Annotated in this window: 53 protein-coding genes, 4 tRNA genes and 1 pseudogene (1 of these 58 running past the window's edge); 28 read left to right on the top strand and 30 right to left on the bottom strand. The window is 68.6% G+C overall.

The window, feature by feature from the left end:
• Positions 1–96 precede the first annotated feature (96 nt).
• The 3 genes from ACFO8M_RS23215 to ACFO8M_RS23205 all read left to right on the top strand — a co-directional run bounded on the left by ACFO8M_RS23215 (position 97) and on the right by ACFO8M_RS23205 (position 3,939).
• Positions 97–1,725: a helix-turn-helix domain-containing protein gene (locus tag ACFO8M_RS23215; RefSeq protein WP_387980007.1), complete on the top strand. Its 1,629-nt coding sequence runs from the start codon at positions 97–99 to the stop codon at positions 1,723–1,725.
• Between the two features lie 55 nt (positions 1,726–1,780).
• Positions 1,781–2,587, top strand: a complete 807-nt coding sequence (locus tag ACFO8M_RS23210; RefSeq protein WP_387980005.1) for a metallophosphoesterase family protein — start codon at positions 1,781–1,783, stop codon at positions 2,585–2,587.
• Between the two features lie 92 nt (positions 2,588–2,679).
• Positions 2,680–3,939, top strand: coding sequence for a right-handed parallel beta-helix repeat-containing protein (locus ACFO8M_RS23205; protein ID WP_387980004.1), 1,260 nt, complete (start codon positions 2,680–2,682; stop codon positions 3,937–3,939).
• A 46-nt stretch (positions 3,940–3,985) separates the two neighbouring features.
• On the opposite strand, the gene ACFO8M_RS23200 is transcribed toward ACFO8M_RS23205, so the two are convergent.
• On the bottom strand, positions 3,986–5,239 hold the full coding sequence (locus tag ACFO8M_RS23200; protein WP_387980003.1) for an epoxide hydrolase family protein: 1,254 nt from the start codon (positions 5,237–5,239) through the stop codon (positions 3,986–3,988).
• A 62-nt stretch (positions 5,240–5,301) separates the two neighbouring features.
• On the opposite strand from ACFO8M_RS23200, the gene ACFO8M_RS23195 reads away from it, so the two are divergent.
• From ACFO8M_RS23195 to ACFO8M_RS23180, 4 genes are all read left to right on the top strand, one after another.
• Positions 5,302–6,261 (top strand): helix-turn-helix transcriptional regulator, encoded by a 960-nt coding sequence (locus tag ACFO8M_RS23195; RefSeq protein WP_387980002.1) that lies wholly within the window; start codon positions 5,302–5,304, stop codon positions 6,259–6,261.
• A 44-nt stretch (positions 6,262–6,305) separates the two neighbouring features.
• Complete coding sequence (locus ACFO8M_RS23190) at positions 6,306–7,145, top strand: alpha/beta hydrolase (protein ID WP_387980001.1); 840 nt, start codon at positions 6,306–6,308, stop codon at positions 7,143–7,145.
• Positions 7,146–7,328: 183 nt separating this feature from the next.
• A complete protein-coding gene (locus ACFO8M_RS23185) occupies positions 7,329–7,961 on the top strand; it encodes a hypothetical protein (protein WP_387980000.1) in 633 nt (210 codons plus the stop codon).
• 343 nt (positions 7,962–8,304) lie between these two features.
• Positions 8,305–9,015 (top strand): hypothetical protein, encoded by a 711-nt coding sequence (locus tag ACFO8M_RS23180; RefSeq protein WP_387979999.1) that lies wholly within the window; start codon positions 8,305–8,307, stop codon positions 9,013–9,015.
• Positions 9,016–9,081: 66 nt separating this feature from the next.
• Here the strand turns inward: ACFO8M_RS23180 and ACFO8M_RS23175 are convergent, their stop codons facing one another.
• Positions 9,082–9,801, bottom strand: coding sequence for an SDR family oxidoreductase (locus ACFO8M_RS23175; RefSeq protein ID WP_387979998.1), 720 nt, complete (start codon positions 9,799–9,801; stop codon positions 9,082–9,084).
• A gap of 116 nt (positions 9,802–9,917) precedes the next feature.
• Between ACFO8M_RS23175 and ACFO8M_RS23170 the strand changes: the two genes are divergently transcribed.
• Positions 9,918–10,262: a MerR family transcriptional regulator gene (locus ACFO8M_RS23170; RefSeq protein ID WP_387979996.1), complete on the top strand. Its 345-nt coding sequence runs from the start codon at positions 9,918–9,920 to the stop codon at positions 10,260–10,262.
• An 88-nt stretch (positions 10,263–10,350) separates the two neighbouring features.
• Here the strand turns inward: ACFO8M_RS23170 and ACFO8M_RS23165 are convergent.
• Both ACFO8M_RS23165 and ACFO8M_RS23160 read right to left on the bottom strand, forming a co-directional pair.
• Positions 10,351–10,512 (bottom strand): annotated as a pseudogene (locus tag ACFO8M_RS23165) (DUF397 domain-containing protein); the annotation flags it as partial.
• Positions 10,499–11,338 (bottom strand): DUF5753 domain-containing protein, encoded by an 840-nt coding sequence (locus ACFO8M_RS23160; RefSeq protein WP_387979995.1) that lies wholly within the window; start codon positions 11,336–11,338, stop codon positions 10,499–10,501. The pseudogene ACFO8M_RS23165 and the gene ACFO8M_RS23160, both read right to left, overlap by 14 nt.
• 198 nt (positions 11,339–11,536) lie before the next feature.
• Between ACFO8M_RS23160 and ACFO8M_RS23155 the strand changes: the two genes are divergently transcribed.
• Complete coding sequence (locus tag ACFO8M_RS23155) at positions 11,537–11,839, top strand: hypothetical protein (RefSeq protein WP_387979994.1); 303 nt, start codon at positions 11,537–11,539, stop codon at positions 11,837–11,839.
• Positions 11,832–12,131, top strand: a complete 300-nt coding sequence (locus ACFO8M_RS23150; protein WP_387979992.1) for a hypothetical protein — start codon at positions 11,832–11,834, stop codon at positions 12,129–12,131. The genes ACFO8M_RS23155 and ACFO8M_RS23150 overlap by 8 nt, the downstream gene beginning before the upstream one ends.
• Before the next feature lie 128 nt (positions 12,132–12,259).
• Here the strand turns inward: ACFO8M_RS23150 and ACFO8M_RS23145 are convergent, their stop codons facing one another.
• The gene (locus ACFO8M_RS23145; protein WP_387979990.1) at positions 12,260–12,763 is read right to left on the bottom strand and encodes a GNAT family N-acetyltransferase; all 504 of its coding nucleotides are present in this window, start codon (positions 12,761–12,763) and stop codon (positions 12,260–12,262) included.
• A gap of 175 nt (positions 12,764–12,938) precedes the next feature.
• Here ACFO8M_RS23145 and ACFO8M_RS23140 point away from each other — a divergent pair, with 175 nt between their 5' ends.
• On the top strand, positions 12,939–13,862 hold the full coding sequence (locus ACFO8M_RS23140; RefSeq protein ID WP_387979989.1) for an NAD-dependent epimerase/dehydratase family protein: 924 nt from the start codon (positions 12,939–12,941) through the stop codon (positions 13,860–13,862).
• 240 nt (positions 13,863–14,102) lie between these two features.
• Positions 14,103–14,807 carry a GH12 family glycosyl hydrolase domain-containing protein gene (locus tag ACFO8M_RS23135; RefSeq protein ID WP_387979987.1) on the top strand — a complete coding sequence of 235 codons (705 nt, stop codon included), beginning with the start codon at positions 14,103–14,105 and terminating at the stop codon, positions 14,805–14,807.
• 55 nt (positions 14,808–14,862) lie between these two features.
• Here ACFO8M_RS23135 and ACFO8M_RS23130 read toward each other — a convergent pair whose 3' ends face one another.
• From ACFO8M_RS23130 to ACFO8M_RS23120, 3 genes are all read right to left on the bottom strand, one after another.
• A complete protein-coding gene (locus ACFO8M_RS23130) occupies positions 14,863–15,273 on the bottom strand; it encodes a VOC family protein (protein ID WP_387979986.1) in 411 nt (136 codons plus the stop codon).
• Between the two features lie 258 nt (positions 15,274–15,531).
• Positions 15,532–17,259, bottom strand: a complete 1,728-nt coding sequence (locus ACFO8M_RS23125) for an Ig-like domain-containing protein (RefSeq protein ID WP_387979984.1) — start codon at positions 17,257–17,259, stop codon at positions 15,532–15,534.
• A 163-nt stretch (positions 17,260–17,422) separates the two neighbouring features.
• Positions 17,423–18,166 (bottom strand): SDR family oxidoreductase, encoded by a 744-nt coding sequence (locus ACFO8M_RS23120; RefSeq protein WP_387979983.1) that lies wholly within the window; start codon positions 18,164–18,166, stop codon positions 17,423–17,425.
• A gap of 96 nt (positions 18,167–18,262) precedes the next feature.
• On the opposite strand from ACFO8M_RS23120, the gene ACFO8M_RS23115 reads away from it, so the two are divergent.
• The 4 genes from ACFO8M_RS23115 to ACFO8M_RS23100 all read left to right on the top strand — a co-directional run bounded on the left by ACFO8M_RS23115 (position 18,263) and on the right by ACFO8M_RS23100 (position 21,455).
• Positions 18,263–18,967 carry a TetR/AcrR family transcriptional regulator gene (locus ACFO8M_RS23115; protein ID WP_387979981.1) on the top strand — a complete coding sequence of 235 codons (705 nt, stop codon included), beginning with the start codon at positions 18,263–18,265 and terminating at the stop codon, positions 18,965–18,967.
• 67 nt (positions 18,968–19,034) lie between these two features.
• Positions 19,035–20,000, top strand: a complete 966-nt coding sequence (locus tag ACFO8M_RS23110) for a helix-turn-helix transcriptional regulator (RefSeq protein WP_387979979.1) — start codon at positions 19,035–19,037, stop codon at positions 19,998–20,000.
• Positions 20,001–20,065: 65 nt separating this feature from the next.
• A complete protein-coding gene (locus ACFO8M_RS23105) occupies positions 20,066–20,542 on the top strand; it encodes a GNAT family N-acetyltransferase (protein ID WP_387979977.1) in 477 nt (158 codons plus the stop codon).
• Between the two features lie 70 nt (positions 20,543–20,612).
• The gene (locus ACFO8M_RS23100; protein ID WP_387979975.1) at positions 20,613–21,455 is read left to right on the top strand and encodes a PhzF family phenazine biosynthesis protein; all 843 of its coding nucleotides are present in this window, start codon (positions 20,613–20,615) and stop codon (positions 21,453–21,455) included.
• Between the two features lie 27 nt (positions 21,456–21,482).
• On the opposite strand, the gene ACFO8M_RS23095 is transcribed toward ACFO8M_RS23100, so the two are convergent.
• The 7 genes from ACFO8M_RS23095 to ACFO8M_RS23065 all read right to left on the bottom strand — a co-directional run bounded on the left by ACFO8M_RS23095 (position 21,483) and on the right by ACFO8M_RS23065 (position 29,612).
• Positions 21,483–22,799, bottom strand: a complete 1,317-nt coding sequence (locus ACFO8M_RS23095; RefSeq protein WP_387979973.1) for an MFS transporter — start codon at positions 22,797–22,799, stop codon at positions 21,483–21,485.
• Positions 22,800–23,024: 225 nt separating this feature from the next.
• Positions 23,025–23,429 carry a VOC family protein gene (locus tag ACFO8M_RS23090; RefSeq protein ID WP_387979971.1) on the bottom strand — a complete coding sequence of 135 codons (405 nt, stop codon included), beginning with the start codon at positions 23,427–23,429 and terminating at the stop codon, positions 23,025–23,027.
• 10 nt (positions 23,430–23,439) lie between these two features.
• Positions 23,440–23,892: a helix-turn-helix transcriptional regulator gene (locus ACFO8M_RS23085; protein ID WP_387979969.1), complete on the bottom strand. Its 453-nt coding sequence runs from the start codon at positions 23,890–23,892 to the stop codon at positions 23,440–23,442.
• Positions 23,893–23,994: 102 nt separating this feature from the next.
• Positions 23,995–26,385, bottom strand: coding sequence for an ATP-binding cassette domain-containing protein (locus tag ACFO8M_RS23080; protein WP_387979968.1), 2,391 nt, complete (start codon positions 26,383–26,385; stop codon positions 23,995–23,997).
• 83 nt (positions 26,386–26,468) lie between these two features.
• Positions 26,469–27,434 (bottom strand): acyl-CoA desaturase, encoded by a 966-nt coding sequence (locus ACFO8M_RS23075; RefSeq protein WP_387979966.1) that lies wholly within the window; start codon positions 27,432–27,434, stop codon positions 26,469–26,471.
• A 195-nt stretch (positions 27,435–27,629) separates the two neighbouring features.
• A complete protein-coding gene (locus ACFO8M_RS23070; RefSeq protein WP_387979964.1) occupies positions 27,630–28,271 on the bottom strand; it encodes a LuxR C-terminal-related transcriptional regulator in 642 nt (213 codons plus the stop codon).
• A 57-nt stretch (positions 28,272–28,328) separates the two neighbouring features.
• Positions 28,329–29,612, bottom strand: a complete 1,284-nt coding sequence (locus ACFO8M_RS23065; RefSeq protein ID WP_387979962.1) for a sensor histidine kinase — start codon at positions 29,610–29,612, stop codon at positions 28,329–28,331.
• A 123-nt stretch (positions 29,613–29,735) separates the two neighbouring features.
• On the opposite strand from ACFO8M_RS23065, the gene ACFO8M_RS23060 reads away from it, so the two are divergent.
• Positions 29,736–30,539 (top strand): SDR family NAD(P)-dependent oxidoreductase, encoded by an 804-nt coding sequence (locus tag ACFO8M_RS23060; RefSeq protein ID WP_387979961.1) that lies wholly within the window; start codon positions 29,736–29,738, stop codon positions 30,537–30,539.
• 4 nt (positions 30,540–30,543) lie between these two features.
• Here ACFO8M_RS23060 and ACFO8M_RS23055 read toward each other — a convergent pair whose 3' ends face one another.
• The 3 genes from ACFO8M_RS23055 to ACFO8M_RS23045 all read right to left on the bottom strand — a co-directional run bounded on the left by ACFO8M_RS23055 (position 30,544) and on the right by ACFO8M_RS23045 (position 33,665).
• Complete coding sequence (locus tag ACFO8M_RS23055) at positions 30,544–31,530, bottom strand: glycosyltransferase family 9 protein (protein ID WP_387979959.1); 987 nt, start codon at positions 31,528–31,530, stop codon at positions 30,544–30,546.
• A 215-nt stretch (positions 31,531–31,745) separates the two neighbouring features.
• Positions 31,746–32,930: a glycosyltransferase gene (locus ACFO8M_RS23050; RefSeq protein WP_387979957.1), complete on the bottom strand. Its 1,185-nt coding sequence runs from the start codon at positions 32,928–32,930 to the stop codon at positions 31,746–31,748.
• A 66-nt stretch (positions 32,931–32,996) separates the two neighbouring features.
• Positions 32,997–33,665: an O-methyltransferase gene (locus tag ACFO8M_RS23045; protein WP_387979955.1), complete on the bottom strand. Its 669-nt coding sequence runs from the start codon at positions 33,663–33,665 to the stop codon at positions 32,997–32,999.
• 399 nt (positions 33,666–34,064) lie between these two features.
• Here ACFO8M_RS23045 and ACFO8M_RS23040 point away from each other — a divergent pair, with 399 nt between their 5' ends.
• Positions 34,065–34,499 carry an SsgA family sporulation/cell division regulator gene (locus ACFO8M_RS23040; protein ID WP_091043033.1) on the top strand — a complete coding sequence of 145 codons (435 nt, stop codon included), beginning with the start codon at positions 34,065–34,067 and terminating at the stop codon, positions 34,497–34,499.
• Positions 34,500–34,570: 71 nt separating this feature from the next.
• Here ACFO8M_RS23040 and ACFO8M_RS23035 read toward each other — a convergent pair whose 3' ends face one another.
• The 5 genes from ACFO8M_RS23035 to ACFO8M_RS23015 all read right to left on the bottom strand — a co-directional run bounded on the left by ACFO8M_RS23035 (position 34,571) and on the right by ACFO8M_RS23015 (position 41,095).
• On the bottom strand, positions 34,571–36,022 hold the full coding sequence (locus ACFO8M_RS23035) for a multicopper oxidase family protein (protein ID WP_387979953.1): 1,452 nt from the start codon (positions 36,020–36,022) through the stop codon (positions 34,571–34,573).
• Positions 36,009–36,470 carry a hypothetical protein gene (locus tag ACFO8M_RS23030; RefSeq protein WP_387979952.1) on the bottom strand — a complete coding sequence of 154 codons (462 nt, stop codon included), beginning with the start codon at positions 36,468–36,470 and terminating at the stop codon, positions 36,009–36,011. The genes ACFO8M_RS23035 and ACFO8M_RS23030 overlap by 14 nt, the downstream gene beginning before the upstream one ends.
• 105 nt (positions 36,471–36,575) lie before the next feature.
• On the bottom strand, positions 36,576–37,760 hold the full coding sequence (locus ACFO8M_RS23025; RefSeq protein WP_387979950.1) for an acetate/propionate family kinase: 1,185 nt from the start codon (positions 37,758–37,760) through the stop codon (positions 36,576–36,578).
• A 50-nt stretch (positions 37,761–37,810) separates the two neighbouring features.
• Complete coding sequence (gene pta / locus ACFO8M_RS23020) at positions 37,811–39,868, bottom strand: phosphate acetyltransferase (RefSeq protein WP_387979948.1); 2,058 nt, start codon at positions 39,866–39,868, stop codon at positions 37,811–37,813.
• A gap of 81 nt (positions 39,869–39,949) precedes the next feature.
• On the bottom strand, positions 39,950–41,095 hold the full coding sequence (locus ACFO8M_RS23015; protein ID WP_387979947.1) for a citrate/2-methylcitrate synthase: 1,146 nt from the start codon (positions 41,093–41,095) through the stop codon (positions 39,950–39,952).
• A gap of 312 nt (positions 41,096–41,407) precedes the next feature.
• Here ACFO8M_RS23015 and ACFO8M_RS23010 point away from each other — a divergent pair, with 312 nt between their 5' ends.
• From ACFO8M_RS23010 to ACFO8M_RS22995, 4 genes are all read left to right on the top strand, one after another.
• A complete protein-coding gene (locus tag ACFO8M_RS23010) occupies positions 41,408–42,982 on the top strand; it encodes a serine/threonine protein kinase (protein ID WP_387979945.1) in 1,575 nt (524 codons plus the stop codon).
• 58 nt (positions 42,983–43,040) lie between these two features.
• Positions 43,041–43,280 carry a hypothetical protein gene (locus ACFO8M_RS23005; RefSeq protein WP_387979943.1) on the top strand — a complete coding sequence of 80 codons (240 nt, stop codon included), beginning with the start codon at positions 43,041–43,043 and terminating at the stop codon, positions 43,278–43,280.
• A gap of 174 nt (positions 43,281–43,454) precedes the next feature.
• A complete protein-coding gene (locus tag ACFO8M_RS23000; protein ID WP_387979941.1) occupies positions 43,455–44,942 on the top strand; it encodes an MFS transporter in 1,488 nt (495 codons plus the stop codon).
• A 106-nt stretch (positions 44,943–45,048) separates the two neighbouring features.
• The gene (locus ACFO8M_RS22995; protein WP_387979939.1) at positions 45,049–45,693 is read left to right on the top strand and encodes a TetR/AcrR family transcriptional regulator; all 645 of its coding nucleotides are present in this window, start codon (positions 45,049–45,051) and stop codon (positions 45,691–45,693) included.
• A 38-nt stretch (positions 45,694–45,731) separates the two neighbouring features.
• Here ACFO8M_RS22995 and ACFO8M_RS22990 read toward each other — a convergent pair.
• The 3 genes from ACFO8M_RS22990 to ACFO8M_RS22980 all read right to left on the bottom strand — a co-directional run bounded on the left by ACFO8M_RS22990 (position 45,732) and on the right by ACFO8M_RS22980 (position 47,242).
• Positions 45,732–45,804 (bottom strand) — tRNA-Gly (locus ACFO8M_RS22990).
• A gap of 116 nt (positions 45,805–45,920) precedes the next feature.
• Complete coding sequence (locus ACFO8M_RS22985) at positions 45,921–46,583, bottom strand: GNAT family N-acetyltransferase (protein WP_387979938.1); 663 nt, start codon at positions 46,581–46,583, stop codon at positions 45,921–45,923.
• A complete protein-coding gene (locus ACFO8M_RS22980; protein WP_387979937.1) occupies positions 46,580–47,242 on the bottom strand; it encodes a GNAT family N-acetyltransferase in 663 nt (220 codons plus the stop codon). The genes ACFO8M_RS22985 and ACFO8M_RS22980 overlap by 4 nt, the downstream gene beginning before the upstream one ends.
• Positions 47,243–47,359: 117 nt before the next feature.
• Between ACFO8M_RS22980 and ACFO8M_RS22975 the strand changes: the two genes are divergently transcribed.
• The 4 genes from ACFO8M_RS22975 (at position 47,360) to ACFO8M_RS22960 (ending at position 51,005) form a co-directional block, all read left to right on the top strand.
• Positions 47,360–47,755, top strand: a complete 396-nt coding sequence (locus tag ACFO8M_RS22975) for an ArsR/SmtB family transcription factor (RefSeq protein ID WP_387979936.1) — start codon at positions 47,360–47,362, stop codon at positions 47,753–47,755.
• Complete coding sequence (locus ACFO8M_RS22970) at positions 47,704–47,949, top strand: hypothetical protein (protein ID WP_387979935.1); 246 nt, start codon at positions 47,704–47,706, stop codon at positions 47,947–47,949. Before ACFO8M_RS22975 ends, ACFO8M_RS22970 begins: the two co-directional genes overlap by 52 nt.
• 82 nt (positions 47,950–48,031) lie before the next feature.
• On the top strand, positions 48,032–50,419 hold the full coding sequence (locus ACFO8M_RS22965) for a phosphoketolase family protein (RefSeq protein WP_387979934.1): 2,388 nt from the start codon (positions 48,032–48,034) through the stop codon (positions 50,417–50,419).
• A gap of 103 nt (positions 50,420–50,522) precedes the next feature.
• Positions 50,523–51,005 carry a DUF4188 domain-containing protein gene (locus ACFO8M_RS22960; RefSeq protein ID WP_387979932.1) on the top strand — a complete coding sequence of 161 codons (483 nt, stop codon included), beginning with the start codon at positions 50,523–50,525 and terminating at the stop codon, positions 51,003–51,005.
• Between the two features lie 5 nt (positions 51,006–51,010).
• Here ACFO8M_RS22960 and ACFO8M_RS22955 read toward each other — a convergent pair whose 3' ends face one another.
• The gene (locus tag ACFO8M_RS22955) at positions 51,011–51,985 is read right to left on the bottom strand and encodes a phosphotransferase family protein (protein WP_387979930.1); all 975 of its coding nucleotides are present in this window, start codon (positions 51,983–51,985) and stop codon (positions 51,011–51,013) included.
• Positions 51,986–52,451: 466 nt separating this feature from the next.
• Between ACFO8M_RS22955 and ACFO8M_RS22950 the strand changes: the two genes are divergently transcribed.
• The gene (locus ACFO8M_RS22950) at positions 52,452–52,925 is read left to right on the top strand and encodes an Hsp20/alpha crystallin family protein (RefSeq protein ID WP_387979928.1); all 474 of its coding nucleotides are present in this window, start codon (positions 52,452–52,454) and stop codon (positions 52,923–52,925) included.
• A gap of 721 nt (positions 52,926–53,646) precedes the next feature.
• Here the strand turns inward: ACFO8M_RS22950 and ACFO8M_RS22945 are convergent.
• The 3 genes from ACFO8M_RS22945 to ACFO8M_RS22935 all read right to left on the bottom strand — a co-directional run bounded on the left by ACFO8M_RS22945 (position 53,647) and on the right by ACFO8M_RS22935 (position 53,938).
• Positions 53,647–53,720, bottom strand: a tRNA-Cys gene (locus ACFO8M_RS22945).
• A gap of 49 nt (positions 53,721–53,769) precedes the next feature.
• Positions 53,770–53,841, bottom strand: a tRNA-Val gene (locus ACFO8M_RS22940).
• 24 nt (positions 53,842–53,865) lie between these two features.
• Positions 53,866–53,938: transfer RNA gene (locus ACFO8M_RS22935), tRNA-Gly, on the bottom strand.
• 133 nt (positions 53,939–54,071) lie between these two features.
• Here ACFO8M_RS22935 and ACFO8M_RS22930 point away from each other — a divergent pair.
• Positions 54,072–54,654, top strand: partial view of a Tex family protein gene (locus ACFO8M_RS22930; protein ID WP_387979927.1) — the start only. The gene runs 1,760 nt beyond the window's last position; 583 of the gene's 2,343 nt are visible here — the first part of the coding sequence; its start codon is at positions 54,072–54,074; its stop codon lies off the right edge, out of view.

Below are 54,654 nucleotides of genomic sequence, written 5' to 3'. Positions count from 1 at the left end.
CCATTACTTGCAGGTAACAACAATCTTTCATCCCCTGCCACGCCTGAGTAGCGGTTCCGGGTGGAAAGATCGACAGTTCTTCGCAATACTGGGGAAATGACGAACCTGCCCGCGAACGGCCCCGGCCCAGGCGCGACCCACGCCCAGAGCAGTGGCGATGGCAGCGGTAACCCACGCGTGGCCGCGAGGCCGAAGGGCGTGGGCGCCGCCGCGAAGAACGGCGATTCCGCTAATTCGGGCGCCGCGCACCGCCCCTGGGGTGCGGCCGAAGCGGCCGAGCTGGCCGCCGACGAGATCACCGTCGACCTCATCAGCTTGGGCAAGCAGATCCGGCATCTGCGCAAGCAGCGCGAGATGAGCTTGGACGACCTGGGCGCGGCCGTCGGCTCAGCGGCTTCGCAGTTGTCGCTCATCGAGAACGGCAAGAAGGAGCCGAAGCTGTCGATGCTGCGGGCCCTCGCCCGCGCGCTCGGCGTCTCCTCCGACGAGCTGCTGGGCGCGAAGCCGCCCAACCGCCGGGTCGCCCTGGAGATCGAGCTCGAACGCGCGCAGCGCAGTGCCCAGTACCAGGCGCTCGGGCTGCCGAGCGTGAAGCCGTCCGGGCGCACCCCCACCGAGATCCTCGAGGCGCTCGTCGGTCTGCACCGCGAGGTCGACCGCCAGGTCAACCTCCACGCGGCGACCCCCGAAGAGGCCCGGCGGGCCAATACCGAGCTGCGCAAGCGCATGCGGGACAAGGACAACTACTTCGGCGACATCGAGGCGGAGGCGCGCACCCTCCTGCGCAACGTCGAGTACTCGGGCGGCCCGCTCTCGCAGCGCCAGATCGCCGACCTGGCGGCGCACCTGCGGTTCACGCTGCACCACGTGGACGACCTGCCGCACTCCACGCGTTCGGTCACCGACCTCAAGCACCGCCGGATCTACCTGACGCAGGTGGGCACGGGTTCGCACGACCCGCGCACGGTGCTGCTGCAGGCGCTCGCGAGCCACGTGCTGCGGCACGAGGTGCCGCGCACCTACCTGGAGTTCCTGGGGCAGCGGGTGGCGACGAACTACCTGGCGGCGGCACTGCTGATCCCGGAGTCGAGCGCGGTGGCGTTCCTGCGGCAGGCCATGACGGGCAAGGAGATCGCGGTCGAGGACCTGCGGGACAACTTCGCGGTGTCCTATGAGGCCGCCGCGCACCGGTTCACGAACCTGGCTACGCACCACCTCGGCATCCGCACGCATTTCCAGAAGGTCCACAAGTCAGGGATCATCTTCAAGGCGTACGAGAACGACGACGTGGCCTTCCCGGCCGACCCGACCGGCGCGATCGAGGGGCAGTCGATCTGCCGGTACTGGACGAGCCGGCAGGTGTTCGACGTGCCGGACAAGTTCAACGCGTTCAACCAGTACACCGACACGGCGACGGGCACGTACTGGTGCACGGCCAGGACCGAGCGCAGCGCCGACGGACTGTTCTCGCTGAGCATCGGCGTCCCGTACGAGTCGGCGAAGTGGTTCCGCGGCAAGGAGACCAAGGCGCGGTCCGTCTCACGCTGCCCGGACCCGGACTGCTGCCGCAACCCCCCGAGGGCGCTCTCCGACACCTGGGCCGGCCAAGTCTGGCCCACCGCCCGAGCCGCCAGCTCCCAGCTCGCCGCCATGCCCCTCGGCTCCTTCCCCGGCGTCGACGAAACCGAGGTCTACCAGTTCTTGGAGCGCCACTCGAAGCGCTGACCGACTGGCGGAAAAGGGTTTCCGGCGCGCCATGACGCAATGGCAGACTTGCGGCATGGTTCCCTCCCTTGAGCGAGTCGCGTTGCTCTCCGACATCCACGGCAACCTCACGGCCTTCCAAGCGGTCCTCGACGACCTCGAATCGCGCGGTGTCACGCGGATCTTCAACCTCGGCGATACGGTCGGCAAGGGCCCGCGCGGCGCCGAGTGCGTGGACCTCTCCCGCGAGCGCTGCGAGGTCCACGTCCAGGGGAACTGGGAGTCGTCGCTCACCGACCCGGACCGAATGGCCGGCTTCCCCGACGCGGTGTGGTGGCGCGATCAATTGCCCGAAGAGCAGCAGAAATGGCTTCGGGACCTGCCGCATTCCCATGACTTCCTCATGAGCGGCAGGCGGCTCCGGATCTTCCACGCGTCAGCGAAGAGCGTGCACCACCGAGTCTTCTTCGACCACGACGAGGCCGAGTTCCTCGGCATGTTCGCCAACACCGAGGCCACTGGGGATGGTCCGGCGCCGGATGTAGTCGGGTACGGGGACATCCACGATCCGTACCTGGAGTCCGACCGGGGCGGACGGACGCTGTTCAACGTCGGCAGCGTCGGCAACCCCCTGGACGACCCGACCCCGTGCTACGTGATCGTCGAGGGCGATTTCGGGTCCGCCGAGCCCGGCCCCTTCTCCATCCAGTTCGTGCGCGTGGCCTATGACGTGGAGGCCGAGATCGCGGTCGCACAGCGGTCCGGCATGCCCGCGCCGGGCGAGTGGGAGGTCGAATTGCGCACCGGGGTCTACCGAGAGGTGCAGCGCGAGGGCCAGGGCCCCAGGTATCACCGAGACCGGGGCAATCCGGCCTTACATTGACTTTCCTCGATGCAATCGGTTACCGTGAGGTTCAAGGCGGCAAGCGCCTTCCCCTTTTCTCGTACCGGCACTACCGAGAAAGCGACCCTCACATGACCACCGCACCGACGAACACGCCAGCGTGCTCCGCGCGCGGGCGGCGCCCCCGGCTCCGCCGGGCCGTCCTCTTCCTGGCGGCACTCGCCGCCGCCGCGGCGGCGACCGCCGCGAGCTTCGCGTGGACCCAGTCCGCCTCCGCGCAATCCGCCACGATCACCGTGGCCACCAACGGCAACGACGCCAACCCCGGCACCGTGGCGTCGCCGCTCAAGACCATCCAGGCCGCCGTGAACAAGGCAGCGCCCGGCACCGTCATCCAGATCCGCGGCGGCACCTACGCCCCGAGCACCAACATCCAGGTCAACTCCAACGGCTCCGCTGCCGCCCCGATCACCATGCGCGCCTATGGCACCGAGAAAGTGATCATCGACGGCGAGAACATGCCGTACACCCCCGGCGCCGTCGGCTCCTCGATCCCCCGCGCCGACCGCGGCGCCCTCCACGTCGAAGGCGACCACTGGCGCTTCGAGAACCTCGAGATCATCCACGGCCCATATGCGATCTTCGCGCTCGACAGCAACAACAACGTCTACGACCGCCTCATCACCCGCGACAACTACGAGTCCGGCCTCCACATCCAGGGCGCCTCCGCGAACAACCGGATCGTCAACCTCGACGCCTACGGCAACCGCGACCCCCGCAAGAACGGCGAGAGCGCCGACGGCCTCGCCATCAAGGAGGGCACGGGCACCGGCAACACCGTCATCGGCGCCCGCCTCTGGAACAATGCCGACGATGGCTTCGACGCCTGGGAGTTCCTCTCCCCCATCCGCATCGAGAACTCGGTCGCCTATGGTAACGGCTACAACCACTGGAACCTCCCCGACTACTCCGGCGACGGCAACGGCTTCAAGATGGGCGGCGGCGACCCGGACCCGGCCGCGAACCACGTGGTCGTGAACTCCATGGCGTGGAAGAACTCCGCGCACGGCTTCACCGACAACGGCAACCCCGGCTCGCTCCAGATCAGCCGCTCCACCGCTTGGAAGAACGGCAAGACCGGCTTCGACTTCGACTCCTCGACCTCGAAGCTCACCGCGAACCTCGCGGTCAACAACGCCACCCCGGTCGCGCTCGGATCCTCCACGGGCTCGGACAACTCCTGGGACATCAAGTCCGCATGGGTCGACGCCGACCTGGCGAACACCAGCACCTCCGTGATCACCGGCCCCCGCGCATCGAACGGCGCGATCGCCGCCACCAACTTCCTCGTCCCGAAGAACTACCCGAACCTCGGCGCCACCTTCGCCTGACCCGCACGAGGAGGCCCTGTCGCGAATGCGGCAGGGCCTCCTCGTTTCACTTCAGCTCAGCGAAGAACGCCCGCACGTCCTCGGCGAACACGTCCGGCTGCTCCGCCGCGAAGAAGTGGCCGACCCGCTCGTGCTCGGTCCACCGCACCACATTGTGGTCGCGCTCGGCCCACGGCCGCACCGTCACATCGTGGCCCGACACCAGCACCCCGGTCGGCACCGTGCCCCGCACCGGCGCCCAGCCGCCGGACTCGTCACCGCCCCAAGCACCCGCATCCGCCTCGCCGTCCGAAGCTCCGGCGCCCCAGGCGCTCTCGGCTTCCGCTCCGGCCTCCTCGCCGACCCATTCCTGGCTCCAGCCGCTCGCGCTCACGAACTCGTAGTAGTACTGCGCCGCCGACCCCGCCGTTCCCGTGAACCAGTACAAGCTCACGAACGCGAGCAGCCGGTCCAGGTCGAACGCCGCCGCCCCCTCGGGCGCGTCCGTCCATTCGACGAACTTCTCCGCCATCCAAGCCAGCTGCCCCACGGGCGAATCATGCAGCCCATACGCGAGCGTCTGCGGGCTCTTCCCCTGGATCTGCAGATACCCGTCGTTGAACGCCCGCATCGCCTTCCACCGCGCCCGGTCGCCCTCGCCCAGCGAGTCCATCTCGCCCTCGGCCCCCACCGGGAAGGTCAACAGCGCGTTCACATGCACGCCGATCACCCGCTCCGGCTCCAGCTTCCCCATCTCGGGCGCCACCCATGCCCCGATGTCGCCGCCCTGCACCCCGTACCGCTCATACCCGAGCCGGTTCATCAACGCCCCCAACGCCTTCGCCATCCGCTCCGTATTCCAGCCCGGCCCGCTCAGCGGCGTCGAGAACCCGAACCCGGGCAGCGAAGGGATCACCAGGTGGAAGGCCCGCGCCGGGTCGCCGCCGTGGGCCCGCGGGTCGCTCAGGGGCCCGGCCGCCTCGAGGAAGTCGGCGAAGGTGCTCGGCCAACCGTGGACGAGCATCAGCGGCACCGCGTCCGGTTCCGGCGACCGCACGTGTAGAAAATGGACGGTCTGGCCGTCGATCTCGGTCGTGTACTGAGGAAAGCGGTTCATCTCCGCTTCTTGTGCACGCCAGTTGAATCCGCCTTGCCAGCGCTCGACCAGCCCCCGCAGACACTCGACCGGCACACCTCGGCTCCACCCCGTCCCCGGCACCTCTGGCGCCCAGCGGGTGCGGCCGAGGCGCTCGGCGAGGTCGTCGAGCGCGGCCTGCGGGACGTCGATGCGGAAGGGTCGGATGTCGTGTTCGTGTTCCATGTCCTCGAAGCTAGAGCCCGTATAGGTCGACTTCTGTCCTATACGCCTGAGAGCATCAGGGGATGTTGGAGACTTCGGCGAGACTGCTGCGACTGCTGTCCCTCCTCCAGACCCCGCGCGACTGGGCCGGCTCCGAGCTGGCAGAGCGCCTGGAGGTGAGCCCTCGGACGGTCCGGCGCGACGTGGACCGGCTCCGCGAGCTCGGCTACCCGGTCCACGCGACCCGCGGCGGCGCGGGCGGCTACCGGCTCGCGGCGGGCGCGAAGCTCCCGCCGCTGCTCCTCGATGACGAGGAGGCCGTGGCCGTCGCCGTGTCCCTGCGGAGCGCCACGCTGGGTACCGTTGCGGGCCTCCAGGACACGGCCCGTCGGGCCCTGTCCAAACTGGAGCAGGTGCTGCCGCCGCGGCTGCGCGGCCCCGTCCGGGCCATCGAGGCCGCCACCGTCACGATGCCCGACCGGGACAAGCCCACGGTCTCCCCCGCCGCGCTCGCCGCACTCGCGACCGCCTGCCGTGACCGCCAGTCCCTGCGTTTCGACTACACCGCGCACGACGGCATGACCTCCTACCGCCGCACCGAACCGCTCCGCATCGTCTCGTGGGGCGAGCTCTGGTATCTCGTCGCCTTCGACCTCGACCGCGACGACTGGCGCACCTTCCGCGTGGACCGCATCGAACCGCGCGAGCCCACGGGCCCGCCGTTCCCGGCCCGTGAGGAGCCCGAAGGCGACCTCACCGCCTACCTCACGAAGCGCTTCGGGGCGCTGTGGCCGGTTCGGGCCGTGTTCCGGTTCCGCGCACCGGCGGAGCAGATCGCCCCTGGAATATCCCCTGTGGATGGGGTCGTGGAGGCCTTGGACGCCGACACCTGCCTGGTCACCCTCGGCGGCTCCGACCCTCTGGTCATGGCCTCGTTCGTCTGCATGTTCGGCGTCGACTTCACGCTCGTCGAGGGCGATGAGGCGGCTGCGGCGCTCCGCGACCTCAGCGACCGCTGCGGCCGGGCCCTGGCGGACACCTGATCCTACGCTCCGGCCCGGCATGGTAACGGTGCGATAATCGTTCCATGACACCGACGTTCGTCCTCATCCACGGCTCCAACGCCAACTCGTTCACGTGGGCGCCGCTCCAGCGCGAGCTCGCCCTCGCGGGCCACCGCTCGCTCGCGGTGGACCTGCCGGGCCACGGCTTCGAGGCGGGCGTCCCGTCCTCGTACCAGACCCAGGACGCGGCGGAGCTGGCCGAGGCGCCGTCGAACCTCGAACGCGTAGGCCTGCAGGCGAACGTCGACCACATGGTCGCGATCCTGCGCCGCGCCAAGGAGCACGGCCCCGTGATCGCGGTGGCCCACAGCCGCGGCGGCATCACCCTCACCGCCGTCGCCAACCGCCACCCCGAGCTCATCGACCGCCTGGTCTACGCCTCGGCCTGGTGCTGCGTCGAGCACACCCCCGGCCAGTACCTGCGGCTCCCCGAGAACGCCGGGAGCGTCCTCGACCAGGTCATGGGCGTCGCAGCGGCGAACCCCGCGCGCGTCGGCGCGGTCCGCATGAACTGGCGCACCGCCGACCCGGCCCTCCTTGCGGCCCTGAAGGAGTCGATGCTCGCCGACTGCACCGACGACGAGTTCCGCGTCTTCCTCAGCACCCTCACTCCTGACGAGAGCCTCGACGCGGGCGGCCCGGACGACCGCGCCCAGGCCGACACCTGGGGCCGCCTCCCGCGCAGTTACATCCGGGTCACCAAGGACACATCGATTCCCGTTGAGCTGCAAGACCTCTTCATCAAGGAGGCCGACGCGCTCACGCCCGGCAACACCTTCGACGTCCACACCCTCGAGACCAGCCACGCCGGCTTCCTCGTCCACCCGGAACGCGCCGCCGCGATCCTCGCCGGGATGGCCTGAGTCCGATCGGCGGTGGCACATCACGTGCCAACTTCGGGCCGGTCCGGCGCCGCAAAGTCGCCCGAACCGGCCTTTAGTCTCTATTGGACACTGTCGCCCCTGCTCAGCGTCCATCGTGTACCCATCACGGCAGGTACCCGATCCCATACTGAGGCGGTCACCATCCCTGCTCAAGGAGTGCCGATGCGCCTCATCATCCAACGATTCCTACTCGCGGTCACGCTCGTCGTCGCCGCGGTCCTGCTCGTCCCCGCGCCCGCCCAAGCGGGCGGCAATTACATGAAGGTCTGCTTCCCCGTCGGGACCACGCCGTGGGGCACGACGATCTGGGACTGCTACTACATCGAGGTCCCCGAGCTCAGCCCGGGAAACCCCTGGCCGCCCGAATGCCTTTCGTGCCCACCGATGTTCGACTTCTGGAAGGACCTCATCGACCCGGAGATCGAGCAGAAGTTCCACGATTACCTCGGCAAGGGCTTCAGCACCCTCGCCGAATCCCACCTCGCGCAGGACCCGAAACTCGCCGAGCAGCTGCGCGCCGAGGCGACCGAGCTCCTGTTCACGGCCGCGGCAGTGATCGAGCAGTACCCGATCGAGCTGTACGCGGTCGGCTGGTACGACGAGAAGACCGGCAAGGCCTATGGCGGCGATCCATCACCGGACCCGATGCTCTGGGCCATCGGCGAGGAGCTGACGGCGGGGACCGAGCTGATGCAGGCGGCGCTCGGCGACCCGCAACCGGAGCCGAATATCGCAGCCGCGATGGAACGGTTCGACCAGGCCTATCAGGCCTTCGAGAAACTGGCCGCGAGCTGAGTGAGCACGCCCGCTAACGCGGCCGGATCGTGAGGGCCTGCTGTGCATAGCCCACATGTCCGGCCGCGTCGTGCAGCACACCGCTGGCTCACTCACCTTCCACAAGAGACCCGCGTATCGCCGAACCGGTCGACCAACTCCCGACCGCCGGCGGCTTCAACCGCCTCGGCCCGGACCTGATCGAACAACTGCTCACCAAGGCGGCCAAGGCGATCGACGCCCGCGGCGGCACCATCATCGTGCAGTGCACCACCTTGGTGGTCACAGCGGTGTTGAAGGACGGGTAGTAGCGACCGCCTGCGAGAATCGAGGTCCCGCCCACCACCCGAGGAGCGAACCAGCCGTGACGCCTCCCTCCACCGCTAGCGACAGTGAAGTGACCGTGGCCGAACGGGTTCGCCACCGCGATCTCGTCCTCTTCATCATCTCGGCCGCGGCCCTCGTCGCCACGCCGTCGATGCTGATGGGCGCCGGCTCCGAACCGATCGCCTACCGGGACTCCCGAGGCTTCGACACCGAGGCCCCGGCGTGGATGGGGGTCCTCGTCTACCTCGTCCCGCTGCTGGCCTGGTCCGGCATGAAGGCGTACCACCTGCTGACGCGACCGGCCGCGGCCATCGTCGGTCCCGACCGCATCCGACTGTTCGCCGACATCGGCGGCCTGTACATGCGCGCCGAAGTGCCGCGCGTGGACCTGCCCTGGGACGAGGTCGAACGGATCGTGGTGTGGCGGATCCGCCAGAAATGGCTGTGGTTCATTCCGGTCTGGCAGGCGCGGGTCGGCGTGGAGCGGACCACCGACTGGTACGAGGTCGCCCAGAAGGAGCCGAGCGCGAAGCAGAGGCAGAGTCTCCGACTGCGTCCTGACGGGTCACCGGTTCGTCTGGGCGCCATGCTCAATGCGCGCAGCGTCCGCCTCTCGCCGCATGGCGCACGGGTGATCGCCGCGGCCGCGGCACGATTCGCACCCGGCGTCGCGGTCGTCGACGAACGCGTGCCCGGGAAACCGCGGACCATCGAGCCGAAGGAGCAACGCGCGCGGCGGACCTACTGAGACGGGCCCGCCGCCCGCGATCATCGACCGGGCTCCGTACTGGCGGCCGGTCGCGGCGGCCTTGATCTAGCGCGTCGACGCCGAGGCGAGTGCCGGATAGAGCGCGAGCAGGTCGCCGCTCAGCGCGGCCTTGATGTCGCGCGTGTCCTGGTCCACGAGGACTTCCAGCGCACCGGATTCGATGGCGTCGAGCCCGACTCTGGCGACGTCCGCCGGGTCGTTCTTCGGCACGTCCATGTCCGCGAGCATGTCGGTGTCTACGGCGCCGACGTGCAGGCCGGTCACCTGCGTGCCCTGCGCCGCCAGTTCCAGGCGCACGCCGTTGGTGAGGCTCCATGCGGCGGCCTTCGAAGCGGCATAGGCGTTCGCCATGCCTCCCGGGGAGAGCCAGGACAATGCGGAAAGGACGTTGAGGATCGCCCCGCCGCCGCCCGCGGCGAGGATCGGCGCGAAGGCGCGGATGGTGTTGAGCGGACCGTAGTAGTTGGTCTCCATCTCTTGGCGGATCACGGATTCCTCACCGACGACGAGGTTTTCGCGCGTCGAGATGCCGGCGTTGTTGATCAGGATCGTGACGTCTGCGGCTGTTTTGGCGGCGGCCGCAACGGAGGCCGGGTCGGTGATGTCGAGCCGGATCGGCTCGACGCCGGGCAGGTCGATGGACTCGGGATTGCGCGCGGCGGCGTAGACCTTGACCGCGCCGCGGTCGAGAAGTTGCTGGGCGAAGTGACGGCCGATGCCGCGGTTGGCGCCGGTGACGAGGGCGGTTGCGCCTTGGATCTGCATGTGGGACTCCAGGTTTCGAGTGTTGGTCGGACCGGTGGTTCGCGGCCTACGCTAAAACCTGACGTTGACGTCAGAGGCAAACAGTTGTGATGGACCACACGGGAGGGGTCGGGCGAATGCGGATCGGGGAGCTGGCCGAGGCGACGGGCGTGAGCGTGCGCGCATTGCGGTACTACGAGGAGCAGGGGCTGCTTGATTCTGAACGCAGTGCCAGCGGGCAGCGGTTGTATGACGCGCATGCGGTGGAGCGGGTCCGGTGGATCCGGCAGATGTTCGCGGCGGGAATCCCGAGCCGGACGATCGCAAGGTTGCGGCCGTGCGCGGACCGCAATGAGGTCACCGAGGTGGAAGTGGCGATCGTGGCGGCCGAACGGGAGAGGATTGAGGAGCAGATCCAGAACTTGGTCGGAGCCAGAGATCGCCTGGACGCCATGATGGGCGTGGCGGACTGCCAGAACTAAAGCGGGCCGAGAACCAAGAGGTTCCCGGCCCGATGCGCAGCGTGAGCGCTGCGGTAGTCAGTGAGGTTAACTTCGAGACGGCTGCGAGGAATCGAAGCCAGTCCGCGGAGGAGGTGTGGAGGATTGGAGAGCCATCGCCAAGCTTCGAGTCGCGAACCTCAAACCCGTCGCTGCTGAGTCGGGCCTCCACACACGCTGAGTTGTCGTTCCCTGAGCTGCGGCTGGACTTGCGCCACTTACTGTCGCCCATTGAGATACGCTCCTAGCTCTTCACATCGCTGCAGGATGACCTTGAACAGTTTACGGAACTGGGCGACAGCATCCAGCTCCTCCACCCACTCGCTTCCCGCATACGATTCCAGGTAGACAACCTCCAGGTCAACGGGGTTACTGAACCCCATGATCGTGAACGCGCCCGACATTGCCGGGTGGAGACCCTTCGCCACCGGCAGCACGTAGATCCCTACGTTGTGCTGCTCGGTCAGGTCAATCAGATGACCGACCTGCCGGTCGAAGAATGGCTCATGCGCAATTCTCAGCAGGACATGCTCGTTGAGGACTACACGCATGTCCGGTGTGACGCCGCTGAAAATCGCTTCCTTCCGAGCTCGGCGGTCGGCCTTCGAACGTCGAGCGCCTTCCTCGGTCGCGAAGGGATTGTCCTCCACCAGAGCATCCATGTACTCGACCAATTGGAGCTCACCGGGAATGAGGTTGTCCTCGTAGATGTCGATTCGGTCAGCCCGCGAGATGATCATTCCGAAGGGCGAATCAGCATGCTGCTTACCGGGATTCGATGGCTGCTGGTAGCCGGACGCAGCGATGTTGTGGGTTTGAGCCGCTAGTTCGAAAAGCTGGTCGGCCACCGCAGGTGATGCCCCCAGATGCATTGCCATCCCCTTGACCCGCAGCGCATCGAACTGCTGGGTTGTCCCGTCGAGCATCCGCTTCAGGGTGGTGTGGTTCATCTGAAGAAATCGGGCGCCCTCGCGCTCGCTGCCGAAGCCATGTGCCCCATACAGAAGGTTCAGGGTCATACGGATGGCCCAGGCGTCAAACCTCGGATTCGATGACATTTGGCCATGATGGCATGCATTGCCTCTGGTCACAACGTTGGTCTCGCGCGCTGTCTCAAATCGCTGGCGCCCAGTAGCCACCGATTTGAGCCACAACTCTGTGGCGCACGCCGTGTTACCGACATGCGTTCAGCCTGGTTCTCGCATGACCCTCTGACCTGGGCTTACGTTGGTTGTGTCGATAGGAGGAGAACCGACATGACCGACAAGCACCAAACACGACGCTCATCTGCCGCCTCAATTGAGCGCGGCGGATTCACCGATGGGCGCAACACTTTCACCGTCCGCACCTCACCTTTGCCCGCACCGGACTCGTTCCAGGTGTCGGCCAACAACAACGCGGCCGACCTCGTCCTGATCGTCTCCGGCCTCAGCACCGGCGACCGTCATGCAACCTGGGGCCCGGAGTGGCGCCCATTCGCTCCTGAGTGGAAGGCCTGGGTCGAGGACACCGCCTTCACCGTCTTCCGCAACGGCTCGGTGAGGTCCTGCAATGGCTGAGACCGCCTTCGCCGAACCCGAGCCCGACCCTCGCGACGACGGCTGGCTCGGCGACTTCCACCGTGAACCGGCGGTCTTCTCCGTCTTCCGCGAGGACGCCACAGCCCACCCGCTCACCGCGACCGAGCACCGCATCGAATGCAACGACGGAGCCGGTCCCCGCGTGATCTGCCGCTTCTTCGACGAACCCGATCCGACACCAGAATGGTTCGGCGCCTGGAAGAACGACGAATGGTGCCCCTGGATCCTCGAACAGACCCGCCGTCTCATCGCCGACCCGGAGAACACCTGACTGGGCCCCGACTCCACTGAGGACAGGCCGGTCGATCCGAGGTGGCGGATCGACCGGCCCTCAGGGAAACAAGCATCGAAGCGTCGAACCTTCCGGCTCTCCGTGAGGTTTTTCCCAGTCGCTTCGGGTCATTGCAGGGTTCGGGTGAGCCAGACAATGTCGCCCCGGTCATCGGTGGTGACGTGGTCGCGCTCGAATCCGATCTTTTCGAGGACCCGGAACGAGGCGGTGTTCCATGTGCGGACGGTCGACCACAGGCGACTACGACCGGTCGCCGTCGCGGCGTCGAGGACCGCGCGCGCCGCCTCGGTCGCGTAGCCGTTGCCGTGTACACGCTTGAAGAGCTCATAGGCGATCTCGGGCTCGTCAACAGTGGCGCGGCCGACGATCAACCCGCAGTAGCCGATGAAGTCCCCTTCCGCCCGGCGGTGAATCGGCAGTGTGGCGATCCCCGTGGCGGCCGTGCCGGCTTGCGCGCCCGCGATGATCTCCCGGGTCTGCTCGATCGTCGGCGTCCAGTCGCCGCGTTCGGCGTGCAGGGCGCGGAGCTCCTCCGCAACTGACTCGTCCCACGGCTGCAAGACCAACCGCTCGGTCTCAAGGTGAAATGGCATCGGCTCATACGAAGACATGGACCCACTCTGCACCAAGTGCAATGGTCCACGACGGCCGGATACCTCCAAGCCGTCATCGCATTGAGCTCAGTGTCACCACTCGCCAGTGTCAGGATCAGGGCCGCTATTCGGTTCAACGTGTGCCGTGCCGGCGCGCTTGCCGGGCAGGCCACCCCGAACCAGAGGAGCACTGATGAAGGTCATACTCGCAGGATCGACCGGCACAATCGGCCGCCCGCTGCTCAAGGCGTTGCGCGACAACGGGCACGAGTCCATCGCCATCATCCGGAACCCCGCGAACCGCGGCCTGGTCGAGAACCTCGGGGCCGTCGCCGTGGTCGCCGATGTCATGGACCGCAACGCACTCCTGACAGCCCTCGACGGCCGCACCGCCGACGCGGTCATGCACCAGGCCACCGCGCTACGCGGCGCCAGCCCCCGGCTCCGTCAAGACGACCCCACAAACGCCCTGCGCACCAAGGGAACCGAACATCTCCTGGAAGCCGCCACATCGGTCGGCGCGAGTCGTTTCGTCGTCCAATCACTGGTCACGGGCTATGGCTACCACAACCACGGAACTCGCCCACTCACTGAAGACGACCCGTTCGGCGCCCTCCGCGGTCACTACGCGGACCCGGTCGTCAGTGCAGCGGCCGAAGCCGAGCGCCTTGCATTCTCAGCCAGCGGCGTCGACGGCATCGCCTTGCGCTACGGCATGTTCTACGGGCCGCGCGCCTTCAGTGACCTCTTCGCCGACCTGATGCGCAAACGCACTCCAGTCGCTCCCCGCGGCGGCGGAGGCGAGGCGGCCTTCGTCCACATCGAGGACGCCGCATCAGCCGCCATCGCGGCGCTAGAGCACGGCCGTCCCGGCAACGCCTACAACATCGCCGACGGGAACCCGACGACCTGGGGCGAGTTCGCCAGCGCGGTCGCCCGCGCGCACGGCACACCCCGACCGGTGACCGCACCGCGTTGGCTGCTCCGCCTTGTGGGCCCGTACTTGGAAGCGCTCATGGCGCAGACCTCGATGCGCATCGACAACATCAAGGCCCGCACCGAACTCGACTGGAAACCCCGATACGCGTCGGTCGGTGAAGGCCTCGCGAAGCGGTGACACACGGCGCGACCCGGCATCGCGAGCACGGGCCGCGGTCGGCTCGATCCGTCAAAGCGCTGAACACGCGCCTTTTCCGTGGTTCGCCCGTCTCGCACCGAGCCGCCCGTCTCTTGCGGATATAGCAGGTTATGCCGGGTATGGACTTTAGTTTAGTCACGTGCTCTAATTAACATATCGACATTCATCTAATGAATTTCGATGGATGAAACCAAACGTCTCGAGAAAGGCGCACTCGTCATGCGACGCAGATCGCTCCTCACCGCCGCGCTGACCGCACCGCTGGCCACCGCCGGCGCCGTCGGCGCCCTCCAATCCCCGGCACAGGCCGCCAACTGGTCTTCCTCCGACAATTGGGGGAAGTGGACGGACGGCGCCTACACGGTCAACAACCACGTCTGGGGCAGCGGCGCCGGCCCCCAGTCCATCTGGGCGAACTCCCACTCGAACTGGGGTGTCTGGGCCGACCACCCCAACACCGGCGGCGTCAAGTCCTACCCGCACGTCGGCTTCGACCTAGGGCGCGACGTGTGGAACATGGGGAACGTCTCCAGCAACCACAACGTCACCGTGCCCTCGGGCTCGGGCCTGTCCTACTGCACCACGTTCGACGTGTGGGGCAACGGCACGGACCACGAGATCATGATCTGGACGCAGTGGCACGGCGCCGTCGGCGCGATCGGCTCCTACGTCACCGACGTCAACCTCGGCGGCCGCGACTGGGCCCTCTACCAGGGCAGCAACGGTGCGAACGCCGTCTACAGCTTCCTGGCGCGCAACCACACCACCGACTCGTGGGTCGACATCACCGCGCACTGCCAGTGGCTGGTGGCCAACGGCCGCATGCCGCAGGTCAGCATCGACCACATCGCGTTCGGCTTCGAGATCACCTCGTCGGCCGGAGGCCACAACTTCAACTGCAACAGCTACGAGCTGTGGACGTAGCAGACGAACCGACCGCCGGGCCCGCGTTCGGGCCCGGCGGTCGGTCGTCGCAGTCTCAACTCTTGTTGGGCCACACCGGCACATCGCCCTGCCAGACCACACCCTTATTGCGGCACAGGCAGAACGGGTGGCCGACCGGGTCGGTGTAGACACGGAAGCCGTAGCCCTCGGGCCCGATGTGGTCCTTCTTCAGCGTCGCGCCCAGCTCGATGACGCGACGCTGCTCGGCCTCGATGTCGTCGACTTCGAAGTCGAGGTGGAACTGCTTGGGGTGCTCGTTGGAGGGCCAAGTCGGGGCGAAGTATTCGTCCACGCGCTGGAAGGCCAGCTCGATCTCGCCGAACGTGATGCCTGCCCAATCGGCGTCGCTGTCTTCCTTGACGGGGCGACCCGTCACGTCGGAGTAGAAGGCGGCGAGCTTCATCGTGTCCAGGCAGTCGATGATGAAATCGGTGAGTCTCAGCATCCGCCGATGATGCCACAGGGTAGGGCGCAGCCGAAACCACTTTCAAAGAGCCCTTGGAGGTGCTGCTGGCGGCCGGGCCACGCCGTCGAAGCCGCCCACGACCAAATCAGCCGAGCCGAGTACATCATCGACTCCGAGACCATTGCCCTGAAAGGACTGATCGGGCAGCAGGTGATCGACCACCTGCTGCCCGAACGGCGGCTGCGCACCGCAACCGCATCGCCGTCATCGCCAGGCCCTAACTGAGCGGCATTGCGGTTAAGCGGCGGTCTGCCCCTTCCGCCACCTGACCATCACGACGCCGATACCCATCAGGAGCAGCGCTCCGGACGCCAGCAGCGGCACGTTCAGCGGCGAACCGGTGGTCGGCAGCGCCGCCGAGACCAAGCAGTTGATCGTGAAGACCACGGGGTCCGAGGACTCCGAGGTGTTCCCTGCCGCGTCGGTCTGCGTGGCGGTGACCTCGTGCTCACCACAGCTCAGTTCGCTGTTCGGAACGAGCGACCAGGTGCCGTCATCGGCGACGACCGCCGTGCCAACGGATTCGCCGTCGACGCTGACCTCGACCGTGGCCCCGGGCTCGCCTTCACCGGTGACGGTCGGTGTGGTGTCACCGGTCTCCTCGCCGCCAGCCGGACTCGTGATGATCGGCGCCGCGGGCGCCGTGGTGTCCACGATGAACGACACCGGATCGGAAGCAGCCGAAACGAGCCCGTTGATCTCCTGGGTGGCCTCGATAGTGTGCTCGCCGGGAGCGAGCGGGACGGTCGGGACCAGTGACCAAGTCCCGTCATCGGCGACGACCGCGGTGCCGATGACAGTGCCGCCCTCGGTGACCGTGACCGTGGCGCCGGGGACGCCGGTGCCCTCGATGGTCGGGAACTCGTCGGTGAACTCCCCCTCGGTCGGAGAGGTGATCACCGGCGCGTCGAGCGCCTCGCACTCGACGCCGCCTTCCGGTGCCAGCGCCGTCGCTTCGAGCGGGAGCAGGTCGAGGGCCAGGCTCGCGAGCTCGGCGCCTCCCAGAGCCGAGACGGACCCGGAGATGCTCACGAACGTCAGCGACCCCGATGCGAGCGCACCCGAGGAGCTGTCGATGAGCTCCCCGACGCTGATCGTCAGGTCCGCGCTGGCGACGGACGGGATGCTGAGGTTGACGGTGATCGATTCGCCGGCGCCGAGCATGGTCGTGACCCCGTTGACGGTGACGGCGATGCCGTAGTCGTTGGTGGTGACCGTTCCGGTCGTGCCGTCGGAGTCGGCGGTCAGGACCGGATTGGTCTCCACCTCGACCTCCACCAGGTCGTTGATGAGCGACAGCGATTCCAAGCTGCCGGAGCTGGTCGAGACCACGGATCCGCTCTGGAGGGTCGTCTCGCCCTCGGTCTCCAGCTCGCCGGCGTTCAGGAGGTTGACATCGGGGACGTCGAGGCTGGTGCTCGCGACGCTGGTGAACGCCGTTGCGATGGGCGTCCCATCGGGGACGCAGGCGAGGTCGCCGGCCCAGTTCGTCGATCCCGTGCCGACGAGGGCACCGGTGTCGAGGAGCCCGGCGACATCCACTTGGCCCAATCCGCTGTCATAGCTGTCGGTCGCCGTGGTGTTGTCGGAGTTTGCCTCGTCGGAGACGACGCTGACCGGAATGCCGAGTGCGCCGGCTTCGAGGTTGGCGGACTCCGCGTGGGCGCGCGGGTCCCCGTTGCTGTCGACGGCGGTGGACGAGTGTCCCAGCGCGGCGTCGATGGTCTGCGCAGCCGCGGTGACGTCCAAGTTGATCGCGTTGCCGTGGGTCGAGCCGCTGTACTCCGCGGGCAGCGGGTCGGCGCTCGCGGCGCCGGGGATCAGGAATGCGAGCAGCAGCGCGGACGCGCCGGCCCAGGCGACGGTTCGCTCGACGCCGACCACGGATCGACGGTCTGTTCCTCCGCCCGGCGAGCGGAGGCCCACCAGGCCGGAGATAGTGGACAACCGGCTTCGAAATCTCACGAACACGCTCCTCAATGGTCAAAGGACACACTCAAGGAGCGACCGTACGGAACGCACGCGTCCCGCAAGGCGGAATCTGTCGAATTGGTCGAGTGAAAACCCTGGATCGAGGCAGGTCCACAATAGGCCCGGCCGATCAAATCGGCCGGGCTCAGTGTCGAACTCAGCGACCTGCCAGCATGGCGAACACCTTCTCGTAGGTGCCGTCGGCCTCGGCGTAACGCAGGGGCTTGACGCGCTCGACGAGGACCTGCGCCGCGTCGGGCTCTGATTCGAGCAGGCCCATGACCTCGGCGGTGAACTCGTCGAGCGGCATGGCGTTGTCGTTGTCGGTGCCCTCGCCCATCAGGCTGGTGCGCACGAGCGGCGGGGCGATCTCGATGACCTGGACCGAGGTGCCGCGCAGCTGCTCGCGCAGGCTCTCGGTGAAAGAGTGCATCGCGGCCTTGGTGGCGCTGTAGGTCGGCGTGGCGGCCAGCGGGACGTACGCCAGACCGGAGGTCACGGTGAGGATCGCGGCGTCGGGCTGCCGGGTCAGGAACGGCGCGAAGGTGTGGACGAGGCGGATCGGGCCGAGCAGGTTGGTCTCGATGGTGCGCTCGGCGATGTCGAGCGAACCGGGATCGAGCACCTGCTCAGGCTCCATGATCCCGGCCATCGCGATGACCGCGTTGAGGTCCGGGTGCTTGGCCGTGACCGTTTCGAAGAGACCGCGGATCGAGGCTTCGTCGGTGATGTCGAGCAGTTCGCCTTCGATCCCGTGCGCGGCGGTGATCTCGTCGAGGCGGTGGCGCCGCCTGCCTGCGACGATCACCTTGTTGCCGGCTTCGTGGAAGCGGCGGGCGAGCGCGAGGCCGATGCCGGAGGTGCCTCCGGCGATGAGGATGGTGTTGCCAGTGGTCTTCATGCGGTGCTCCCGAAGAATCGTTGTTATCAGTGATAACAATACATCGTTTCCGTCGAAATGCAACCACGGTTAGCGGAAAAATGTTATCGTTGTTACGTGAGCGAACGGGAAACGACCAAGGACCGGATCGTCGAGGCAGCGGCGAAACTGCTGGAAGAGCACGGGATCGACCAGGTGACCACCCGCGCCGTCAGTGCTGCCGCGGGCGTCCAGCCGCCGACAATCTACCGGATCTTCACCGACATGGGCGGGTTGCTCGACGCGGTGGCGTCGATCGGGTTCGAGAACTACCTGGGGCGCAAGCACGCCCTGGTCCTGACCGACGACCCCGTCGAGGACCTGCGCGCCGGATGGGACCTGCACGTCCAGTTCGGGCTGGAGAACCCGGCGCACTACCTGCTCATGTACGGGCAGCGCACTCCCGGCCACCAGTCGGCGGCCGCGGAGCGGGCGTCGGAGCTGCTGCACCTGATCGTCGAGCGCATCGCGGAGGCGGGTCGGCTCAAGGTCGCCGTCGAGACTGGCGTGGCGATGTTGCACGCCGCCGGCTCCGGCGTGACGCTGAACCTCATCGGGACGGCCCCCGAGGAGCGCGACGCCGACCTGTCGCCGCGGCTGCGCGAGTCCGTGATCGCCTCCATCACCGGTGCGGCCCAAGATGATTCGGGCGAATTCTCGCAGCGCGCCGCCGGCCTGAAGGCGATACTCGACGAGGCGCCGGGACTCCTCTCCAAGGGCGAACGCGCCCTCCTCGGCGAACTCCTCGACCGCCTGGCGAACGCGCCGAGCGCGAGCCGGTAAAGACCGACCGCTGCGGTCTGCGGGACGAGCGCAGGCCTTCGATCCGCCGGTCGGCGATACTGGCGGTATGCGCGCCGGTCGTCTCGTCTCGATGCTGCTCCTGCTGCAACAGCGCGGGGGCATGACCGCTGAGCGCCTCGCCCGGGAGCTCGGCGTCTCGGTCCGCACCGTCTACCGCGACGCCGAAGCCCTTGCCGCCGCAGGCATTCCGATCTACGGCGAGAGCGGCCACGCGGGCGGGTACCGGCTCCTCGACGGGTACCGGACCAAGCTGACCGGCCTCACCGAAGGCGAGGCCGAAGCGCTCGCGCTGACGGGCGTCCCGGAGGCGGCGGCCGACCTGGGGCTGCAGACCGAGCTGGCGGCCCTCGAACTCAAGCTCTCGGCCGCGATGCCGAAGGCCCAGCGGGAGCGGGCCGAGACGGCGAAGCGACTGTTCCATCTCGATGTCGTGGGCTGGTTCCGGCGGGCCGAACCGGTGCCGTTCCTGGCGTTGGTCGCCAATGCCGCTTGGGAGCGGCGGCGGCTTCGCGTGAGGTACCGGCGGTGGGCCGAGCCGAAGGAGGTCGAGCGGGAGCTGTGCCCGCTCGGCCTGGTGCTGAAGAGCGGCCAGTGGTACCTGGTGGCGACCGTGGAATCCGGTCCGGCGCGGATGTACAAGGTGACGAACCTGTTGGCGGCCAAGAAGACTGAGAACACCTTCGAGCGCCCCGAGGACTTCGACCTGGCAGCTTGGTGGTCAAAGCAGCTCGACGACTTCGACACCCGCCGCTACCAGGGCAAGGCGCTGGTGCGGTTCTCGCCGGAGGCGGTGGCGAAGGCCCCGGACAACCTCGACGCGGATTCGGTGGCGGCCATCGGCGAGGGCACTGTGGAGCACGACGGCTGGACGGTCGCGACCGTCCCGATCGAGACCCACGCCCATGCCGCGGGCGAACTCCTGCGCCTCGGCGGCGTCGAAGTCCTCGAACCGGCTTCATTGCGCCACCTCATGCGCCAACTCGCCCTGGAAGCAGCGGCCCTCCACGCCTGACCAGGGCCAGAACACAACTGTCGGACCCTCGCGGCACCCTTGTGTTCGGGGGCCAGAATGAACGCATGGTCGCTGCCGAGAACCACCCCGTCGAGGTCCGCCCCGCGCACGTCGACGAATTCGAGGCCGTCGCCGGCCTCCGCTGGCACTGGGAACTGGAGAACTATCCGCCCCCGGCCATCGCGCGCGACACCTTCACCGCCCACTTCGCCGACTGGGCAAGGGAACACACCGACTCCCACCGCTGCATGGTCGCGGTCCGCGACCGCGAACTGATCGGCATGGCGTGGCTGGCGGTCTTCGAACGCGTGCCGACGCCGGAGTCCCCGCTCCGGCTCACCGGCGACCTGCAATCGGTCTACCTGATCCCCGAAGCACGCGCGGGCGGCATCGGCAGCCGACTCGTGACCGCCGTGATCGAACAGGCCCGCGCCCTCGACATCCAGAAGATCACGGTGCAATCCGGCACGCGGGCGATCCCCGTATACGCCCGCAACGGCTTCGAGGCCTCACCGAAGCTGCTCGTGGCCGACCTGACCTGACCGGGGCCGATGTGTCAACGCCATCACCAGACCCACTGCACCGGATGGAGCATCAGATAATCTCGACCGCATGAATGGTCGGTTCCGTCAGGTCGATGTGTTCGGTGAAGGCTCCTGCACGGGGAACCCGGTCGCCGTGGTGCTTGACGCGGAGGGGCTCGACGATGCGACGCTGCGGAGATTCTCGTTGTGGTCGAACCTGTCCGAGTGCACGTTCGTACTGGCTCCGACAACGCCGGGTGCGGATTATCGAGTGCGCATCTTCAGCCTGAACACCGAACTGCCTTTCGCGGGACATCCGACGCTGGGAACGGCACGGGCGTGGCTGGACGCCGGCGGCGTTCCCGCGAATCCCAGCGTGGTGGTGCAGGAATGCGGTGCAGGACTGGTTCCCGTGCGCATCGAGGAGGGCCGGCTCGCTTTTGCCGCGCCCAGGCGTTTGCGTTCCGGCCCAGTCGATCCCGTAACGGTGAATGCGTTGGTGGAGATTCTCGGGATCGGGCGCGACCAGGTGATGGATGCCGAGTGGCTCGACAACGGTCCCGGTTGGGTGGGCCTCCTGCTCGACCGTGCGCGCACCGTGCTCGAACTGCGGCCGAACGCGTCGTCGCATCCAGGACGATGGGACATCGGCGTGATCGGCGCCCACGATCCCGGCGCTGAGGCGGCGTTCGAGTTGCGGGCGTTCTTCACCGAAGGTGAGGAGCCTCTGCGCGAGGACCCGGTGACGGGAAGTCTGAACGCGGCGGCCGCAGAGTGGCTGATCACGACCGGTCGCGCTCGGGCACCGTATGTCGCCGCCCAGGGGACCGCGATGGGCCGGCGGGGACGTATCCACATCAGCAGCGAGGATGGCCGTCTGTGGGTGGGCGGACGGGCCGAAGTCGTCCTGTCCGGAACCGTCGCTCTGTGACACTGCTGCCAACGCTCGCCGCCGAGATCAGGCAGCGAGCGGCGGCCGGTCGACGCCGGCCTCGCTCACCTTGCCTCGCAACGTCACCGCTGTCGCCACCGTGGCCACGGCACAGACGGCTCCCAGCAGGTAGAACCCGTAGCGGATGTGCGTCGTGTCGGCGATGTACGCGATCAGCACCGTCATTCCCGCCGCCAGGCCCAGGCCCGCCGCGTTGATCGCACCGAAGAGCCGCCCGGCCCGCCGCTCCGGCACCGCCGCCAGCAGCAGCGACCGCATCCCCACCCGCGACAGTCCGACCAGGAACGCGGCGGGCGGAATGCCGATCAGCAACGCCGCCAAGTGGATCGGGAACACGAACGAGAACAGCGCGCATCCGATGCCGCCGACCAGGGCCGTCCGCAGCTCTCCGAACCGCCCGCTCATCTTGGGGTAGCAGGCCGCCGCGATGCAGAACCCGACCCCGGCGAGCGCGTCGACGAGCCCGTAGACCCCCGCACCCCGGTTGAAGCCCTCGTAGACGAGGACGATGAGGGTGGTGTTGCTGACCATCGTCATGACCTGGCAGAGCGCGTAGAGGAAGCCGAGTCGCAGCAGCGATGCACCGTCCACTTCGTCCGGTTCGTCGACCGGTTCGACGGTCGCGGTCTCGTGCGGTGCGCGGCGCAGGGCCCACATGGCCGCGGCCGAGGCCAGGAAGGTCGCGCCGTTGAACACGAACAGCGGTGTGGTGCCGACGAAGTGGATGAGGAAGCCGCCGATGGAGGCGGCCAGGAGGGTGCCGAGTTGGAGGGCCATCTCGTAGTGGGCGCTGAAGCGGGCGACGCGGGCGGGGTGGACGCGTTCTTTGATGAGCGCGTTGCTCGCGGGCATGAACAGGGCCGCGAGGAGCGAGAGGGCGAAAGCGGTGCCGTAGGCGATCGGACCGGGGGCGGCTCCGGCGAGCATCGCGACCGGGAGGACGAGGGCGGCTGCGGCGCTGACCAGGTCGGCGATGAGGCAGAGGGTGCGGCGGTCGAAGCGGTCGGCGATGGTGCCGAACCAGATCGAGAGCAGCGCGGGCGGGATCGAGACGGCGATGAAGAGCCAGCCGACGGCGAGCGCGCTCTGCCCGGTGGTGAAGACGAGGACCGCGGAGGCGACGAGTTGGATGCCGTTGCCCAGGCTGGTGATGAACGTGGCGGGCAGCAGGAGCCGTTCGGCGCGGCTGGGAGGCGGCAGCGTGGCGGTGGCGGCCGGGGGCCTGGAGCCGGGCGGAGCAGTGGGTGTGGCCGAAGCGGGCGTGGCGGTCGGAGAGGCGGCGGACGCGGGCTCGCGCTCGCCGCCGCGGGCGGTGATCGTCATGGAGAGGAGTGTGCGCCGGGTTCACTGACATCTAGTGTCAGTGAAGTTTGGTGGGCTCGCTCACAGCGTTGGAACTGGTCCGGCCCCCGAGATCGGGTGTGGCGGAACCGAAGGCCCCCAGTCACAAGGGTGCCTGGCGGGGCCGACAATTCAGCGGGCGTGGGGCCTTTGACGTCGCCGCGCCCCGGTCGAAATTCGGCCGGGGTGCGGCTCTACGACACTCGGCTACTGCTGCTTGATGCGGACCATGTTGCCCGCCGGGTCGCGGAAGGCGCAGTCGCGGATGCCGTACGGCTGGTCGGTCGGCTCCTGGACGACCTCGGCGGTCTCCTGGAGCTTCGCGAACACCTCGTCGAGGTCGGGGGTCGACAGGTTGATGGAGGCGTACGTGCCCTTGGCCATCATCTCGGCGATGGTCACCCGCTCCTCGTCGGTGATGCCCGGGTCCGCTGCCGGCGGGTGCAGGACGATGGAGACGTCCGGCTGCCCGACGGGGCCGACCGTGATCCAGCGCATGCCCTCGTAGCCGACGTCGTTGCGGACTTCGAAGCCGAGCACGTCCCGGTAGAACTCCAGGGCGGCTTCAGGATCGTTCTGCGGCAGGTACGCCTGGTAAATGTTGATGTCCATACTGGCAACCCTATTTCTCGGCCGCGGCCGGTGCTTCTCGATTCCTGATCGGTCTGCTGATCTGCTTCGCGACGCACGCCGGGAGGCCCTCGGTCGCGTCCGCGGCCTTCTCCTTGTAGACGCTCGGCGGCATGCCGACGAGCTCCGTGAACCGGGTGCTGAACGTCCCGAGTGAGGAGGACCCGACCGCGAAGCACACCTCGGTCACGCTCAGCTCCCCCATGCGCAGCAAGGACATCGCGCGTTCGATGCGCCGCGTCATCAGGTACGAGTACACCGATTCGCCGTACGCGGCCTTGAACTCGCGGCTGAGGTGCCCGGCCGAGACGTGCACGCCGTGCGCCAGCGCCTCGACGTTGAGCGGTTCCGTGTACTCGCGGTCGATGCGGTCGCGCACGCGGCGCAGCATCGCGAGGTCGCGCAGGCGCTGTTCAGAGGTCGGTCGGCTGGTCACCTGCAACATTTTGCCACCGCGAGACCGAACGGGCCAACAATGCGGAACGCCCGCGACGCGTCGCGGGCGTTCCGTCCGGCTATGTCCTCGCGGGACCGATCGATGCGACCGTCAGGCCCCGATGTATTCGGCGAGGTGCTTGCCCGTCAGCGTCTTGCGCTCGGCCACGAGGTCGGCGGGCGCGCCCTCGAAGACGATCGTGCCGCCGTCGTGGCCCGCGCCGGGACCGAGGTCGATGATCCAGTCCGCGTGCGCCATGACCGCCTGGTGGTGCTCGATGACGATGACCGACTTGCCCGCGTCCACGAGCCGGTCGAGCAGGGCGAGCAGGTTCTCGACGTCGGCGAGGTGGAGGCCGGTGGTCGGCTCGTCGAGGATGTAGATGCCGCCGCTGTCGCCCATGTGGACAGCGAGCTTGAGGCGCTGGCGTTCGCCGCCGGAGAGGGTGGTGAGCGGCTGGCCGATCTTGACGTAGCCGAGGCCGACGTCGACGAGCCGGTCGAGGATCGCGTGCGCGGCCGGGGTGCGGGCCTCGCCGGCGCCGAAGAACGCCTCGGCCTCGGCCACGGACATCTCGAAGACCTCGCTGATGTCCTTGCCGCCCAGCTTGTACTCGAGCACGGACGCCTCGAACCGCTTGCCCTCGCAGTCCTCGCACGGGGTCGCCACCGTCTCCATGAACCCGAGCTCGGTGTAGATCATGCCGTTGCCGTTGCAGGTCGGGCAGGCGCCCTCGGAGTTGGCCGAGAACAGCGCCGGCTTCACGCCGTTGGCCTTCGCGAAGGACTTGCGGATCGGCTCGAGCATCCCGGTGTACGTGGCTGGGTTCGAGCGCCGCGAGCCTTTGATGGCGCTCTGGTCGACGGTGATGACGCCTTCGCGCTTCGACAGTGAGCCGTCGATGAGGGAGCTCTTGCCCGAGCCCGCGACGCCGGTGACGACGACGAGCTGCCCGAGCGGGATGTCGACGTCCACGTTCTTGAGGTTGTGGGCGGTCGCGCCGCGGATCTCCAGTGCGCCAGAAGGTTTGCGCATGTCGGCTTTGAGCTTCGCCCGGTCGTCGAGGTGGCGGCCGGTGACCGTGCCGCTGGCGCGCAGCCCTTCGAGGGTGCCTTCGTAGGAGACGTGGCCGCCGTCGGTGCCCGCGCCGGGGCCGATGTCGACCACATGGTCGGCGATCGCGATGGTCTCGGGCTTGTGCTCGACCACCAAGACCGTGTTGCCTTTGTCGCGCAAGCGGATCAGCAGGTCGTTCATGCGCTGGATGTCATGCGGGTGGAGGCCGATGGTGGGCTCGTCGAAGACGTAGGTGACGTCGGTGAGGGCGGAGCCGAGGGCGCGGATCATCTTGATGCGCTGCGCCTCGCCACCGGAGAGCGTGCCGGAGGGGCGGTCGAGCGAGAGGTAGCCGAGGCCGATCTCCACGAGCGAGTCGAAGAGGTGCTGCAGTCCGGTGATCAGCGGGGCCACCGACGGGTCCTTCACGGTGCGGAGCCATCCGGCGAGGTCGGTGATCTGCATGTTGCAGACGTCGGCGATGGTCTGGCCGTTGATCTTCGAGGAGCGGGCCTCGGCGCTGAGCCGGGTGCCGTCGCAGTCGGGGCAGGTGCCGTAGGTGACCGCCCGGTCGACGAACGCCCGGATGTGCGGCTGCATGGCGTCGCGGTCCTTGGCGAGGATCGATTTCTGGATCCGTGGGATCAGGCCCTCGTAGGTCATGTTGATGTCGGCGATCTTGATCTTGGTCGCGTCGCGGTACAGGAAGTCGTCGAGTTCCTTCTTGGTGTACTTGCGGATCGGCTTGTCGGGGTCGACCAGGCCCGACTCGGAGTACATCCGCACCATCCAGCCGTCGGCCTTGTAGCCGGGGACCGTGATCGCGCCCTCGTTGAGCGATTTGCCGTCGTCGTACAGCTGCGTCAGGTCGATGTCCTTGACCAGGCCGGTGCCTTCGCAGCGGGCGCACATGCCGCCGTGGTAGATCGCCTTGCGCACGACCTGCTTCTCGCCCTTGCCTTTTTCGGCGGTCATGATGCCGCTGGCGGTGCGCTTGGGGACGTTGAAGGAGTAGGCGGTCGGCGGGCCGATGTGCGGCTCGGCGAGGCGGCTGAACAGGACGCGCAGCATCGCGTTGGCGTCGGTGGCGGTGCCGACGGTGGAGCGGGGGTTGGCGCCGAGGCGCTCCTGGTCGACGATGATCGCGGTCGTCAGGCCTTCGAGGAGGTCGACGTCGGGGCGCGCCAGGTTCGGCATGAAGCCCTGCAGGAACGCGCTGTAGGTCTCGTTGATCATCCGCTGCGACTCGGCCGCGATCGTCTCGAACACCAGCGAGCTCTTGCCCGAACCGGAGACTCCGGTGAACACGGTCAGGCGGCGCTTGGGGATCTCGACGCTGACGTCCTTGAGGTTGTTGACCCGAGCGCCGTGGACCCGGATGAGGTCCTGGCGGTCGGCCACATGCTCAGCGGGCGTCTTAGGGGTCTTGTTGGCGGCTTTGCTCATGAAAGCCACTCTAGAGGCGGGGTCCGACACGCGCTTCTCGAATCCTGATCGGTCCGATCGCGCGCGCCGGTCCTGCGGAAACGCTAGTCGGCGGTGAGTTTCGCGACGCGTTCGGGCGTAGGCCACTTCACGTCGGTGACCCAGCCGGCCTGCTCCATGATCCGGATGATCCGGGCGGAGGTGTCGATCTGGCCGCGCTTGACCCCGTGACGGGCCCAGGTCTGGTCGGCGTGGTGGGAGTTGTGCCAGGACTCGCCGCCCGAGAGCAGCGCGAGCGGCCAGAAGTTCGCGGCCTTGTCGCGGCTCTTGAAGGGCCGCTCGCCGATCATGTGGCAGATCGAGTTCGTCGACCACGTTGCGTGGTGCAGCGCCGAGACGCGGACCAGGCTGGCCCAGAAGAACGCGGTCAGGGCGCCCATCCAGGACATCGTGATGAGCCCGCCGAGGATGGCCGGGAGGAAGAAGGTCGCCACCGTCCACACCCAGAACAGCTTGTCGATCATCACCAGGTCGCGGTCGCGGCGCAGGTCGGGCGCGAAACGCTCCTCGTTGGTGGTGTTGCGCGCCTCGAACATCCAGCCCATGTGCGCGTACCAGAAGCCCTTGCTCATGGCCAAGGCGGAAGTGCCGTACAGCCAAGGCGAGTGCGGGTCGCCCTCTTTGTCGGAGAACGCGTGGTGGCGGCGGTGGTCGGCGACCCAGGTGATGAGCGGGCCCTGCACCGACATGCTGCCGAGGATCGCCAGCGTGATCTTCACGGCCCGGTTCGGTTTGAACGAGCCGTGCGTGAACAGGCGGTGGTAGCCGACGGTGACGCCGTGGAGGGTGAGGAGGTAGAAGCCGACGCTGAGCGCGATGTCGGTCCAGCTGAGGAGGCCCGTGGTCCACGCGAACGGGACGGCGGCCGCGAGCGCGGCCATCGGCACGAGGAGGAACAGGTAGACCAGCGACTGGCGTCCGACGTCGCGAACGTCGCCGTGGATGGGTTTGGGCCCCTTGGCCGCCGGAATGGCGGCCGAAGTGGAGCCCGTCTGCGTGAGAGTGGCCATCGCACGTCCTCGCTTTCGATTCGTCGGACCGCTTAATCCTCGCCTCGTGAGAGCTCGGGCGCAGTGGGGCGGATCAGTGCGTTTCGGACCATTGCCGCCCCGCGTCACAGGGGGCGTAGACCCCCGACGACGTGGCCGTTCGACGGGATCGGCGCGCTCGCGGTGCCGAACGGGACGGTGAAAGCGAAGGGGCCTTTAGTTGCCTTCGAGGTAGGCGAGGACGGCGAGGACGCGGCGGTTGTCGTCCTCGGACTGGCCGAGGCCGAGCTTGCGGAAGACGTTCGCCGAGTGCTTGCCGACGGCCTTCTCGGTGATGAAAAGGCTCGCGGCGATCGCGGCGTTCGTGCGGCCCTCCGCCATGAGGCCCAGGACTTCCAGTTCGCGCGGGGTGAGCGCGTCGAGCCGGTTCTGCTGCTTGCCGAGCAGGCGCGCGACCACCTCGGGGTCCATGGCGGTGCCGCCGGCCGCGACGCGGCGCAGGGCCTCGATGAACTCGCCGACGTTCGAGACGCGGTCCTTAAGGAGGTAGCCGACGCCGCCGCGGCGGTCGCCGAGGAGCTCGCGAGCGTAGAGCTGCTCGACGTACTGGGAGAGGACGAGGATCGGCAGGGCCGGGATGTGGCGGCGGGCCTCGATGGCGGCCCGCAGGCCCTCATCGGTGAACGTCGGGGGGAGGCGGATGTCGACCACGGCCACATCGGGCCGGTGCTTGAGCAGGGCCGCGGCGAGCGCGGGCCCGTTGTCGACTGCTTCGACCACGCGGAAGTCATGGGCCTCGAGCAGGCGAGTGAGGCCGTCGCGCAGGAGCGAGTGGTCTTCGGCGAGGACGACGTCCATGGTGCTCCTCAAGCTCAGTTGTCAGCGGCGGCCGATTCAGTCCGGCTGCGGCTCACTTCAATTATCGGCGCTGCCGAGGACGATGGCGGCGGCGGGGATCGTCATGGTGACGGTGGTGGGCCCGCCTTCGGGGCTGTCGACCTCGACGGTGCCGTCGAAGGCGGCGAGGCGGCGGCGCACGCCGTCGAGTCCGCCCCCGGGGGAGAAGTTCGCGCCGCCGACCCCGTCGTCGCGGACTTCGATGACCACTTGGTCGTCGCCGCGGCTGACGACGACCTGGACTTGTGAAGCCTGAGCGTGCTTGGTGATGTTGGTGAAGACCTCGTTGGTCGCGAAGTAGGCGGCGGCCTCCAGCGGGGCCGGGAGCTTGTCGTGGAGCCGGTCCACTACCGAAACCGGCAACGGGTGGTCGAGCGCCATCGCCTGCAGCGCTCCAGTGAAGCCGCGGTCGGCGAGCACGGGCGGGTGGATGCCGCGCACGAGCTGGCGGATCTCCTCCAAGGCGTCGGAGCAGGCCTGGCGGGCCTCGCCGACGAGTGCTGCGGCCTTGTCGGGTCGGTCGTTGTGCAGCAGTTCCTCGGCCATGCCGAGGGTCAGGCTGAGGGCGGCGATGCGGGCCTGGGCGCCGTCGTGCAGATCGCGTTCTATGCGGCGCAGTTCCGCGGCGGCGTGGTCGGCGGTCTGGTCGCGGGCCTGGCGCAGCTCGGAGACGCGGGCGGTGAGCAGGGCGTTCGCGGTCGGGCCGAGCAGGAGCACACCCAGATGGGCGTACCAGCGCAGGAACAGCTCGCCCCAGCGCCACCAGGCGACCCCGCAGGCGAGTGCGAGCGGCACGAGCATGAGGGTCTTGGCGGGCGTGTCGAAATCGTAGAAACCGAAGTCGTTGACGAACGGGGTCTCCGAGGAGTGGAAGACCGTGACGAGCAGGAACGGCTGCACGAGGTAGTAGACGGCGACGCTGAAGACGCCGAGGTAGAGCAGGTTGACGAAGAAGCCGAGGGTCGCGTCGATGGCGAGCCACGCGAAGTCCCGCCAGGTGGCGGCTTCGCGGATCAGCCACAGGGCCTGCTGGTCGATTCGGCCTTTGAGACGAGGCCGGTACGGGGCCGGGATGACGAGGCCGAGCTGCTCGCCGATGATGCGGCGCTGGGTGTTGGCCCAGACGCGGATGGCGAGGAGGACGGCGACGGCGACGGGGATGCCGACCCAGAAGATGACGAACACCCCGGTGATGATCGCGGCGGCCAGAAGGGCCCCCGCTATGAGCGTGAGGCTGAATCGCAGGACTGACCAGCCCGGAAGGGCCAGTCGCCGCGTGATGGGATTGGCCGGTATCGACATGGTAGGGGAAAGCCTACCCCTCGGCTCGCGGCCGCCGACGCCGCTGCCTGCGGAGTCACTGGGGCGTGTCGGCAGGTGGCTAGGCTGGGGCCTGCTTTTCCATTATCGCGGAGAGGGGCCGGTATGGGCGAGGGGACGTGGGCGCTGGTCACGGGCGCTTCGGCGGGGCTCGGGACGGCGTTCGCCCGCCAGTTGGCGGCCCGCGGACACCACGTGGTCCTCGTGGCCCGTTCGGAGGCGAAGCTGGAGGCGCTGGCGCTCGAGCTGCACGAGCGCTACGGGGTGGACGCGATCGTGGTGACGCAGGACCTGGCGGCGCCGGGCGCGGCCGCGCGGATCGCGGACGCGGTGTCGGTGGCCGGGATCCAGGTCGAGGTGCTGGTGAACAACGCGGGGATCGGCACGTTCGGGCGGGACGCGGAGATCGACGCGGACTACAACCGCGATGTGGCGATGGTGAACGTGGTGGCGGTCGCCGATCTGGTGCAGCGGTTCATGCCGGGCATGGTCGCGCGCGGGTCCGGGGCGGTGGTGAACGTGGCGTCGATGGCGGGTTTCCAGCCCCAGCCGTACATGTCGCTGTACGCGGCGACGAAGGCGTTCGTCGTGAACTACAGCCTGGGGTTGTGGGTCGAGACGAAGGGCACGGGCGTGCGGGTGCTGGCGGTGTGCCCGGGGCCGGTGGACACCGATTTCCCGATCGCGAACGGCATCAGGTACGACGAGCAGCGCCTCGGCTGGCTCCTGGCCGACCCGGCGAAGATCGTGAAGCAGTCGCTGAGGGCGCTCGACCACGACAAGGGCTACGTGGTGCCGGACTTGAAGAACTGGCCCGAGGCGCACCTGCTCCCCCGCCGGCCGCGGCGGCTCATGACCCGGCTCATCGGTCTCGTGCTGCGGCGCTTCGCGGACTACCAGCGGCGCTGACCGCTCAGAACGGGTAGCGCTCCAGCAGGCTGCGGGCCTCGGCCAGCACTCGGTGCTCGTCGAGTTCGAGCAGGCCCGGGTCGGGCCGGTCGGCGGAGGCGTCCCCGGTGTGCCCGGCCCACAGTGCGCGGTGGCGGCGGCGCCACGGCGGCGGGCCCCACAGCGTCGGCGGTTTCGGTCCGAAGAGGACCACTGACGGCGTCCCGAACGCGGTCGCGAGGTGCGCGATGTCGGTGTCCCCGCAAAGCACGAGCCGCGCGGAGGCGATGACGGCCGCGAGTTCTTCGAGGCCGGTGTGCGCGGCGAGGACGCGCCACGGCGCGATGCCCCCTGCGGCCGCGACCGAACGTGCCAGGCTTATCTCGTCGGCGCCGCCGGTGATCGCGATGTCATGGCCGTCGTCTTGGAGTTGTCTTGCGACCCAGGCGAAGCGGTCGGCGGGCCAGCGGCGGGCGGCGGCGGCCGCGCCGGGGTGGACGACGACGGTGCCCACGTGCGGCGTCGGCGTGGGCGGCGGCGGGAGCAGCAGGTCGGTGGGGTCGGCGGCGATGCCGGACTCGTCGAGCAGGCGGCACCAGCGGTCGATCTCGTGGAGTTCGGGCCGCCAGCGCGGCCCGGGGACGTCGGGGAGTTCGGGGTGGCTGTAGGCGATGAGCTCGGTGGGGCCGGTGCCGAGGAGGTCGCGGACGCTGTCGGGGCCTTGGCCGTGGAGGTTGACGGCGAGCTCCGGTGCGGCGCTGCGCCATTGGAGGTCGCCGACGCCGGTGGTCGGGTGGAGCCGGTCGACGGCCTCCACGAGGTCGGCGAGGGGCCGTAGGCGCTCGGGCGCGGCGAGGACGATCTGCTTGTGGGGGCAGGCTTTTCGCAGTGCGCGGAGGGCGGGTACGGCGGTGAGGAGGTCGCCGGTGCCGCGGGCGCGCAGGACGAGGACGGTGCCGCGGGCGGTGGGCGGGTCCAGCGATCCGTCGAGGTGTTCATCGTTGTCGCTCAAGGGATTCACAGTGGCCTCCTGCCCTGGTGGCGTAACGCACATATCGGCAATATTCGATTACCCGTGCTGTTCGCGGGCAAACCTGGCACCAGTCGGGTGGGACGCGAGAAGACCATTGAGGACCTGCGCGGGCGCGATCTGTGCAGGCGCAGAGGTGATCGAGACGCAGGCCGCGGTCGGGTGAGGCCGTCAAGTGAAGGCGCCGAGTACGGCCGCTACGATCCGGCGACCGTCTCGTAGACCTTGAGCGTCTCGGCGGCGATCGCGTCCCAGGAGTAGCGGGCGCAGGCGCGGGCCCGTCCGGCGAGGCCGGCGGCCTCCCGGCGTCCCGGGTCGATCAGGTACGGGCGCACCGCGGCCGCGATGGCCGACGGGTCGTACCCGTCGACGAGCGTGCCGGTCACGCCGTCCTCCACGGTCTCCCGCATGCCGCCGACGGCCGTCGCCACCACCGGAATGCCGCAGGCCATCGCCTCCAGCGGCACAATCCCGAACGGCTCGTACCAAGGCGTGCACACCGCGACCTCGGACGCGCGGTACAGCGCGGGCATCGCCTCGTGGAGGACCCGCCCGGGCATGAGCACCCGGTCCGACACCCGGCACTCCTCGGCCACCCAGCGCAGCCGCGCGGCCTCCCGGTCGGACTCCACCGGCCCTTCGGCCGGGCCTCCGGCGATCACCAGCTCCACATCGCGCAGTTCCCTCAGGGCCGCGATCACCGTGTCGAACCCTTTGCGCCGCAGCAGTCTCCCGACCGCGAGCAGCCGCGGCTGCCCGTCGCGCCCCGCCGCCGGTCCGACGGGGCAGAACCGGTCGAGGTCGACCCCGCAGGGCACCACCGCGGCCTTCCCTTCCGGGACGCCGATGGCGGCCAGCTCGGCCACCTCGTCCTCACAGGTCGCGATGATCGCCGCGCAGGCGGCCGCGACCTCGCGCTCGACGCCGATCCGCTCGGGCGGGCTCGTGTCGGCCGGGCCCAGGTGGCGGCGTTCGACGCTGCCGAGCAGGTGGAAGGTCTGCACGACAGGCACATCGAGCGGCTGGGCGGCGCGCAGCGAGGCCAGGCCGGACATCCAGAAATGCGCGTGCACCACGTCGGGGCGCTCGATCCCCCAGGTCTCCCCGAGGCGCTTCGCGAAGCGGCCCATGTAGTGCGGCAGCCGGTCCTTCGAGATCCGTTCCGCCGGCCCGGCGTCGATGTGCACCACCGCGTAGCCCTCGGCGGCGATCACGAGCGCCTCGACGTCGGGCCGCTCGCGTCGCGTGTAGACGGTGACCTCGTGGCCCTGCCGCGCCAGGGCCGCAGCCAGACTGGCGACATGGACGTTCTGGCCCCCGACGTCTTCGCCGCCCATCTCGGCCAGCGGGCTGGCATGCTCGGACACCATCGCGATCCTCATGCCCAGCCTGTACCCCGAACCGGGCCTGGTCAATCACCGATTTCGCGCGGTTCGGCGCGGCTGGTTCTAGGCGATGACGCGGGCGATCGAGAGGCCGTCGTAGCCCTTCACTCCGACGGTCTGCATGACGGTGCCCTCCAGCCGCGGGTCCGCGGCGACCTTCTCGAGGTAGGACCTGACGCCTTGCACGTTCGGGTCCCGGCTGAGCCCGTCGGCCACGGCCCCGCCGCGCACCACGTTGTCGGCCACGATGAGGCCGCCCACGCGCGTCAGTTTGAGCGCCCAGTCCAGGTAGTTCGGGTAGCCGCCCTTGTCGGCGTCGATGAAGACCATGTCGAACGGCTCGGCGCCTTCGGCTGCCAGCTTCGGCAGGGTGTCCGCGGCGGCGCCGACGCGGATCTCCACGATCCCCACGAGCCCGGCGCGGGCGATGTTCCCGCTCGCGACCTCGGCGTGCCGCGGGCTGTACTCCAGGCTGACGAGGTGCCCGTCCGAGGGCAGGGCCCGCGCCATCCAGATCGCGCTGTAACCGCCGAGCGTCCCGATCTCCAGCACGCGCTTGGCGCCCTGGATCTTCGCCAGCAGGTACAGGAGCTTCCCCTGTGCGGCGGATACCGAGATCGGCGGCAGCCCGGCGCGCTTCGCCGCGGCGGTCGCTTCGGTGAGGACCTCGTCTTCGCCGACGAGCAGCGACGAGAGGAACGTGTCGACTTCGGTCCATTGCGCCTGGCCCATGGTTCGCCCCTTCAGGGAGTCAGAGAACGTGAGTCAAACGCTATCACCGCGTACGCGCCCGATTCACTCCGATAATTTCAGGGATTCGCAACCGAGTCGTAACGCCCTTTGGCGACTGGCCGTACTGGGGATCGGGAATAGTACCGCTAAAGAGTGAAGGACGTTGTTGTAATTACGACATAGACGGAGTATTGGCGGTGGCCTTTTGTCGGATTTTGCCCCTGAATCAACTGAACGCGCCGGTCTCGGTCTTGCGGATCGTCGTACGGTGCAACGGCTTGAATGATAGACCTGAATCACGACTTGTTCGCGGCCGAGATTCCGGACCTCCGGTGCGGCGGCGGATTGGAATGACGACTGGCTTCGGGGGGAGCCGGTCGCACACTGGGGGGTAACGCTATGAGCATGGCACGATCGGCGACAGTCGATATCGGCACCACCATGCGGCTCGTCGCGCCCGATTTCGCGACGGTCAGTGTGCGTGCGAGCCTGCGCTACGACCCTGACGATCCCTACGCGGTCTGCGTCATGTTCCACCCCGACGGCACCGATGCCGACCAGGTCGCCTGGTCCTTCTCGCGGGAGCTGCTCGCGAAGGGCCTCGAGGAACCCACCGGGATCGGCGACGTGCGGGTCTGGCCGTGGACCACCCCGAGGGGCGAGTCGGTGGCGCTGGCACTGTCCTCTCCGGACGGGAACGCGCTGTTCGAGATCAACCGCGGCGTCGTGCAGCGATTCCTCCGCCGGGCCTACAGCCTGGTGCCCCGCGGCCGTGAATCGGGCTATGTGGACATGGACACGACCCTCACCAAGCTCCTGGCCGGAGGCGTCTGACCCCGACCCGCCCCCCGGCACGGACCAAGGCGACGGGCCGCGTCGAATCTCGATGCGGCCCGTCGCTCGTTCTATTCCGGGTGGTTGCCGGCGTGCCCGCCGATGCGGAACGGTTCGGTGACGCCCTCATAGGCAAGGTGCGCGGTCAGGCCTTCGGCGGCGTGGGGCAGGTTGTGGCAGTGGTCCATCCAGATGCCCGGGTTGTCGGCCGTGAAGGCGATCTCGTAGGACTCGCCGTCGTCGACCTCGAGCGAATCGATCCACCAGGGGCTGCCGGTCGCGGCGACGCCGTCGCGGGAGAGCACCACCGCGTGGTGGCCGTGCAGGTGCATCGGATGGGACTCGCCGCTGTCGTTGGTGATCCGCATCCGGACGATGTCGCCCTCGGCGACGGTGAACACCGGCACGTCGGGGTACATGCGGCCGTTGACGGTCCACCAGAGGCCCGGCCTGCCGTCGAGGAAGCCCGGCCGCCGCCCGATCGCGAACTCGAACTCGCGGTCGGCCGCACCGGGGTCGATGCCGAGCGGGGCCGGGGTTCCGTAGTGGAGCGGGTCGAGGGTCGCCGAGGGGGGCTCGGAGGCCTCGATCGGACCCTCGCCGACGATGAAGGCCGCCGAGGCGCTCAGATTGACGCGGACGGCGCCGCTCTCGGGCACGGTGAACTCCAGGTCGGCCCGGCCGCCCCCGGCCACGGTCACCGCGACGCCCTCCTCCTCCGGGGGCTCGTACAGCTCGGTGCCGTCGACGGCGGCCAGGCGGAACGCGGCGCCGTCGACCCAGGCCCGCATCTTCCCGAAGTCGGTGTTCACGACTCGGACGCGGACCGTGTCACCGGGCTCGGCGGCCACCCGGTCCTCGCCGTCGCGGCCGTTCACGGTGCGCTTCCCGTCGTAGAGGTGCACCAGCGCCAGCGCGTCCACGTCGGCGACCGGCCCGGCGGCCGGAGTGATGACGAGCGGCCCGAGCAGGCCGCCGAGAACCTGCTCGTGCGAGACCTGATGCGAGTGGTACCAGAAAGTGCCGACCTGGTCGGCGAAGAACCGGTAGACGAACTCGCCGCCGATCGCGACGGCGTCCTGGGTGACGCCCGCGGCCCCGTCCATCGCGCCGGTCACGTCGACGCCGTGCCAGTGCAAGGTGACGCCGTCGGGGACGGACTCGTTCACGAGCGTGACCTCGATGAGCTGCCCCTGCTCGGCGCGGATCGCCGGGCCCGGCGAGGAGCCGTTGAGCGTGTAGCCGTCGACCTCCCGCCCGGAGGCGAGGGTGAACCGCCGCTGCTCGGCGGTGAGGGTGGTGCGCACGTCGGCTTCGAGGTCGCCGGGGACGGTGAGCGCGTCCACCGCTGTCGGGGCGGTGGACGCGCTTTGGTCGTGGCCGCCGTGGTCGTGGTGGCCCATGTCCTCGACCGAGAAGGAGTCGGGGAGCAGGCTGGCCTGCCAGAACCAGGCCACCGGGGCCAGCACCAAGGCTGCGGCGGCGATGGCGGTGAGGGTCTTGGCGCGTCTACTGAGGAGCATTCCCGGCCACGGGCTCCGGGTTCGGCGCGGGCTTGGTGGCGCGGTACCCGGCCATGAAGGCGGCTCCGTACACCGCGAACGCGACCAGGCCGTGCAGGAGACCGAAGATCGCGGCCTGGTGGCCCCAGAGGCCGAGGAAGATCTGGAGGGCCACCAGCACGAGGATGCCGATGGCCGAGGCGACGCCGCCTTTGACCTTGGCGAAGAACGACACGATGAGCAGGATCAGCGCGAGGGCGGGGATGATCATCATGCCGTTGATGCCGTGGACGGCGAACCCGATGACTTCGTCGAACGGGGCTTCGTCGCTCTCGATGACCGCCTTGTCGAGGATGCCGCCGTCCTCGATCCAGATCCCGAGGCCGGCAATGGCATAGGCCATGAACGCGGCCTGGATCGCGACCTCTGCGGCGATGACGTACGCGAGGATGCGGTAGAAAACTCTCATGGCGTTGCCCTCCCGGACGGGTTCACTGTCCCGTACTCGGGGTGATGGTAAGCACACCATTAATGGGTATATGTGGTGAAATCGTCGATCCGCTCGGCGAACCGGTCAACTGCGCAGCAGCGCCGCCGTCTGCGACGCGATCTCACCCTCTTCATTGGTCGGAACGACCATCACCGTGATCGGCGAACCAGGCGTCGAGATGACCGGGCCGCCGGCCGCGTTCGCCGCCTCGTCGAGGTGCACTCCGAGGGCCACGAGCGAACCGAGCGCGCCCGCGCGCACCTCGGCGCTGTTCTCTCCCACGCCGGCGGTGAACGCGATCGCGTCCGCGCCGCCGAGCGCGGCGATGTAGGAGCCGATGTACTTGCGGATCCGATAGCAGTAGATCTCCAGGGCGATCTGCGCCGCCCGGTCGCCCGCCTCGGCGGCCGACTCGATCGCGCGCATGTCGATCTGCCCGGTCAGGGCGTACATCCCCGACTCCTTGTTCAGCGCCGCATCCAGATCGGCGAACGAGGCTCCGGTCTGGCGGTGCATGTGGAAGACGATCGCCGGGTCGATGTCGCCCGAGCGCGTCCCCATCACCAGGCCCTCGAGCGGGGTCAGGCCCATCGACGTGTCGATGGAGCGTCCCCGCTCCACGGCGGTCACCGACGCGCCGTTGCCCAGGTGGGCGACGATCACGTTGACCTCCTTGGGGCTCCTGCCGAGCAGCTCGGCGGCCTTGCGGGAGACGTACGCGTGCGAGGTCCCGTGGAAGCCGTAGCGGCGCACCCCGTGCTCCTCGCGCCAGGCGGCGGGCACCGCGTACAGGTGGGCGCGCTCGGGCATGGTCGCGTGGAACGCGGTGTCGAACACGGCCACCTGCGGGAGCTTCGGGAAGAGCTTGCGGGCGACCTGGATGCCTTCGAGGTTCGCGGGGTTGTGCAGGGGCGCGAGCGCCGAGAGCCGCTCGATGGCCTGCTCGACCTCGTCGTCCACGATGACCGGCTGCACGAACCGCTCGCCGCCGTGCACGACGCGGTGCGCCACGGCGATGAGCCCGGCCGCCGACAGCGGCGTCCCGTGCTCCTCGAACGCCGCGACCATCGCCTCGAGACCTGCCGCGTGGTCGGCGAGGTGAGCGGTCGTCCGGTGCTTCTCGCCCTCGTGCTTGTGGGTGAGGATCGACTCGGCCTGCCCGATGCGCTCGATGACGCCCGAGGTCGAGGCCTCCAGGGTCTCGCCGTCGACCAGCTGGTACTTGATCGACGAAGACCCGGAGTTGATCACCAAGACCGGTGCGCTCATGGCATTCCTTTCTGGGGCTCAGGCCTGCGAGAGCTCAGGCCTGCCGGGGCTCAGACGGGCCGGCTCGCCTGGATGGCGGTCAGCGCGACGGTGTTGACGATGTCGGGCACGGTCGCGCCCCGCGACAGGTCGTTCACGGGCTTGCGCAGGCCCTGGAGCACCGGGCCCACCGCGATCGCCCCGGCGGAACGCTGCACGGCCTTGTACAGGTTGTTGCCGGTGTTCAAGTCGGGGACGATGAAGACCGTCGCCTTCCCCGCCACCTGCGACTCCGGCAGCTTCGTACCTGCGACGCCGGCGTCGGCGGCGGCGTCGTACTGGATCGGCCCCTCCACCGGGAGGCCCGGCCTGCGGGTCCGCACGATCTCGGTGGCCGCCCGGACCTTGTCCACGGCTTCGCCGTGACCGGAGGTGCCGGTGGAGTAGGAGAGCATCGCCACACGCGGTTCCACGCCGAACTCGATGGCGGTGTCAGCAGAGGATAGCGCGATGTCGGCCAGCTCCTCGGCATTGGGGTTCGGGTTCACCGCGCAGTCGCCGTAGACGAGCACGCGGTCCTCCAGGCACATGAAGAACACCGAAGAGACCACGGCCACTTCGGGTTTGGTCTTGATGATCTCGAACGACGGCCGAATGGTGTGCGCGGTCGTGTGCACCGCACCGGAGACCATGCCGTCGGCCATGCCGGTGTGGACCATCATCGTGCCGAAGTAGGAGACGTCGGCGACCGTGTCGTACGCCTGCTCCACCGTGACGCCCTTGTGGGCGCGCAGCTGCGCGTACTCCTTCGCGAAGCGCTCGCGGATCTCGTGGTCGCCCGGGTTGAGGATCGACGCCCCGCCGAGGTCGACGCCCAGTTGCGCTGCCTGCGAACGGATCTCGGACTCCTCGCCGAGGAGTGTCAGGCGGGCGACGTCGCGCCGCATGAGGATCTCGGCGGCCTTGAGGATGCGCGGCTCGGCGCCCTCGGGCAGCACGATGTGCTTGTCGAGGGCCTTGGCGCGCCCGATCATCGCGTGCTCGAACATGATCGGCGTGACCACGCTCGGCTTCGCGAGCGCGAGCCGGTCGAGCAGGTCGTCGCCGTCGACGCCGGCCGCGAAGTCCTCCAGGGCGCGGGTGATCTTGCGCTGGCCGCCGGCAGCGAGCGAGCCGGAGACGTCGCCGACGAGGTTCGCCATGTCGAAGGTGTCGTGCTGCACCAAGGCGATCGGCAGGCGCGAGTCGAGCCCGGCCACGATGTCGAGGATCTGCGGCTCGGGCCGCAGGCCGCCGGTGAGGAACACGGCCGAGAGGCTCGGCGTGCCCTCGGCCAGGTGCGCGGCGAGGAGTCCGAGGAGGACTTCGGAGCGGTCGCCGGGGAGGATCACGGCCTTGTCGTCGGCAAGGCGCGTGAGCAGGTTCGGGAGGGTCATCGCCGCGACCACGACGTCCCCGACGGTGCGGGTGAACACCTCAGGGTCACCCGAGATGAGCTGGGCGTCGGCGGCCTCGATGAGCTCGCCCACGGTGGGCGCCTCGATCTCGGGGTCTTCGGCGATGACGCCGGTGCCCGGGTGCGCGGCCCGCACGAGCGCCGTGTCGGCGGCGTCCACGCGGTTGACGATGGTGCCGAGGACCGTCGCGTGGTCGGCTTCGGCCTGGGCCGTGCCGAAGCGCAGGGCGGCGGCGATGTCCGCGGGCGTCTTGTGGTGGCCCGTGATGACCAGGAGCATCGGCGCGGCGAGGTTCACGGCCACACGGGTGTTGTAGGTGAACTCGACCGAAGCGCCCACATCGGAATAGTCGGAGCCGACGACGAGGACGACGTCGTGCGCGTCGGCCAGCGCGTGGTAGCGCTCGACGATCTGGGTGAGGGCGGCGTCGGCGTCCGAGCGGACGTCGGCGTAGGTGACGCCGACCGAGGCCTCGTAAGGGCTCGGGAGTCGGTACTGGTCGCGGAGGAGGGTGATGACGGGGTCGCCGGACGAGGTGTTCTCGTCGCGGACGATGGGGCGGAAGACCGCCACTGACCCGGCGCGCCGGGTGAGCAGGTCCATGACGCCGACGGCTACGGCCGACTTGCCGCTGCCGGGGTCGAGACTGGCGAGGTAGAGACTTTGAGCCACGGCTCCAACGCTATCCATCCCGTGTGTGCCGCGCAGCGGATCTGCGCGGCGGCTCACCTGTGAGATTGGGCCCGTCCCGTCTCATTCGGCGAAGCCGTCCTCGGGGACCTGTTGCGGCGGAGGGGTGCCGACGTAGCGGGCCCTGGGGCGGATGATCTTGGAGTCCCGGGCCTGTTCGAGGATGTTGGCGCTCCAGCCGACGACGCGGCTGGTGGTGAACGTCGGCGTGAACATGGTGCGGGGGACGCCGGCGAGCTCCATGACGACGCCGGCGTAGAACTCGACGTTGGTGTAGAGCTTGCGGCCGGGTTTGACCTCGGCGAGGATCTCGACGACGCGGCGTTCGACGGTCTTGGCGAAGTCGACGATGTCGCCGTCGAGGCCGTCGGCGACGTCGCGGAGGTGGAGCGAGCGGGGGTCGTCGGTCTTGTAGACGGCGTGACCGAAGCCCATGATGCGCCGTCCGGCCTCGAGTTCGCCGCGGATCCAGTCGTCGATGTTGTCGCGGCCGCCGATCGCGTCGAGGGCGTCGAGGGCCCGGGAGGGCGCGCCGCCGTGGAGCGGGCCGGAGAGGGCGCCGATCGCACCGACTAGGGCCGCACCGAGATCGGCGCCGGTGGAGGCGATGACACGGGAGGTGAAGGTGGAGGCGTTGAAGCCGTGGTCGACGGTGAGGATGAGGTAGTGCTCGATGGCGCGCGCGTTGGTCTCCGTGGGCACTTCGCCGGTCATCATGTACAGGTAGTTGGCGGCGTAGCCGAGGTCTTCGCGCGGGTCGAGGGGTTCGAGGCCCTGGCTGAGGCGGTACATCGCGGTGAGGATCGCGGGGGTGACGGCGCAGGCGAAGAGCGCGTCGTCGGCGCGGTCGGCCTCGCCGATGTCGAGGACGGGCCGCATGGGCCGGGACGCGCAGGCGGCGGAGAGCGCGGTGCGCAGGCCGTCGAGCGGTGAGGCGCCGTTGAGGTGGGGCAGGAGGTCGCGGAGTTCGGGGGTGAGGGCGCGGTAGGGCGCGACCTGGGTCTTGAACTCGGCGAGCTGCGCGCGGGTGGGCAGTGCGGCGTGGGTCATGAGGTACCAGACCTGCTCGAAGGAGCAGTGCTGCGCGAGCTCGACGGCGTTGTACTGCCGGTAGTGGTAGAAGCCCTCTTCGCCGCGGACGTCGCCTATCTCGGTGTCTGCGACGATGACGCGGTCCAGGCCTTTGGGGACTTCGATGAATTCGGTCATTGGGTACTCCTCGTCCGACGCGCCTTGGGCCGCCCGTGACACTTCCTGTCGAGATCGCCGCTCCCGTTCGCTTGTCAGCCTACGGGATTTACCCCGGCGGGGGCCCGAACGTCCACCCGGAACCTCACGCCCGGCCGCGGGGCGGCACACTGGTGCGGAACAGGTTCCTCGGGTGGTTCCCCGCGCATGGCTGGCGCGCTTTAGAGTGGACCTCCTGCCCGACAGCAGCGCCGACACCGCGAGCCGCCGGTTTCCGTCTCCCCATGGCCCGCAGGCGATCGCGCGACTGGACACCCCGAACGAGGTTTGCCCGTGGACTCCGGAACGCTCATTGCCGGCCGTTACCGACTCGATCACGTCATCGCGTCCGGAGGCATGGGCGCGGTATGGCGGGCCGAGGACGAACGGCTCGACCGCACGGTCGCCGTGAAGGTGCTGCACGCCGGGCTCGAACGCGCGGGGCGCCCGCAGGAGCGGTTCAAGGTCGAGGCGAAGATCCTCGCGAGCCTGAAGGGCCCCGGCTGCGTCGAGGTCTACGACTTCGGGGAAGAGCTGGACGGCGATCGCACGGTCCTGTTCCTGGTGATGGAGCTGGTCGAGGGCGTGTCCCTGGCGGAGCTGCTGCACCGGGAGGAACGGCTCGACCCGGAGCGGACGATGCGGATCATGGCCGAGGCCGCCGAAGCGCTCGCGACCGCCCACAAGCGCGGGGTCGTCCACCGGGACATCAAGCCGGGCAACATCCTCATCGACACCGACGGCCGCGTGAAGGTGGTCGACTTCGGAATCTCACTGTTCGCGCACAACGAGCGGTTGACGCCGAGCGGCGAGGTGCTGGGCACCGCCCCGTACGTGTCGCCGGAGCAGTTGCGGGACAAGGACGTCAGCGGAGCATCCGATCTGTACGCGCTGGGGGCGGTGGCCTACGAGTGCCTGGCCGGGACGCCGCCGTTCGACGCGGTGGACCCGGCGGCCGTGATCCACGGGCACCTCTATTCGGAGCCGCCTGCCCTGCCCGCGGACGTCCCGTCCGAGGTCGCCGAGGTGGTCACGAAGTCGCTCAAGAAGACTCCTGAGGAGCGGTGGGAGTCGGGCGAGATCCTCGCTGCGGCAGCCCGCGCCGCGAACACCGGGGCGTTCCCGGTGACCACGGGGCCGGGCCGCCACCGTCAGTCGACGACGCCCTCGACACCGGCCGGGTCCTCATCCGAGGCGGCCACTGTGGATGTGAGCATGGCGGCGAAGCCGCCGTATCGCGCCCCGTCCGAGCCGCCGGTGACCCCGCCTTCGCAACCGGCGGTGATCGAGCCCGCCGATGAGGGACCGCGCCGGCGCCGCCGGTCGGCGTTCGTGATCGCCGCGGTGGCAGCCGTGCTGGCGGTGTTCGCAGTGGTGGCGTGGAGCCCGTGGAGCGGCGACGGACCGGATTCGGACGCAGCGGACGAAGGGGGAACGACCCCGGCGGTGGAGGCCACGCCGTCGACCGAGTCCACTACGGCGGCGAGTCCCGAAGCCGCCGAGTCTCCTGCCGAGACGGCCGCCGCCGAGGAGTCCACTGCGGAGGACGGCGGCAACGAGGGCGGCGGCGGGGACGGCGGCGAGAGCGACAACGGAGAGGACACGAGCGACAGCGACGCGGCGAAGGAAGGCAGCGGCACCGTTCCCCCGGTCACCGGCATGACGACCTTCGAGGCCCGCGACTACCTGAACGAGCAGGGGTTCTCGAACGTGGTCGCCGAGTCGGGGATGTACGCCTACTGGCCCGAGCCCGAGCACTGCGAGGTCATGGGGCACACCCCGACCGAAGGCGAGACGATCGACTACCAGGACCGGATCACACTGTCCTACCACTACCGCGACAGCGTAGGCACCACCTGCGAGTGGTGAACCGGCCACAGATCCGGCCGATCGGGTTGACCTGCCAGGCCCCGGCCTGAATGATTGAGTGAGCGACCGGTACAAAGATCGAGGCACGGTCGCATCGGACGGGATTGGGATCAAGTTGGACGAAGGCATCAGCTCCGCACCGGGCGTGGTGGTCGGTGTGCTGCTCATCATCGCGGCGGTCATGTGGTTCTCCCCCGGCGCCCGGCACAAGTTCCGCAAGGCCACGCTGTGGCTGGTGATCGTGGCGGTCGCGATGATCATCATCTTCGGCTACCTCAACGCTGGCCAACAGACCTGATTTGCGGGCTTGCGCTCGTATCGCTCCACGCCCGGTCGGCCATCGACCGGGCGTTTTCGCTGCTCACGGACTCCTGGGGAAATTCTGCGAACATCTATTGGAACAGATCATTCCGGTCTGCTATAGTGGAATCAAGCGTTCCGTTCCATCAAATTCGGATCAACCGGAGGACCAGTGACCTTCACCGTCGAAACCCCGACCACCGACGCCGCACCCGCGCGCATCGCCACCGAAACCGCTTCGGCCCCAGTCGAAGCCGCGCCGTTCCCCCGGCGCTGGCTCGGGCTCTTCGCGATCCTCGCGGCGACCCTCCTCAACCTGCTCGACGCCTCGATCGTCAACGTCGCCGCCCCGGCGATCCGCACCGAACTCGGCGGCACCGCCTCGACCATCCAGTGGCTCGCCGCCGGATACACGCTCGCCCTCGCGGTCGGCCTCCTCACCGGTGGGCGCCTCGGCGACATGTACGGCCGCAAGCGGGTCCTGCAGATCGGCCTGGTCGGCTTCCTGATCGCCTCGCTCGCCTGCGGCGCCGCCGGCTCGATCGAGCTCCTGCTCGCCGCCCGCTTCGTCCAGGGTGCGTTCGCGGCAGTGATGGTGCCGCAGTGCTTCGGCCTCATCCGCGACATGTTCGGCCGCGACATGGGCAAGGCCTACGCGCTCTTCGGCCCCATGATCGGCTTCGCCTCCATCGCCGGGCCGATCGTAGCCGGCCTGCTCGTCGACGCCGACCTGTTCGGCACCGGCTGGCGCTCGATCTTCCTGCTCAACCTGCCCCTCGGCATCGCCGCACTCGCCCTGGGCGCCAAGGTCCTCCCGGCCGCGGCCCCGGTCGCCAAGGGCCTCAAGCTCGACCTCGGCGGTGCGGTCCTCGCCGCCGTCGGCATGAGCCTGCTGCTCGTCCCGCTCGTCGAAGGCCGCGAACTCGGCTGGCCCGTCTGGTCGATCGCCATGCTCGTCGCCGCCGTCCCGGTCCTGGCGCTGTTCGCCCGCGGCCAGGTGCGCCGTGCCCGCTCCGGCCGGACCGCGCTGATCGAGATGAGCGTCTTCAAGAAGCGCTCGTACACCTCCGGCATCGGGTTCGTCGTCGTCTTCTTCGGCTCGGTCACCGGGTTCTCGCTCGCGGTCGGCCTGTTCCTCCAGCTCGGCCTCGGCTTCGGCCCGCTCCAGGCGAGCCTGGCGATGGCCGCTTGGGCGGTCGGCGCGTTCATCGGTTCCGGCGCCAGCGCGGGCTTCGCCCCGAAGCTCGGACGCAAGGTCCTGCACCTCGGCCTCATCGTGATGATCGCCGGCCTGGTCGTGCTGTGGTTCCAGTTCGGCGCGGCCTCGGCCCCCGGCACCTGGGCCCTGGCTCCGGCGCTGCTGGTCTACGGGATCGGGATGGGCATGATCTTCGTGCCGCTGTTCGGGATCATCACCGGCGACCTGGAGGACCACGAGGTCGGCTCGGCCTCGGGGCTGCTGGAGTCCTTCCAGCAGGGCGCGGCGGCACTCGGTGTGGCCGGTCTCGGCACGGTCTTCTTCAGCCAGTTCGCGATCGGCGGCGGTGCGGCCGAGTCGATGGGCGCGGCGCAGTGGGTCACCGGCTTGACGGCGGTGCTCTCGGTGGTCGCGTTCCTGGTGGCCTTCGGGCTGCCGAAGCAGGCGAAGGCCGAGCACTAGACACCCCGGTCCCTCGACCGGTCGGCCCTTCGGGTCCGGCCGGTCAAGGGTGCTTTCGCAGGAAGCACAGCAGAAGGAACCGTTCTGTTCCGGATAGGATGGCGTCATGACCGACAAGCCGCTCAGCGGGCGCAAGGCCCAGGCCGCCCGCAACGACAAGCTCATCCTCGAGGCCGCCAGAGAGGTGTTCGTGGCCGATCCCGGCGCGCCGATCGCCGAGGTCGCCAAGCGCGCCGAGGTGGGCATCAGCGCGCTGTACCGTCGCTACCCCAGCAAGGAGGACCTGCTGCGGAAGCTCTGCTTCGACGGGCTGAACCGGTACCTCGACCTGGCGCGGGAGGCACTCGATGCGGACGGCGACCTCTGGGAGGCGTTCTGCGCCTTCATGAAAGGCGTGGTCATCGCGGACACGCCGTCGATCACGGTCCGGCTGGCGGGCACCTTCACGCCGAGCCCGGAGATGTTCACGGCCGCGATCGAGGGCGATGCGCTCAATCAGGCGATGCTGGAGCGCTTCAAGTCGGGCGGGGTGCTGCGCGAGGACGTCGCGAACGGGGACCTGCAGATGATCACCGAATCGCTCGCGTCGATCGAGATCGGCGACGCTGAGCGGACGACGGAGGTGCGGCTGCGAGCACTGGAGCTGTACCTGGAGGCGCTGCGGGCCCCCGGTGCGGGGCCGCTGCCGGGCGAGCCCGTGTCCGATGAGGAAATGGGCGCCCGCTGGATCCCGAAGAGCGCCAAGGAATGAAGAAAGGCCCGGCATCACTGCCGGGCCTTTCTCATCTGAGCGGACGACCGGGATCGAACCGGCGACCTACACCTTGGCAAGGTGTCGCGCTACCAACTGCGCTACGTCCGCATTCCGCAGGATTGCCCCTGCGAACGATGATTACTCTAGCGCATCGTCGATCGGGCTTCGATAGGGCCTTAGCGCCCTGTGGGGCGCGGCTCACGCCGGAGCCGCGCCCACCGCGTTCACTTCCCGGCGTCCCCCAGGCCGAGCATCGCCAGGACGTCGTCGTCCAAGCCCTCGATGGCCACCTCGTGCTTGCGGTTCGCCTCCCAGTCCTCGCGGGAGAGCCGCCAGCGGTTGTCGACGCGGCGCTGGTCCCCCAGGACATGGTGCTCGATGCCGTCGGCCTTGTAGCCGAGCTTGCGCGAGACGCCCTCCGAAGGGCCGTTGCCCTCGAACGAGGCGCTGGTCGCGTAGTCGGCGCCGAGCCCGTTGAAGACGAAGTCGAGCACGGCGGCGCGCATCTCGGTGCCGAGGCCTTTGCCGTGGTGGGCGAAGCCGAGCCACGAGCCGGTGGTGGCCTCTCGGGTCACCTTGAGGTCCTTCGCGCCGACTTCCTGCATGCCGATGACCTGGTCGTCGAGAACCACGACGAGCGGCAGCATCCACTTCTCAGGAGTCATGCCCGCGATGACGCCCATCTGCCACCGCAGTGTCCGGCGGCCGCGCTCGACCGGCTCGCATTCGGTCCACGGCGTCGCGAACGGCATGAAGTCCGGGCCGTGAACGCCGGCGGCGGCCTGATCGGCGAGCGCGACGAGGTCGTCGAGGTCAGGCAGGCGCAGTTCGAGCCGGTCGGTGCGCAGGCGCAGCCGGTAGACCGGCAGGTAGTCGGTGAGCGTCATGAGGTTTCCTTCAATAGGCCGAGCATGTCCATCACGTCGTCGTCGAGGCCTTCGATCGCGACCTCGTGTTTGCGATTCGAATCCCAGTCCACGCCGGAGAGGCGCCAGCGCTGTTCGATTCGGCGCACTCCTTGAACCACTGGGTGTTTGATCCCGTCCTCGCGGTAGCCGAGGCTGCGCGAGACCCCGGCGGAGGCGGCGTTGCCGTCGTACGAACCGCTGGTCGCGTAGTCGGCGCCGAGCCCCGCGAAGGCGAGATGGAGGACCGCGGCGCGCATCTCCTTGCCGAGCCCTTGGCCTTGGTGGGCGCGGCCGATCCACGAGCCGGTGCTGACCTCGCGCGTCACCGCGAACTGGTGGCCCTTGATGTCCTGCACACCGATCGGCCGGCCTTCGCGGAAGACGTAGAACGGGAGCGTCCAGGCCTGCTCGTCCCAGCGGCCGATGGCGCGGTGGTACCAGAGCGCGACGCCGCGAGCGACGGATTTGGGGCTGCCCGCGGTCCACGGGATGCCGAACGGCATGAAGCCGGGGTCATGCACGCCCGCTACCGCGACATCAGCCAGGGCGGCGATCTCGTCGAAGTTCGCGGGCAGGCGAAGTTCGAGGCGTTCGGTCCGGAGGCGGAGACGGTAGATCGGGAGATAGTCGGCGAGCATGGGTCTGATTTTTCCCGGTGGGGAGCGGTGGGGCAATCGGATTACCAACGGCCCCCTGGCTTGCAGTCTTCGCTGACATGTGTCAGACTTTTCTGACATACGACAAGGATGGTTTTCATGGAGCCCGAGGAGTTGACCGGCGCGGCCCTGCTCGCGGCCTGCTCGGCCCTGGCGAACCCGCACCGGCTGCGCATCCTCGGTGCGCTCGCGGACGGTAGGCAGTACGTGAGCCTCCTGGCCCGCCAGCTCGGGATGAGCCGCCCGCTCCTCCACATGCACCTGCAGAAACTCCAGGCCGCGGGCCTGGTGGCGGGTTCGCTGGAGCTCTCGGAGGACGGCAAGGCCGTCAAGTACTTCGAGGCGGTCCCGTTCGCCCTGGAGATCACGCCGCAGATCGTCAAGTCGGCGCTGCCGACCCTGCCCGAACCACCCGACACCGATCCGGAAAAGGAAACCTCGTTATGTCCACTGCCAATGCCGGGATGCTGTTCGTCTTCGGATTCGCGTTCCTGATCGCCGCCATCGTGGTCGCGGCGATGCTCGTCTGGGCCACGACCAAGAAGGCGCAGGCATCGGCCGCCCGCGAAGCGAACTACCGCGAGCTCGCCGAGAAGACCGGCACGGACTCCGCGGAGATCAAGGCCTCGCTCATCGAATTGAAGGGCCGGCTGGTGGCGATCGAGCGGATGCTCAAAGAGGTCGACTGACAACGCGAATGCGAGGTGGCGGCATGCGAGGAATTCGCGTGAATCGCGGTTAAGGCGCGCGCTATACGGCACCCTCGGACGCATGGACACGACGCAATCCAGCCACCTTGCCGCCGAGCCGCTCTCAGAGGAAGACCTCGCCCGCCTCGACGCCTACTGGCGAGCCGCGAACTACCTCGCCATCGGCCAGATCTACCTGCTCGACAACCCCCTCCTGCGCGAACCGCTGCGCCCCGAGCACATCAAGCCGCGCCTGCTCGGCCACTGGGGCACCAGCCCGGGCCTGAGCCTGATCTACGCGCACCTCAACCGCTGCATCACCGCCCGCGACCTCGACATGATCTACGTGACCGGCCCCGGCCACGGCGGTCCCGCGATCGTGGCGAACACCTGGCTTGAGGGCACCTACCCGGAGCTGTACCCCTCGGTGAACCACTCAGAGGAGGGCATGAAGCAGCTGTTCCGCCAGTTCTCCTTCCCCGGCGGCATCCCCTCGCACGTGGCCGCCGAGGTGCCCGGCTCGATCCACGAGGGCGGCGAACTCGGATACGCGCTCTCGCATGCCTACGGGGCCGCGTTCGACAACCCGGACCTCACGGTCGCCTGCGTCATCGGCGACGGCGAGGCCGAGACCGGCCCGATGGCCGGCTCGTGGTTCTCCAATGTGTTCCTCAACCCCGTCTCCGACGGCACGGTCTTGCCGATCCTGCACCTCAACGGGTACAAGATCGCCAACCCGACGATCTTCGCGCGCATCTCCGACGAGGACCGCATGGCGTTCTTCCGCGGCGTCGGCTACGAACCGTTCATGGTCGAAGGCGACGATCCGGCGAGCGTCCACCAGCAGATGGCCGCCACCTTCGACGCGTGCTTCGACCGGATCGCCGAGATCCGCGCCGACGCGCGCCGCCGAGCGAACGGCAAACCGGTGCGCCCGCGCTGGCCCATGGTCATCCTGCGGACCCCGAAGGGCTGGACCGGACCCGCCGAAGTGGACGGCGTGCCCGTCGAGGGCACTTGGCGGGCCCACCAGGTACCGCTGGCGGAGGTGCGGACCAATCCCGATCACCTGGCGATGCTCGAGGAGTGGATGCGCTCGTACCGGCCCGAGGAGTTGTTCGACGCCACCGGCAAGCCCACGGCCGAGCTTCTCGGTCTCCATCCTGAAGGCCCGCAGCGCATGAGCGCCAACCCGCACGCCAACGGCGGGCTCCTCCTGCGCGACCTCGTGCTGCCCGACTACCGCGGCTACGGCGTCGAGATCGAGGGCCACGGCCGCACCGCCGGCGAGGCCACCAAGGTTCTCGGCACCTGGCTGCGGGACGTGATCGCCGCGAACCCGGACCGGTTCCGACTCTTCGGGCCCGACGAGGTCGCCTCCAACCGGCTCGGCGCGGCCTTCGAGACCACCGACCGGCAATGGAACGCCGAGATCCTGTCGACGGACGAGCACCAGGCCCCGCAAGGTCGGGTCATGGAGGCACTCTCGGAGCACCTCTGCGAGGGTTGGCTGGAGGGCTACCTGCTCACCGGTCGGCACGGCCTGTTCACCAGCTACGAGGCGTTCATCCACATCGTCGACTCGATGTTCAACCAGCACGCGAAATGGCTCGACTCCTCGAGCGAGATCCCTTGGCGCCAGCCGATCGCCTCGCTCAACTACCTCCTGTCGAGCCACGTGTGGCGCCAGGACCACAACGGCTTCTCGCACCAGGACCCGGGATTCATCGACCACGTGATGAACAAGAAGGCCCACATCGTGCGCGTCTACCTGCCTCCGGACGCCAACACCCTGCTGTCCACCATGGACCACTGCCTGCGCTCGCGGCAGTACGTGAACGTCGTGGTCGCCGGCAAGCAGCCCTCGCTCCAGTACACGAGCATGGAGGAGGCCGTGCGGCATTGCGAACGGGGCCTTGGGATCTGGGAGTGGGCCTCGACCGACGACGGCCAGTCGCCCGACGTCGTGCTCGCCTGCGCCGGGGACGCGCCCACACTGGAGGTCCTTGCCGCCGCGGACCTGCTGCGCCAGGCCCTGCCCCGGCTCAAGGTGCGCGTCGTCAACGTTGTGGACCTCATGCGGCTCCAGCCCGACGCCGAGCACCCGCACGGCCTCAGCGACCGCCAGTTCGACACGATCTTCACCGCCGACAAGCCCGTGCTGTTCGCCTACCACGGTTACCCGATGCTCATCCACCGGCTCACGTACCGGCGCACCAACCACGACAACATCCACGTGCGCGGGTACAAGGAGGAGGGCACCACGACCACGCCGTTCGACATGGTCATGCTCAACGACCTCGACCGGTACCGCCTGGTCATGGACGTCATCGACCGGGTGCCCGGCCTCGGCCAGAACGCGGCGGGCCTGCGCCAGCAGATGGTCGACGCGCGCCACGCCGCGCGCGAGCACACCCGTACCCACGGCGAGGACATCCCTGCAGTCGCCGAATGGCAGTGGCCGCACTAGCGGTGCGGCGCAGCCGTTTCCGACTAGCGGCTTGACATTAAGTGAACACGCTTCGTTAGTCTCTAAGGGGAGGCATGCTCGCAACCCCTTGGGAGGACTGCACGTGGCGAAGGTCAGGCCCGGTCGCGTCGTGGTCGACTACGACGAGGAACTCGTGGTCTTCACGGTCGGCATGAGGATCAACAGGTTCTGGAAGTTCGGCAAGTGGCTCCCGGTGTTCGCTTCGATGCCGAAGATGCTCCGCGAACTCGAAGCCGACCCCGAACTGGGCCTGCTCGACTCGCGGACCATGTTCAGCGGCAGGGTGATCACGGTCGTCCAGTACTGGCGCAGCGAGGAGCACCTGGAGCGCTACGCGCACTCCCAGGCGCACGCGCACCGCGGCTTCTGGAAGTGGTTCAACCGCAACGTGAAGAGCAACGGCGAGGTCGGCCTCTGGCACGAACTCTACAAGGTCCCGGCCGGGGCGTACGACACCTCGTACATCAACATGCCGCCGTACGGACTCGCCCGCGCCACCAAGGAGAAGGACGCGAAGCGGACCGACCCGGACGACCACGACCACGAGGCCGGGTCCGTCCACTAGGTCCGTCAGCCCTCCAGGAGTGCGAGGTTCTTGACGAGGCTCTCGGTCGACCACTCGAGCTGGTGGGCGGTCTGCTCCTCGTCGAACCCGCGCACATCGCACTCGGCGACGAGGATGAGCATCAGGTAGATCCGGTAGAGCGCGAGCCGCCGCTCCTCCCCCGCGGTCATCTGCCGGCCCAGGAAGCCGTCCACGGCCGCCGCCGTCTCCTCGTCAGAACCGAACGAGAGGGAGACGATCTCGGCGATCGGGTCCCCGTAGAGAGCCCGCTCGCCGTCGATGAACGCCTCTACGCGCCAACCGGACTCGCCGCGTTCGACGAACACGTTGCCGTCCCACAGATCGAAGTGGACGAGCGCGGGCCGGGTGACCTCGTCGAGCAGGTCGCGCTCGGCGGTGATCAGCGCGGCGATCTCCTCGGCGGGGCGCGGCAGCGGCGAACCGTTCTCGGCGATGTCGGCGAGGACGTCGTCGATCATCGCGAGGAACGACTCCGACCAGGTGTCGGCGACGGTGCGGCCGCTCTTGCGCGGGTAGCCGAACCGCTCCCCGGTGACCGTGGCGAAGCGGGCGCTCAAGACCCCGATCTCGCGTCGAACGGCCAGCAGATCCGCATGCGACATGTCGGGCCGCGCGTTCGGCAGGGTGACCCCCTTGAGGCGGTCGATGATCATCACGCCGCCCTCGGGGTCGCCGTAGTGCAGCTTCGGCATCGGCACGCCCGCTGCGAGCCCCCGCTCGAAGCACTCGATCTCGGTGGCCATGAGGTCGACCTCGTACCGCAGCAGTTTGAGGCCCTTCTCCGGGGCGACCTTGACCACCACATGGCGCCCGTCGGCGAGTTCGAGGGCGTGCGCGGCGTTGAAGAAGCCGTCTTTGAACTCCTGATGGCCGACGAACTCGACCGGTCCGGGAAGGTGCTGCACGACGATGGCCTCGACGTCGGCGCGGTCGAGCTTGGGGCGGATGGCGATCTCCATCGCGTCATTCTGCGGTCTCGGCAGCGGTTCCGCAACGGGGTTACCGTGCCGCTCTTGCCTGGTGGGACCGGCGTGCACAGCGCGGAAGACCGAGCCCGAACGGACACCGGAGGCTTTCATGGACACACCGCGACTGCGCGGACTGCGGCCGGGCGACCTCGGCTGGATCGCCGGTGCGTCGACTTCGCCCGCGAGACCGGGTACCGCTCGATGGCCCTGTGGACCATGGGCATCCCGGGCGCGGCCGGCGGCTGTACGAGGAGGAGGGCTTCGGGCCGGCGAGCGAGCAGCCGGTGCGGATGTCCGGCAAGGACGATCCTGGTGAACCAGGTCTGGGACCTGCGATTGCGCTCCGAAGCGGCGTGATCCGGGCCACGGCTGAAATATTCAGATCCGGGCGGGCGTCGTATAGGTCGTTAGCACTCTCCACCACCGAGTGCTAATCCTGAGGAAGGAGACAGCCACCATGATCGTTCGCTACCAGCACCCTTACGCGGCCTTCCGGCAGCTCGACCGCGAGTTCGAGCGCCTGGCCCGGGCCGGTTTCGGCCAGCGCTCAGTCCAGTACACGCTTCGCTCCGACGTCTACACCGAAGGCGAGGACCTCGTGGTCACCGCCGCGGTCCCGGGCGTGAGCCCCGAGGACGTCACGGTCGAGCTCGAAGGCCGCCGTCTTTCGATCACCGCCGAGCGCCGTCAACGCGAAGCGGCCGAGGGCGACCGCTACCTCGTGCGGGGTCTCGCCGGCGGCACGTTCCGCCGCGAGTTCACGCTTCGGGAGGGCATCGCCGCCGAGCAGCTCAGCGCGGAGGTCGTCGACGGGATCTTGACGGTCCGCATCGCCAATGCGATCAAGCCGGCCCCGCAGGCGCAGCGCATCCCGATCAAGGGCGTCGAGCCCGCGATCGAGGGCGAGGCGGCCGAGGCCGAAGCCGAGTAGGCAGTACGAGAGCAAAAGGGCCGGACTCATGTCCGGCCCTTTTCGCGCGATACGATCGCCGGACGACACACGTGGTCTGGCAGAGCCGCGACGGCCGTTCGCTGCATGCCGAATGCCCGCCGGAGCTGGCCGAAGGCGCCGTCTCGACCTGGCTGGAATCCGGCCGCCCGGACCGGGGAACGTGGCGGCTTCGCGGTGCGGGAACCGAAGGGCCGCTGCGGGTTCACGACCTCGGTTGAAGAGCGCTGAGTGCCGCTTTCGGAGAAGCGGGAGAGGCGAAGGGCCGCGGAGCGATCCGGGTCGACGCGGGCGTCCGGTGCGGTCGCCCGCCCGTCGGCTGATCGGTCATTCGTCCTCGCCCGCAACGTCACGGCGCGGCAGCGCCAGCACCATCGTCAGTCCCCCGCAGGGGTGGCCTCCGCCGTCAGCGTGCCGCCCATCGCCTCGCCGTCAGCGCCAGATAGGCGAGATCGGGCATCGGATCCTTCTCTTCTCGGTTTGGGGGCGCGGCCCGTGCCGCGTGGCCGACCGGGGTGAGGTCGGCAGAACCGAGTGAACGCCCGCTTGCGGCGAATGCCTACAGGGCTTTACGACGCCCATACGTCGCCGACGCGGACCTTGGCACGGCGTTGACGCCGCGGATGCGAGTACCGAAGGAATGGGAATGCGGTGGATACGGAGAAAGCCCGGTCGCCCGGGCTTCGATCCGTACAGATATGAATGGAGGTGGGTACGGGATTCGAACCCGTGTGCACGGCTTTGCAGGCCGTTACCTAACCACTCGGACAACCCACCATGATGTGAAAAAAGCCCAGGCCTTGCGAACCTGGGCCTTTCACTTCGGTGGACGATACTGGGATTGAACCAGTGACCTCTCCCGTGTCAGGGGAGTGCTCTCCCGCTGAGCTAATCGTCCGGGATAGCGCTCTTTCGAGCTCCGAGCGGACGACCGGGATCGAACCGGCGACCTACACCTTGGCAAGGTGTCGCGCTACCAACTGCGCTACGTCCGCATGTCTTCCAGGGCTTTTTCCGTTCCCCGGCGACGGGATAGAACTTTACCCAATGCTCGCCGGAGCGTCCACCGGGGGGTCGGGCCTTGCGGCTTCGACCCATGTTGTCGCAGCCCTCTGGCAGAATCCTCCCGTGGCTCAAGCTATCGATCAACGCATCGCCGAAGAACTCTCGGTCGGCTCCCATCAAGTCCGCTCGGCCGTCGCGCTCCTCGACGACGGCTCCACCGTCCCGTTCATCGCCCGGTACCGAAAAGAGGCCACCGGGGGCCTCTCCGACGAGCAGCTGCGCGCGCTCGAGGAGCGCCTCGGTTACCTGCGCGAGTTGGAGTCCCGCCGCAAAGCGGTGCTCGAATCGATCGCCGAGCAGGGCAAACTCACCGATTCGCTCGCCGCGCAGATCGACGCCGCCGACACGAAGGCGCGGCTCGAAGACCTTTACGCGCCGTTCAAGGTCAAGCGCCGCACCAAGGCCCAGATCGCCCGCGAGGCCGGGCTGGAGCCGCTCGCTGATCTCCTGATGAGTGATCCCTCACAGGACCCCGAAACCGCCGCCGCCGCGTTCCTCAACCCGGAGGCGGAGGTCACCGACGCGGCCCAGGCCCTGGCCGGGGCCCGCGCGATCCTCACCGAGCGGTTCAGCGAGGACGCCGACCTCATCGGCGACCTGCGCGAACGCATGTGGAAGCGGGGCCGGCTCGTCTCGAAGGTCCGCA

Source organism: Glycomyces rhizosphaerae (genome assembly GCF_042647865.1).
GTDB classification, from domain to species: Bacteria; Actinomycetota; Actinomycetes; order Mycobacteriales; family Micromonosporaceae; genus Glycomyces; species Glycomyces rhizosphaerae.
The sequence above is the reverse complement of the archived record's forward strand: the minus strand, read 5'-3'. Positions and strand labels throughout refer to the sequence as shown.

What these genes read in the sequence shown, in the direction of transcription:
- ACFO8M_RS22975 (WP_387979936.1), top strand. Translation starts at nt 47,360, where the DNA reads ATGGAGCCCGAGGAGTTGACCGGCGCGGCCCTGCTCGCGGCCTGCTCG.
- ACFO8M_RS23155 (WP_387979994.1), top strand. Translation starts at nt 11,537, where the DNA reads ATGACCGACAAGCACCAAACACGACGCTCATCTGCCGCCTCAATTGAG.
- ACFO8M_RS23095 (WP_387979973.1), bottom strand. Translation starts at nt 22,799, where the DNA reads ATGACGATCACCGCCCGCGGCGGCGAGCGCGAGCCCGCGTCCGCCGCC.
- ACFO8M_RS23145 (WP_387979990.1), bottom strand. Translation starts at nt 12,763, where the DNA reads ATGTCTTCGTATGAGCCGATGCCATTTCACCTTGAGACCGAGCGGTTG.
- ACFO8M_RS23015 (WP_387979947.1), bottom strand. Translation starts at nt 41,095, where the DNA reads ATGACCGAATTCATCGAAGTCCCCAAAGGCCTGGACCGCGTCATCGTC.
- ACFO8M_RS22950 (WP_387979928.1), top strand. Translation starts at nt 52,452, where the DNA reads ATGATCGTTCGCTACCAGCACCCTTACGCGGCCTTCCGGCAGCTCGAC.
- ACFO8M_RS23160 (WP_387979995.1), bottom strand. Translation starts at nt 11,338, where the DNA reads ATGTCATCGAATCCGAGGTTTGACGCCTGGGCCATCCGTATGACCCTG.
- ACFO8M_RS23060 (WP_387979961.1), top strand. Translation starts at nt 29,736, where the DNA reads ATGGGCGAGGGGACGTGGGCGCTGGTCACGGGCGCTTCGGCGGGGCTC.
- ACFO8M_RS23090 (WP_387979971.1), bottom strand. Translation starts at nt 23,429, where the DNA reads ATGGACATCAACATTTACCAGGCGTACCTGCCGCAGAACGATCCTGAA.
- ACFO8M_RS22970 (WP_387979935.1), top strand. Translation starts at nt 47,704, where the DNA reads ATGTCCACTGCCAATGCCGGGATGCTGTTCGTCTTCGGATTCGCGTTC.
- ACFO8M_RS23110 (WP_387979979.1), top strand. Translation starts at nt 19,035, where the DNA reads ATGCGCGCCGGTCGTCTCGTCTCGATGCTGCTCCTGCTGCAACAGCGC.
- ACFO8M_RS23080 (WP_387979968.1), bottom strand. Translation starts at nt 26,385, where the DNA reads ATGAGCAAAGCCGCCAACAAGACCCCTAAGACGCCCGCTGAGCATGTG.
- ACFO8M_RS23215 (WP_387980007.1), top strand. Translation starts at nt 97, where the DNA reads ATGACGAACCTGCCCGCGAACGGCCCCGGCCCAGGCGCGACCCACGCC.
- ACFO8M_RS23065 (WP_387979962.1), bottom strand. Translation starts at nt 29,612, where the DNA reads ATGTCGATACCGGCCAATCCCATCACGCGGCGACTGGCCCTTCCGGGC.
- ACFO8M_RS23205 (WP_387980004.1), top strand. Translation starts at nt 2,680, where the DNA reads ATGACCACCGCACCGACGAACACGCCAGCGTGCTCCGCGCGCGGGCGG.
- ACFO8M_RS22995 (WP_387979939.1), top strand. Translation starts at nt 45,049, where the DNA reads ATGACCGACAAGCCGCTCAGCGGGCGCAAGGCCCAGGCCGCCCGCAAC.
- ACFO8M_RS23040 (WP_091043033.1), top strand. Translation starts at nt 34,065, where the DNA reads ATGAGCATGGCACGATCGGCGACAGTCGATATCGGCACCACCATGCGG.
- ACFO8M_RS23190 (WP_387980001.1), top strand. Translation starts at nt 6,306, where the DNA reads ATGACACCGACGTTCGTCCTCATCCACGGCTCCAACGCCAACTCGTTC.
- ACFO8M_RS23170 (WP_387979996.1), top strand. Translation starts at nt 9,918, where the DNA reads ATGCGGATCGGGGAGCTGGCCGAGGCGACGGGCGTGAGCGTGCGCGCA.
- ACFO8M_RS22985 (WP_387979938.1), bottom strand. Translation starts at nt 46,583, where the DNA reads ATGACGCTCACCGACTACCTGCCGGTCTACCGGCTGCGCCTGCGCACC.
- ACFO8M_RS23050 (WP_387979957.1), bottom strand. Translation starts at nt 32,930, where the DNA reads ATGAGGATCGCGATGGTGTCCGAGCATGCCAGCCCGCTGGCCGAGATG.
- ACFO8M_RS23045 (WP_387979955.1), bottom strand. Translation starts at nt 33,665, where the DNA reads ATGGGCCAGGCGCAATGGACCGAAGTCGACACGTTCCTCTCGTCGCTG.
- ACFO8M_RS23085 (WP_387979969.1), bottom strand. Translation starts at nt 23,892, where the DNA reads ATGTTGCAGGTGACCAGCCGACCGACCTCTGAACAGCGCCTGCGCGAC.
- ACFO8M_RS23025 (WP_387979950.1), bottom strand. Translation starts at nt 37,760, where the DNA reads ATGAGCGCACCGGTCTTGGTGATCAACTCCGGGTCTTCGTCGATCAAG.
- ACFO8M_RS23150 (WP_387979992.1), top strand. Translation starts at nt 11,832, where the DNA reads ATGGCTGAGACCGCCTTCGCCGAACCCGAGCCCGACCCTCGCGACGAC.
- ACFO8M_RS23130 (WP_387979986.1), bottom strand. Translation starts at nt 15,273, where the DNA reads ATGCTGAGACTCACCGATTTCATCATCGACTGCCTGGACACGATGAAG.
- ACFO8M_RS23100 (WP_387979975.1), top strand. Translation starts at nt 20,613, where the DNA reads ATGAATGGTCGGTTCCGTCAGGTCGATGTGTTCGGTGAAGGCTCCTGC.
- ACFO8M_RS22955 (WP_387979930.1), bottom strand. Translation starts at nt 51,985, where the DNA reads ATGGAGATCGCCATCCGCCCCAAGCTCGACCGCGCCGACGTCGAGGCC.
- ACFO8M_RS23195 (WP_387980002.1), top strand. Translation starts at nt 5,302, where the DNA reads ATGTTGGAGACTTCGGCGAGACTGCTGCGACTGCTGTCCCTCCTCCAG.
- ACFO8M_RS22965 (WP_387979934.1), top strand. Translation starts at nt 48,032, where the DNA reads ATGGACACGACGCAATCCAGCCACCTTGCCGCCGAGCCGCTCTCAGAG.
- ACFO8M_RS23140 (WP_387979989.1), top strand. Translation starts at nt 12,939, where the DNA reads ATGAAGGTCATACTCGCAGGATCGACCGGCACAATCGGCCGCCCGCTG.
- ACFO8M_RS23030 (WP_387979952.1), bottom strand. Translation starts at nt 36,470, where the DNA reads ATGAGAGTTTTCTACCGCATCCTCGCGTACGTCATCGCCGCAGAGGTC.
- ACFO8M_RS23210 (WP_387980005.1), top strand. Translation starts at nt 1,781, where the DNA reads ATGGTTCCCTCCCTTGAGCGAGTCGCGTTGCTCTCCGACATCCACGGC.
- ACFO8M_RS23075 (WP_387979966.1), bottom strand. Translation starts at nt 27,434, where the DNA reads ATGGCCACTCTCACGCAGACGGGCTCCACTTCGGCCGCCATTCCGGCG.
- ACFO8M_RS23120 (WP_387979983.1), bottom strand. Translation starts at nt 18,166, where the DNA reads ATGAAGACCACTGGCAACACCATCCTCATCGCCGGAGGCACCTCCGGC.
- ACFO8M_RS23035 (WP_387979953.1), bottom strand. Translation starts at nt 36,022, where the DNA reads ATGCTCCTCAGTAGACGCGCCAAGACCCTCACCGCCATCGCCGCCGCA.
- ACFO8M_RS22980 (WP_387979937.1), bottom strand. Translation starts at nt 47,242, where the DNA reads ATGCTCGCCGACTATCTCCCGATCTACCGTCTCCGCCTCCGGACCGAA.
- ACFO8M_RS23135 (WP_387979987.1), top strand. Translation starts at nt 14,103, where the DNA reads ATGCGACGCAGATCGCTCCTCACCGCCGCGCTGACCGCACCGCTGGCC.
- ACFO8M_RS23070 (WP_387979964.1), bottom strand. Translation starts at nt 28,271, where the DNA reads ATGGACGTCGTCCTCGCCGAAGACCACTCGCTCCTGCGCGACGGCCTC.
- ACFO8M_RS23175 (WP_387979998.1), bottom strand. Translation starts at nt 9,801, where the DNA reads ATGCAGATCCAAGGCGCAACCGCCCTCGTCACCGGCGCCAACCGCGGC.
- ACFO8M_RS23185 (WP_387980000.1), top strand. Translation starts at nt 7,329, where the DNA reads ATGCGCCTCATCATCCAACGATTCCTACTCGCGGTCACGCTCGTCGTC.
- ACFO8M_RS23200 (WP_387980003.1), bottom strand. Translation starts at nt 5,239, where the DNA reads ATGGAACACGAACACGACATCCGACCCTTCCGCATCGACGTCCCGCAG.
- ACFO8M_RS23105 (WP_387979977.1), top strand. Translation starts at nt 20,066, where the DNA reads ATGGTCGCTGCCGAGAACCACCCCGTCGAGGTCCGCCCCGCGCACGTC.